The sequence below is a fragment of the Streptomyces sp. NPDC002076 genome (assembly GCF_053593835.1).
The window spans coordinates 461,269-517,529 of the sequence record NZ_JBSFDI010000003.1 but is presented as its reverse complement, the minus strand read 5'-3'; the positions used below and the strand labels follow the sequence as shown (position 1 = coordinate 517,529).

Annotated in this window: 48 protein-coding genes and 5 pseudogenes (2 of these 53 only partly in view); 27 read left to right on the top strand and 26 right to left on the bottom strand. The window is 71.7% G+C overall.

Features of this window, described 5'->3' with window-relative positions:
* Both ACWCQS_RS09520 and ACWCQS_RS09515 read right to left on the bottom strand, forming a co-directional pair.
* Positions 1 to 426, bottom strand: the 5' portion of a protein-coding gene (locus ACWCQS_RS09520) for an HD domain-containing protein (RefSeq protein WP_451003899.1). The gene continues 33 nt to the left of window position 1, outside the view; 426 of the gene's 459 nt are visible here — the first part of the coding sequence; it begins with the start codon at positions 424 to 426; the stop codon falls past the left edge of the window.
* A 14-nt stretch (positions 427 to 440) separates the two neighbouring features.
* A complete protein-coding gene (locus tag ACWCQS_RS09515; RefSeq protein ID WP_451003898.1) occupies positions 441 to 1,613 on the bottom strand; it encodes a PP2C family protein-serine/threonine phosphatase in 1,173 nt (390 codons plus the stop codon).
* Between the two features lie 175 nt (positions 1,614 to 1,788).
* Here ACWCQS_RS09515 and ACWCQS_RS09510 point away from each other — a divergent pair, with 175 nt between their 5' ends.
* Complete coding sequence (locus ACWCQS_RS09510; RefSeq protein ID WP_451003897.1) at positions 1,789 to 3,030, top strand: GNAT family N-acetyltransferase; 1,242 nt, start codon at positions 1,789 to 1,791, stop codon at positions 3,028 to 3,030.
* Positions 3,031 to 3,037: 7 nt separating this feature from the next.
* Here ACWCQS_RS09510 and ACWCQS_RS09505 read toward each other — a convergent pair whose 3' ends face one another.
* Positions 3,038 to 3,847, bottom strand: coding sequence for an Fpg/Nei family DNA glycosylase (locus ACWCQS_RS09505; protein ID WP_451003896.1), 810 nt, complete (start codon positions 3,845 to 3,847; stop codon positions 3,038 to 3,040).
* 644 nt (positions 3,848 to 4,491) lie between these two features.
* Positions 4,492 to 4,977 (bottom strand): ribose-5-phosphate isomerase, encoded by a 486-nt coding sequence (locus ACWCQS_RS09500; protein ID WP_451003895.1) that lies wholly within the window; start codon positions 4,975 to 4,977, stop codon positions 4,492 to 4,494.
* 237 nt (positions 4,978 to 5,214) lie between these two features.
* On the opposite strand from ACWCQS_RS09500, the gene ACWCQS_RS09495 reads away from it, so the two are divergent.
* A complete protein-coding gene (locus ACWCQS_RS09495) occupies positions 5,215 to 6,639 on the top strand; it encodes an amino acid permease (protein WP_451003894.1) in 1,425 nt (474 codons plus the stop codon).
* Positions 6,640 to 6,709: 70 nt separating this feature from the next.
* Positions 6,710 to 8,035, top strand: coding sequence for an FAD-binding oxidoreductase (locus ACWCQS_RS09490; RefSeq protein WP_451003893.1), 1,326 nt, complete (start codon positions 6,710 to 6,712; stop codon positions 8,033 to 8,035).
* Positions 8,036 to 8,042: 7 nt separating this feature from the next.
* On the opposite strand, the gene ACWCQS_RS09485 is transcribed toward ACWCQS_RS09490, so the two are convergent.
* The gene (locus ACWCQS_RS09485; RefSeq protein WP_451003892.1) at positions 8,043 to 8,624 is read right to left on the bottom strand and encodes a biotin transporter BioY; all 582 of its coding nucleotides are present in this window, start codon (positions 8,622 to 8,624) and stop codon (positions 8,043 to 8,045) included.
* A gap of 641 nt (positions 8,625 to 9,265) precedes the next feature.
* On the opposite strand from ACWCQS_RS09485, the gene ACWCQS_RS09480 reads away from it, so the two are divergent.
* From ACWCQS_RS09480 to ACWCQS_RS09445, 8 genes are all read left to right on the top strand, one after another.
* A complete protein-coding gene (locus ACWCQS_RS09480) occupies positions 9,266 to 10,465 on the top strand; it encodes an ROK family protein (protein ID WP_451003891.1) in 1,200 nt (399 codons plus the stop codon).
* 206 nt (positions 10,466 to 10,671) lie between these two features.
* Positions 10,672 to 11,715, top strand: a complete 1,044-nt coding sequence (locus ACWCQS_RS09475; RefSeq protein WP_451003890.1) for an ABC transporter substrate-binding protein — start codon at positions 10,672 to 10,674, stop codon at positions 11,713 to 11,715.
* A complete protein-coding gene (locus tag ACWCQS_RS09470) occupies positions 11,712 to 12,557 on the top strand; it encodes an ABC transporter permease (protein WP_451003889.1) in 846 nt (281 codons plus the stop codon). The genes ACWCQS_RS09475 and ACWCQS_RS09470 overlap by 4 nt, the downstream gene beginning before the upstream one ends.
* Positions 12,533 to 13,267 carry an ABC transporter ATP-binding protein gene (locus ACWCQS_RS09465; protein ID WP_451003888.1) on the top strand — a complete coding sequence of 245 codons (735 nt, stop codon included), beginning with the start codon at positions 12,533 to 12,535 and terminating at the stop codon, positions 13,265 to 13,267. Before ACWCQS_RS09470 ends, ACWCQS_RS09465 begins: the two co-directional genes overlap by 25 nt.
* Entirely contained in the window at positions 13,264 to 14,601 is a 1,338-nt protein-coding gene (locus ACWCQS_RS09460; RefSeq protein ID WP_451003887.1) for an LLM class flavin-dependent oxidoreductase, read from the top strand. Before ACWCQS_RS09465 ends, ACWCQS_RS09460 begins: the two co-directional genes overlap by 4 nt.
* Positions 14,602 to 14,612: 11 nt before the next feature.
* A complete protein-coding gene (locus ACWCQS_RS09455; protein WP_451003886.1) occupies positions 14,613 to 15,509 on the top strand; it encodes a TauD/TfdA dioxygenase family protein in 897 nt (298 codons plus the stop codon).
* Positions 15,510 to 15,634: 125 nt separating this feature from the next.
* Complete coding sequence (locus ACWCQS_RS09450) at positions 15,635 to 17,023, top strand: amino acid permease (protein ID WP_451003885.1); 1,389 nt, start codon at positions 15,635 to 15,637, stop codon at positions 17,021 to 17,023.
* A gap of 144 nt (positions 17,024 to 17,167) precedes the next feature.
* A complete protein-coding gene (locus ACWCQS_RS09445; protein WP_451003884.1) occupies positions 17,168 to 17,614 on the top strand; it encodes a cupin domain-containing protein in 447 nt (148 codons plus the stop codon).
* Positions 17,615 to 17,657: 43 nt separating this feature from the next.
* Here ACWCQS_RS09445 and ACWCQS_RS09440 read toward each other — a convergent pair.
* Together ACWCQS_RS09440 and ACWCQS_RS09435 are read right to left on the bottom strand one after the other, a co-directional pair.
* Positions 17,658 to 17,957, bottom strand: a pseudogene (locus tag ACWCQS_RS09440) (histidine phosphatase family protein); the annotation flags it as partial.
* Positions 17,958 to 18,098: 141 nt separating this feature from the next.
* A pseudogene (locus tag ACWCQS_RS09435) lies at positions 18,099 to 18,411 on the bottom strand (histidine phosphatase family protein); the annotation flags it as partial.
* Between the two features lie 105 nt (positions 18,412 to 18,516).
* On the opposite strand from ACWCQS_RS09435, the gene ACWCQS_RS09430 reads away from it, so the two are divergent.
* The gene (locus ACWCQS_RS09430; RefSeq protein WP_451003883.1) at positions 18,517 to 18,966 is read left to right on the top strand and encodes a DUF3887 domain-containing protein; all 450 of its coding nucleotides are present in this window, start codon (positions 18,517 to 18,519) and stop codon (positions 18,964 to 18,966) included.
* On the opposite strand, the pseudogene ACWCQS_RS09425 reads toward ACWCQS_RS09430, so the two are convergent.
* Positions 18,967 to 19,494: pseudogene (locus ACWCQS_RS09425) on the bottom strand (FGGY-family carbohydrate kinase); the annotation flags it as partial.
* 303 nt (positions 19,495 to 19,797) lie between these two features.
* The gene (locus ACWCQS_RS09420; protein ID WP_451003882.1) at positions 19,798 to 20,448 is read right to left on the bottom strand and encodes a mycothiol-dependent nitroreductase Rv2466c family protein; all 651 of its coding nucleotides are present in this window, start codon (positions 20,446 to 20,448) and stop codon (positions 19,798 to 19,800) included.
* Positions 20,449 to 20,587: 139 nt separating this feature from the next.
* Here ACWCQS_RS09420 and pepN (ACWCQS_RS09415) point away from each other — a divergent pair, with 139 nt between their 5' ends.
* The 4 genes and pseudogenes from pepN (ACWCQS_RS09415) to ACWCQS_RS09400 form a co-directional block, all read left to right on the top strand.
* Positions 20,588 to 23,167, top strand: coding sequence for an aminopeptidase N (pepN, locus tag ACWCQS_RS09415; protein ID WP_451003881.1), 2,580 nt, complete (start codon positions 20,588 to 20,590; stop codon positions 23,165 to 23,167).
* Between the two features lie 207 nt (positions 23,168 to 23,374).
* Entirely contained in the window at positions 23,375 to 24,424 is a 1,050-nt protein-coding gene (locus tag ACWCQS_RS09410; RefSeq protein ID WP_451003880.1) for a hypothetical protein, read from the top strand.
* A 161-nt stretch (positions 24,425 to 24,585) separates the two neighbouring features.
* The gene (locus ACWCQS_RS09405) at positions 24,586 to 25,395 is read left to right on the top strand and encodes an SGNH/GDSL hydrolase family protein (protein WP_451003879.1); all 810 of its coding nucleotides are present in this window, start codon (positions 24,586 to 24,588) and stop codon (positions 25,393 to 25,395) included.
* Positions 25,396 to 25,431: 36 nt separating this feature from the next.
* Positions 25,432 to 25,800 (top strand): annotated as a pseudogene (locus ACWCQS_RS09400) (GNAT family N-acetyltransferase); the annotation flags it as partial.
* Here ACWCQS_RS09400 and ACWCQS_RS09395 read toward each other — a convergent pair.
* From ACWCQS_RS09395 to ACWCQS_RS09370, 6 genes are all read right to left on the bottom strand, one after another.
* Positions 25,750 to 27,117: a glycosyltransferase gene (locus ACWCQS_RS09395; RefSeq protein WP_451003931.1), complete on the bottom strand. Its 1,368-nt coding sequence runs from the start codon at positions 27,115 to 27,117 to the stop codon at positions 25,750 to 25,752. The pseudogene ACWCQS_RS09400 and the gene ACWCQS_RS09395 sit on opposite strands and share 51 nt — an antisense overlap.
* Positions 27,118 to 27,268: 151 nt before the next feature.
* A complete protein-coding gene (locus tag ACWCQS_RS09390; RefSeq protein ID WP_451003878.1) occupies positions 27,269 to 28,408 on the bottom strand; it encodes a serine hydrolase domain-containing protein in 1,140 nt (379 codons plus the stop codon).
* A gap of 93 nt (positions 28,409 to 28,501) precedes the next feature.
* Positions 28,502 to 30,250: a TIGR03767 family metallophosphoesterase gene (locus tag ACWCQS_RS09385; RefSeq protein ID WP_451003877.1), complete on the bottom strand. Its 1,749-nt coding sequence runs from the start codon at positions 30,248 to 30,250 to the stop codon at positions 28,502 to 28,504.
* A 201-nt stretch (positions 30,251 to 30,451) separates the two neighbouring features.
* Entirely contained in the window at positions 30,452 to 30,940 is a 489-nt protein-coding gene (locus ACWCQS_RS09380) for an NUDIX hydrolase (protein WP_451003876.1), read from the bottom strand.
* A gap of 10 nt (positions 30,941 to 30,950) precedes the next feature.
* Positions 30,951 to 31,832, bottom strand: a complete 882-nt coding sequence (locus ACWCQS_RS09375; RefSeq protein WP_451003875.1) for a pyridoxamine 5'-phosphate oxidase family protein — start codon at positions 31,830 to 31,832, stop codon at positions 30,951 to 30,953.
* A 2-nt stretch (positions 31,833 to 31,834) separates the two neighbouring features.
* Positions 31,835 to 32,281, bottom strand: coding sequence for a VOC family protein (locus tag ACWCQS_RS09370; RefSeq protein WP_451003874.1), 447 nt, complete (start codon positions 32,279 to 32,281; stop codon positions 31,835 to 31,837).
* Positions 32,282 to 32,390: 109 nt separating this feature from the next.
* Between ACWCQS_RS09370 and ACWCQS_RS09365 the strand changes: the two genes are divergently transcribed.
* Complete coding sequence (locus ACWCQS_RS09365) at positions 32,391 to 32,933, top strand: CGNR zinc finger domain-containing protein (RefSeq protein ID WP_451003873.1); 543 nt, start codon at positions 32,391 to 32,393, stop codon at positions 32,931 to 32,933.
* 154 nt (positions 32,934 to 33,087) lie between these two features.
* Positions 33,088 to 36,384, top strand: a complete 3,297-nt coding sequence (locus ACWCQS_RS09360) for a S8 family serine peptidase (protein WP_451003872.1) — start codon at positions 33,088 to 33,090, stop codon at positions 36,382 to 36,384.
* A gap of 47 nt (positions 36,385 to 36,431) precedes the next feature.
* On the opposite strand, the gene ACWCQS_RS09355 is transcribed toward ACWCQS_RS09360, so the two are convergent.
* The gene (locus ACWCQS_RS09355; protein WP_451003871.1) at positions 36,432 to 37,298 is read right to left on the bottom strand and encodes a hypothetical protein; all 867 of its coding nucleotides are present in this window, start codon (positions 37,296 to 37,298) and stop codon (positions 36,432 to 36,434) included.
* A gap of 1 nt (position 37,299) precedes the next feature.
* Complete coding sequence (locus ACWCQS_RS09350) at positions 37,300 to 37,857, bottom strand: RNA polymerase sigma factor (protein WP_451003930.1); 558 nt, start codon at positions 37,855 to 37,857, stop codon at positions 37,300 to 37,302.
* Between the two features lie 331 nt (positions 37,858 to 38,188).
* Between ACWCQS_RS09350 and ACWCQS_RS09345 the strand changes: the two genes are divergently transcribed.
* The 3 genes from ACWCQS_RS09345 (at position 38,189) to ACWCQS_RS09335 (ending at position 41,459) form a co-directional block, all read left to right on the top strand.
* Positions 38,189 to 39,208 carry an aspartate-semialdehyde dehydrogenase gene (locus ACWCQS_RS09345; protein ID WP_451003870.1) on the top strand — a complete coding sequence of 340 codons (1,020 nt, stop codon included), beginning with the start codon at positions 38,189 to 38,191 and terminating at the stop codon, positions 39,206 to 39,208.
* A gap of 113 nt (positions 39,209 to 39,321) precedes the next feature.
* Positions 39,322 to 40,641: an RNA polymerase subunit sigma-70 gene (locus ACWCQS_RS09340; protein WP_451003869.1), complete on the top strand. Its 1,320-nt coding sequence runs from the start codon at positions 39,322 to 39,324 to the stop codon at positions 40,639 to 40,641.
* 68 nt (positions 40,642 to 40,709) lie between these two features.
* Entirely contained in the window at positions 40,710 to 41,459 is a 750-nt protein-coding gene (locus ACWCQS_RS09335; RefSeq protein WP_451003868.1) for an SDR family NAD(P)-dependent oxidoreductase, read from the top strand.
* Positions 41,460 to 41,529: 70 nt separating this feature from the next.
* Here ACWCQS_RS09335 and ACWCQS_RS09330 read toward each other — a convergent pair whose 3' ends face one another.
* Positions 41,530 to 42,135: a hypothetical protein gene (locus ACWCQS_RS09330; RefSeq protein ID WP_451003867.1), complete on the bottom strand. Its 606-nt coding sequence runs from the start codon at positions 42,133 to 42,135 to the stop codon at positions 41,530 to 41,532.
* Positions 42,136 to 42,249: 114 nt separating this feature from the next.
* A complete protein-coding gene (pepN, locus tag ACWCQS_RS09325) occupies positions 42,250 to 44,823 on the bottom strand; it encodes an aminopeptidase N (protein WP_451003866.1) in 2,574 nt (857 codons plus the stop codon).
* A gap of 112 nt (positions 44,824 to 44,935) precedes the next feature.
* Here pepN (ACWCQS_RS09325) and ACWCQS_RS09320 point away from each other — a divergent pair, with 112 nt between their 5' ends.
* Entirely contained in the window at positions 44,936 to 45,424 is a 489-nt protein-coding gene (locus tag ACWCQS_RS09320; protein WP_451003865.1) for a DUF1203 domain-containing protein, read from the top strand.
* Here the strand turns inward: ACWCQS_RS09320 and ACWCQS_RS09315 are convergent.
* Together ACWCQS_RS09315 and ACWCQS_RS09310 are read right to left on the bottom strand one after the other, a co-directional pair.
* A pseudogene (locus ACWCQS_RS09315) lies at positions 45,333 to 45,635 on the bottom strand (hypothetical protein); the annotation flags it as partial. The gene ACWCQS_RS09320 and the pseudogene ACWCQS_RS09315 sit on opposite strands and share 92 nt — an antisense overlap.
* A gap of 64 nt (positions 45,636 to 45,699) precedes the next feature.
* Entirely contained in the window at positions 45,700 to 47,196 is a 1,497-nt protein-coding gene (locus ACWCQS_RS09310) for an FAD-dependent monooxygenase (RefSeq protein WP_451003864.1), read from the bottom strand.
* A 129-nt stretch (positions 47,197 to 47,325) separates the two neighbouring features.
* Between ACWCQS_RS09310 and ACWCQS_RS09305 the strand changes: the two genes are divergently transcribed.
* A complete protein-coding gene (locus ACWCQS_RS09305; RefSeq protein WP_451003863.1) occupies positions 47,326 to 47,904 on the top strand; it encodes a TetR/AcrR family transcriptional regulator in 579 nt (192 codons plus the stop codon).
* A gap of 106 nt (positions 47,905 to 48,010) precedes the next feature.
* Here ACWCQS_RS09305 and ACWCQS_RS09300 read toward each other — a convergent pair whose 3' ends face one another.
* From ACWCQS_RS09300 to ACWCQS_RS09290, 3 genes are read right to left on the bottom strand one after another with little or no spacing between them, the layout of a single operon-like run.
* The gene (locus ACWCQS_RS09300; RefSeq protein WP_451003862.1) at positions 48,011 to 48,286 is read right to left on the bottom strand and encodes a hypothetical protein; all 276 of its coding nucleotides are present in this window, start codon (positions 48,284 to 48,286) and stop codon (positions 48,011 to 48,013) included.
* A gap of 58 nt (positions 48,287 to 48,344) precedes the next feature.
* Positions 48,345 to 50,435: a 4-alpha-glucanotransferase gene (gene malQ, locus ACWCQS_RS09295; protein ID WP_451003861.1), complete on the bottom strand. Its 2,091-nt coding sequence runs from the start codon at positions 50,433 to 50,435 to the stop codon at positions 48,345 to 48,347.
* Complete coding sequence (locus ACWCQS_RS09290; RefSeq protein ID WP_451003860.1) at positions 50,436 to 50,726, bottom strand: hypothetical protein; 291 nt, start codon at positions 50,724 to 50,726, stop codon at positions 50,436 to 50,438. It lies immediately after the preceding gene.
* A 217-nt stretch (positions 50,727 to 50,943) separates the two neighbouring features.
* Here ACWCQS_RS09290 and ACWCQS_RS09285 point away from each other — a divergent pair, with 217 nt between their 5' ends.
* Positions 50,944 to 51,588, top strand: coding sequence for a hypothetical protein (locus tag ACWCQS_RS09285; RefSeq protein WP_451003859.1), 645 nt, complete (start codon positions 50,944 to 50,946; stop codon positions 51,586 to 51,588).
* Positions 51,589 to 51,651: 63 nt separating this feature from the next.
* Here ACWCQS_RS09285 and ACWCQS_RS09280 read toward each other — a convergent pair whose 3' ends face one another.
* Positions 51,652 to 52,188 carry an HNH endonuclease gene (locus ACWCQS_RS09280; RefSeq protein WP_039649619.1) on the bottom strand — a complete coding sequence of 179 codons (537 nt, stop codon included), beginning with the start codon at positions 52,186 to 52,188 and terminating at the stop codon, positions 51,652 to 51,654.
* Positions 52,189 to 52,512: 324 nt separating this feature from the next.
* On the opposite strand from ACWCQS_RS09280, the gene ACWCQS_RS09275 reads away from it, so the two are divergent.
* Positions 52,513 to 53,622, top strand: a complete 1,110-nt coding sequence (locus ACWCQS_RS09275) for a mechanosensitive ion channel family protein (RefSeq protein ID WP_451003858.1) — start codon at positions 52,513 to 52,515, stop codon at positions 53,620 to 53,622.
* A 142-nt stretch (positions 53,623 to 53,764) separates the two neighbouring features.
* The gene (locus ACWCQS_RS09270) at positions 53,765 to 54,382 is read left to right on the top strand and encodes a Uma2 family endonuclease (protein WP_351797631.1); all 618 of its coding nucleotides are present in this window, start codon (positions 53,765 to 53,767) and stop codon (positions 54,380 to 54,382) included.
* On the opposite strand, the gene ACWCQS_RS09265 is transcribed toward ACWCQS_RS09270, so the two are convergent.
* Positions 54,372 to 54,839: a hypothetical protein gene (locus ACWCQS_RS09265; protein ID WP_451003857.1), complete on the bottom strand. Its 468-nt coding sequence runs from the start codon at positions 54,837 to 54,839 to the stop codon at positions 54,372 to 54,374. The two genes, ACWCQS_RS09270 and ACWCQS_RS09265, sit on opposite strands and share 11 nt — an antisense overlap.
* Positions 54,840 to 55,175: 336 nt before the next feature.
* On the opposite strand from ACWCQS_RS09265, the gene ACWCQS_RS09260 reads away from it, so the two are divergent.
* A protein-coding gene (locus tag ACWCQS_RS09260) for an ROK family transcriptional regulator (protein WP_451003856.1) crosses the window boundary here: on the top strand, positions 55,176 to 56,261 show its 5' portion. It continues 126 nt past the right edge of the window; 1,086 of the gene's 1,212 nt are visible here — the first part of the coding sequence; the start codon lies at positions 55,176 to 55,178; the stop codon falls past the right edge of the window.

Here is a 56,261-nt window from a genome sequence, read left to right as displayed (position 1 = left end):
CGCGCGCATCCGGGCGTACTTCTCGGTCAGTCGTCTCCGGGTCGGCTCGTCCAGGGCCGCCAGCCGCTCCGGGTCGGCGTTGTGCGCCAGGTCGGCCTCCTTGACCAGCAGTGCTCCGTCCGTGGCGAGGATCCGCCCCGCGTACGCCTCCGGCCCCTCGCCCGGCCGCTTGGTGAGGGCGTCCACGATGGCCTTGGTACGTGCGCTCAGGGCCGCCTGTTCGAGCCACTGACGGGTGAGCGCGTCGTCCTCGACGGAGTCGTGCAGCCAGGCCGCCGCGATCTGTTCGGCGTCCCCGCCCCGGGCGCGCACACCGGCGGCGACGGCGGCGAGGTGTTCGGCGTACGGCCGTCCCGCCTTGTCGGTCTGGCCCTCGTGGGCGCTGCGGGCGACGGCCTCGACCTCGGCGAGCGTGAGCTGTGTCATCGGCCCAGTGTCGCTCAGCGGAGCATCGCCGTCGCCTGGCGGCAGATCAGGAGGAGGGCCCGGTCGTCGTTGACGTCCTTGGCGACCGCCTCGATGAGGTGCCAGGCCGCGCCGTGGAAGCCGCCGGTGACATAGCGGTCGGCCTCGCCGGTGAGCCGGTCGATGCCCTCGACGATGTCGCGGTCGGAGGTCTCCACCAGACCGTCCGTGAACAGCATCAACACGTCACCGGGCCGCAGCGAGCCCTTCACGGGGTCGAACTGGGCGCCGTCGTACACACCGAGGAGCGGCCCCTCGGCGGCCTTCTCCTCCCAGCGTCCGCTGCCCGCGCTCAGCTGCAGCCCCGGCGGATGGCCGGCGGAGTACAGCTCGTAGTCGCCGGAGTCGAGGTCCAGGACGAGATGGATGGAGGTGGCGAAACCCTCGTCCCAGTCCTGACGGAGAAGGTAGCCGTTCGCGGCCGGCAGGAAGGCGTGCGGGGGGAGGGAGCCCAGGAGGCCGCCGAAGGCGCCCGACAGCAGCAGGGCGCGCGATCCCGCGTCCATGCCCTTGCCGGACACGTCGGTGAGCACCACCTCCAGCGTGCGGCCGCCGTTGGTCCGGGCCGCGACCACGAAGTCCCCGGAGAAGGACTGGCCGCCGGCCGGGCGCAGCGCCATCTCGTGGTGCCAGCCCTGCGGCAGCTTCGGCAGCTTGCTCTGCACCCGGATCCGCTCGCGCAGGTCGAACAGCATGGTGCCGCCGCGCCGCCACGGCACCCCGACCCGGCTGCGGAACTGGGCGGTGAGCAGCCCGAAGAAACCGCACGCGGCCACCACCAGCACCACACCCGGGGTGACCCGGCTCGGCCCCTCGGTGTACGGGCCGAGCCGTACGGACTCCACGATCAGTGCGGTGGCGCCCGCCGCGTACAGGCCGAGCAGGCTCGCCGGACGCAGCAGCAGGCCGCCGGCGACGATCGGCAGCACCAGGGTGGCCGGTGAGCACCACACCGAGTCGACCAGGGTCACGGACATCAGGACGGGGATGGTGAGCAGCAGTCCGGCGAACGCGATCCAGTCGGAGCCGTCGCCGCGGAAGTAGTCCACGGCGCTTCTGCGCAGGCCGGTGCGGGCCCGGTGCCACTGCATCTTCCACCGGGCCGTGAACTTCTCGGCCTTCGCGCGCCGCTCTCGTCCTGCTGCCATTAGTTCGGGACCCTATCCATCGGACCGGCTGCTTGGCACGGGAGGTCCCACTTGTCCCCCGTGCGGGGCTCGACTTCGCGGTTCGTCCTCACAGTGAACGGCACACGCGGCCATCGCGCCCCCGTCCGGGAGAAATTCGCTGGCTCGTCCCGCGGCGCCCTGGTACGCATGACTCATGGGGACTGACCGGGGAGCCGAGTTGCGGGTGCTGCGCGAGTCCGACTGGGACCGGTGGTACGACGTCCTCTACCGCGCCTTCGGCGCCTCGGCGGCACCGCCCGAGGAGCGCGAACTGGACAGGTCCCTCACCGAGTTCGACCGTTCCCTGGCCGCCTGGGACGGCGACGAGGTCATCGGCACGACAGGGGCGTTCAGCTTCCGGATGACGGTGCCGGGCGGGGCCGCGGTCCCGGCGGCCGGCGTGACCATGGTGAGCGTGGCGGCCACTCACCGACGGCGCGGGGTGCTGACCTCGATGATGCGCCGGCAGCTGGACGACGTACGGGCGCTGGGCGAGCCGCTCGCGGTGCTGACCGCGTCCGAGCCCGCGATCTACGGCCGCTTCGGGTACGGCGCGGCCACGTTCCGGACGACCGCCGAGATCGACACGAGCCGGGTGACACTCTTCCTGCCGCCCGGCGTGGAGGACGTACGGCTGCGTTATGCCGCGCCCGCCGACGTCCTCGACGCGTGCGAGGCGGTCTACGCGGCGCTGGTGCCCCAGCGGCCCGGGATGCTGGCCCGGCAGCCCGGCTGGGAGCGGGCCGTTCTCCTCGATCCCGAGAGCGAGCGGGGCGGGGCGTCGGCGCTGCAGTGCGTGGTCGCCGAACGGGACCGCGAGGTGACGGGATACGCCCGCTTCACCACCAAGCTGGGCTGGGGCGAGAGCGGGCACGACGGCACGGTGCAGCTGAGGGACCTCGCCGCGATCGACCCGGTCACCGAGGCGGCGCTGTGGCGGTTCCTGTGCGGCATCGACCTGATGACGACCCTGTCGGTGAGGTCGCGGCCGGTCGACGACACCTGGCGATACCTGGTCTCGGACACCCGCCGCTGCCGGCCGCGTCTGAGGGACGACGCGTACGTCCGTCTCGTCGACGTGGGTACGGCGCTGTCGGCGCGCACGTATCAGGCGCCGGTGGACGTCGTGCTGGAGGTGGAGGACACCTTCTGCCCGTGGAACGCCGGGCGGTGGCGGCTGACGGGCGACGCCAAGGGTGCGTCCTGCGCGCGTACGTACGACGCCGCGGAACTCTCCCTCTCGGTACTGGAGTTGGGCGCGTCCTACCTCGGCGGCGTGACCCTGCTGTCGCTCGCGGCGGCCGGGCGGGTGCACGAGCTGCGGCCGGGCGCGCTGACGGAGGCATCGGTGGCCTTCGGCTCACCGGTCGCCCCGTGGCTGCCGCACGGCTTCTAGTGCCCGGTCACCTCTGCTGACAGGTGGGGCACCAGAAGAGGTTGCGGGCGGCGAGGCCGGCGGTGCGGATCTCGGCGCCGCAGATGTGGCAGGGCAGGGTGGCGCGGCGGTAGACGTAGACCTCGCCGCCGTGGTCGTCCACGCGGGGTGGCCGGCCCATGGCCTCCGGGGTGTGCTCGGCCCGGACGGTGTCGATCCGGTTCTTCCGGACGCCCTCGTGCATCAGCTCGACGAGGTCGGCCCACAGGGCGTCCCACTCGGCGCGGCCGATGTCCTTGCCCGCGCGGTACGGGTCGATGCCGTGCCGGAACAGAACCTCCGCACGGTAGACGTTGCCGACGCCGGCGACGATCTTCTGGTCCATGAGCAGCGCGGCGATCGTCGTACGGCTGCGGGAGATCCTGCGGTATGCCGCGTCCGGTTCCGCGTCCTCGCGGAGCGGGTCGGGGCCGAGGCGGTCGTGTACGGCCCGCTTCTCGGTGTCGGTGATCAGGGCGCAGGTGGTGGGGCCGCGGAGGTCCACGTACGCCGTGTCGGTCGCGAGCCGGAGCCGGACGGTGTCGGTCGGCGGGGGCGCGGGGGCGTCACCGAAGCCGACCTTGCCGAAGAGGCCGAGGTGGATGTGGACCCAGTCGGTGTCCCGGAAGCGGAGGAAGAGGTGCTTGCCGTGGGCTTCGGTGGCCGTGAGTTCCGCGCGGTCCAGGAGGGCGGCGGCGTCGGAGAACTTGCCCTGGGGGCTGGTGACGCGCGGGGCGGTCCCGAGGAAGCGCTCGGCGTAGTCCCGGGCCAGCCGGTGGATCGTGTGCCCTTCCGGCACGGCGGGGTGTCCTTTCCTGCTTTTCGCCCCCGGATCGGGGGGCGGGCGTCGAGTGCTTTCCCACCCACCCGTCTCGCTGGGTCGAGAGGTGAACGAACAGACCGGACCGGAGCCCCAAGACGACGCCCTCCCACCCACCGAGCCGGCCGGGCAGATGGGCTTGGACCGGGGTCCGCGGCACAGCCCCGGGAGGGCGCCTCCCAGCCCACCGAATCAGCCGAGCGGGGGCAAGACCACAATCCGGGGCACAGCCCCTGAAGAGCGCCCTCCCAGCCCACCGAATCAATCGAGCGGGTGGCAAGACCACAATCCGAGGCACAGCCCCCGAAGAACACCCTCCCCGCCAACCGAGTCGGGTGGGTGGGAAGACCACGGTCCGGGAGCCCCTGAAGGGTGCTCTCCCCGCCAACCGAGTCGGATCGGTGGGAAGACCACTGTCCGGGAGCCCCTGAAGGGTGCTCTCCCCGCCAACCGAGTCGGATCGGTGGGAAGACCACTGTCCGGGAGCTCCTGAAGGGTGCTCTCCCAGCCGACCGAGTCGGGCGGGTGGGAAGACTACGGTCCGGGGCCCCTGGAGGGTGCCCGATCGGTCGACCGGGCGGGGGTGGGCAAGACGGGGGCTCGGGGCGGGGCCCCGGGGCCCGTTAGGCCTGCGGGTGGTGGGCCGGGATCGGGGGCAGGTCGCCCGTCGTCTCGTACGCCGACAGCATGTCGATCCGCCGGATGTGACGTTCGTCACCGGAGAACGGCGTGTTGAGGAAGACCTCGACGAACTTCGTCGCCTCCTCCGTGCTGTGCATCCGCGCACCCACAGCCACCACGTTGGCGTTGTTGTGCTGCCGCCCCAGCGCCGCGGTCTCCTCGCTCCAGGCCAGCGCCGCCCGCACGCCCTTCACCTTGTTCGCGGCGATCTGCTCACCGTTCCCGGAGCCGCCGATCACGATGCCCAGGGCGTCGGGGTCCGCGGCCGTACGCTCGGCGGCGCGCAGACAGAAGGGCGGGTAGTCGTCCTGGGCGTCGTAGATGTGCGGCCCGCAGTCGACGGGCTCGTGACCCGCCGCCTTGAGCCACTCGACGAGGTGGTTCTTGAGTTCGTAGCCAGCATGGTCGGAGCCGAGATACACGCGCATGCCACGAGTGTGACACGCCTCATTCCGCGCAGCAGCCTCGGGTGGCGGCACCCGCCGGCCCCCGGGGGACACCCCGCCAGACCTCGGAAAATGTGACTGGAACCATAGAACCTCAAGGGAACCTCAAGTAACGATACGGATTCAGAGGTTCCCGAATCCGTTCGCCTCGGATTCACTGGACCGACTCGTACACCGCTCATACGAGCTGCTCCTCCTGGCGCAAAGGAAATCCGTCCAATGACCCCTGGTTCGGGCCTTCAAGCAGGACTCAAGAACCGCCACCTGACGATGATCGCGATCGGTGGTGTCATCGGAGCCGGCCTCTTCGTCGGCTCCAGCTCCGGTATCGCCACCGCGGGACCGGGCATCCTCCTGTCGTACGCGATCGTCGGCACCCTCGTCGTCCTCGTGATGCGGATGCTCGGCGAGATGTCCGCCGCGAACCCCACCTCCGGCTCCTTCTCCGCGCACGCCGACCGTGCCCTCGGCGGCTGGGCCGGGTTCTCCATCGGCTGGCTCTACTGGTTCTTCTGGGTCGTCGTGCTGGCCGTCGAGGCCACCGCCGGCGCCAAGATCCTCTCGGGCTGGGTGCCGGGCATACCGCAGTGGGGCTGGGCGCTCATCGTGATGACCGTGCTGACCGCGACCAACCTGGTCTCCGTCGGCTCCTACGGCGAGTTCGAGTTCTGGTTCGCCGGCATCAAGGTCGTGGCGATCGGCGCGTTCATCGTCATCGGCCTGCTGGCCATCTTCGGCGTACTGCCGGGCGTCCACGCCGACAAGGCGTCCTTCGGCAACCTGACGAACCACGGCGGCTTCCTGCCGCACGGGCCCGGCACCATCCTCACCGGTGTGCTGCTGGTCGTCTTCTCCTTCATGGGCAGCGAGATCGCGACCCTCGCGGCCGGTGAGTCCGAGGACCCGCAGCGTGCGGTCACCAAGTCCACCAACAGCATCATCTGGCGTATCGGCGTCTTCTACCTGGGTTCGATCCTCGTCGTGGTCTCGCTGCTGCCGTGGAACGACGCGTCCATCGCCAAGCAGGGCTCCTACGTCGCCGCGCTGAACTCGCTCGGCATCCCCAACGCCGGTCAGATCATGAACGTCATCATCCTGACCTCGGTGCTGTCCTGCCTCAACTCCGGCCTCTACACGGCCTCCCGCATGGCCTTCTCGCTCGGCGAGCGCGGTGACGCCCCGAAGGCGTTCGCCCGCACCACCTCCCGCGGTGTGCCGATGACGGCGATCCTGGCCTCGGTCGTCTTCGGTTTCGTGGCGGTCTTCTTCAACTACGCCTACCCGGACACCGTCTTCCTCTTCCTGGTCAACTCGTCCGGCGCGGTGGCCCTGTTCGTGTGGCTCGTCATCTGCTTCTCGCAGCTGCGGATGCGGAGGATCATCCAGCGCGAGGCGCCGGAGAAGCTCGTCGTGAAGATGTGGCTGTACCCGTACCTGACCTGGGCGACGGCCGCCTTCATCGTCTTCGTCCTCGGCTACATGCTGACCGACACCAAGGGCGAGAGCAGCGGCCGTACGACCGTGCTGCTGTCGGTGGCGGTGGCGGCGGTCGTGGTGATCATCGCCGTGGTGAAGCAGAAGCTCACGGCGGGCCGCCCGGCCCCCGCGGTCGAGGCCCCGGCCGACAAGGTCTCCGTCGGCTGATCCGCCCCCGGCTGGACATGGCCGCATAACCTGACGCCATCTGTCAGGTTATGCGGCCATGCTGCATGCCATGACCTCTGTGGACGACCTCCCGGACCTGATCCTCCTCCGCCCCGGCGACCCCGGTTACGACGGCGAACTCGCCGGCTTCCAGCTGGGTTTCGCCCAGCGGCCCGCCGTGATCGTGCCCGCCCGCTCGCCGGCCGACGTGGTGGCCGCCGTGCGATACGCGGCCGCCGAGGGCCTGCCCGTCGGGGTGCAGGCGACCGGGCACGGGCTGCCCGGCGGGTACGAGGGCGGGCTGCTCGTCACCACCCGGCGGATGGACGGGATCACCGTCGACCCAGGGGCCCGTACCGTGCGGGTGCAGGCCGGGGTGCGCTGGGGGCAGGTGGTCACGGCGGCCGAGCCGTACGGGCTGGCGCCGTTGAACGGGTCGGCGCCGGGCGTGGGCGCGGTGTCGTACACCCTGGGCGGCGGACTGGGCATCCTCGCCCGGGAGTTCGGCTACGCGGCCGACCATGTGCGCCGGCTGGAGGTCGTCACCGCCGACGGGGAGCTGCGGCACGTCACCCCGGACTCCGATCCCGAGCTGTACTGGGCCCTGCTCGGCGCCGGGCAGAACCTCGGGATCGTCACCGAGCTGGAGATCGGGCTCGTACCGGTGCGGACGCTGTACGGCGGCTCGCTCGCCTTCGACGGGCGCGTGGTGGACCCGGCGGCCGTACTGGAGGCGTACGAGGCCTGGACGCGGACCGTGCCCGACGGGCTGACCTCGTCCTTCGCCGCCGTGCCGTATCCGGACCTGCCCGCACTGCCCCCGCAGCTGCGCGGCACGTACGTCATCTCCGTGCGGGTCGCCCACACCGGCGCCGACGGCGAGCGGATCGTCGCCCCGCTGCGGGAGATCGGGCCGGTGCTCGCGGATTCCCTGCGCGAGCTGCCGTACGCCGAGAGCCACACCATCCACAGCGACCCGGACTTCCCGCACGCCTACTACGGCGACAGCGCGGTGCTGCGGGAGCTGGATGTCGAGCGGGCCGGTGCGCTGCTGCGGGCGACCGGGCCTCAGGCGGACCTGATGTGTGTCGTGCAGGTCAATCACCTGGGCGGCGCGCTCGCCCGGCCGGCGCCGAACGCGGTGCCGTACCGCGACGGGCGGTTCCTGGTGCGGCTGCTGACGGTCGGGGAGCGGGAACGCGCCCGGGCCGTGCTCGACCCGGCATTCGCGCTGCTGGCCCGGGACACGCTCGGACGGTCCCTCAACTTCGCCTTCGGCGCCGGGGACCGGAGCGCCGGGCTGTACGACCCCGAAACGCAAAAGAGGCTCGCCCGGGTCAAGGAAACTTATGACCCGGCGAACCTCTTCCGCAGGAACTACGGCGTCAGCGCATGAGTCCTGGCTAGCGCTTGTTCGCGAACTTCCAGGCGGTGGGCAGCGCGCCCATCGCCAGGGCGGCCTTGAGGGCGTCGCCGATCAGGAACGGGGTGAGGCCGAGCGCCACGGCCTGGGAGAGGGAGAGGTGGGCCGCGACGGCCAGGTAGGGCACGCCGACGGCGTAGATGATCGCCTCGCCGAGGAGCATCGTGCCCGCCGTGCGCAGCGGCGAGCGGTCCGCGCCGCGCCGGGCCAGGGCGCCGACGGCGGCCGAGGCGAGCAGCATGCCGAGGATGTAGCCGAAGGAGACCGAGGCGGCGCCGGAGGTGCCGTCCGCGAACCACGGCACGCCCGCGACACCGGCAAGCGCGTAGAGGGCGAGGGAGAGGAAGCCGCGGCGGGCGCCGAGCGCGGTGCCGACGAGCAGCGCGGCGAAGGTCTGGCCGGTCACCGGCACCGGGGAGCCGGGCACCGGGACCGCCACCTGGGCCGCGAGGCCGGTGAGCACGGCGCCGCCGACGACGAGGGCCGCGTCGCGGACGCGGGACGCGGGGAGCAGATCGGCGAGTACTGCGCCGGGGCGAGCGATGGCGGTGGCGGTGCTCATGGGGACTCCGCGGGGTGGTGTGGACACGTCGGGACGTCGTGACGCTATCCCAGCGGACACGCGCCGATCACCGTCGGCGCTCGACAAAGGGTCGAACAGCGCCTTCGTGACCTTCGGACAAAGGGTGCCGCTTACACGCGGTCAGGCGTGATGCCGGTCACGAAGGTAGGGACGCTCAGCTCACTCCGGTGCACCGCACCGCGACTGTAGAGTCCCGCCAAAGCCCTGCGGGCTCGTCTCGCCCGTCGGTCGCCGTCTGGGCAGCACGGGGGCGGTTTGCTAGCTTCGAACGCATGGTTGCCCAGGCCCGGTACCTCACCTCGCGTCGCTATGTCGACCTGCGACGCCAGGGCACGGCCACCTGTCGCCGCCGGGGCTAGGCCCTGTCGTCAAATTCCCGTCGTTCGCCCGCAGGGCGGGCTCGGCGGCGTCTGGTGCGTGCGATCGCAAGGCGCCGGAGCGCCCTCGTGGCGGAGCCACGTGGGCGGTTCGGCAACGCGGCGAGCGTGCGTGCCAGGCGTCGCCGAGCAGGCGGGAATTTGACGACAGGGCCTGGGGGCGGAGCGCTCGGCACGCCTCTCTTTTCGCATCCCCTCGAAACTCCGAGACGTGTCGGCCCCGTTTCCCGAGGACGGTCCTCCATGCCCCGTACCGCGGTATCCACCCTTGTCTCGCCCGTTCCGCGTGCCGCCGACAGCGACCGGCGGCGCACCAGCGCCAGTGTCGTCCTGCGGTCCGTACTGGAGCACGGACCGGTGGCGCGCAGCACCATCGCCCGGCTCACCGGGCTGTCGCCCGCGTCGGTGACCGAGCACTGCGCCCGGCTCGCCGGGCTCGGGCTGATCCGGGAGTCCGCACAGCCGCGCCGCTCGGGCGGGGTCGGCCGGCCGCATGTCCCCGTCGACCTGGACGACACGGGGTTCCTGGTCGGCGGAGTGCATGTGGCCGTGCCGTACACGACGGTCGCGTTGCTGGATCTGCGCGGCCGGGTGGTGGCCCAGCGGGAACTGAAGCACGAACGGACCGATCCCGGCTGGGTGCTGGCGCGGGCCGCCGAGGGACTCTCCGGGCTGCTCGCCGGGGTGCCGGGCCGCCGGCCGCTGGGAGTCGGGGTGGCCGTCGGCGGCTGGGTGGACCGCGGGACGGGCAGCGTGGTCGAACACGAGCTGCTGGACTGGCGTGAGGTGCCGGTGCGGGAGCTGCTCGGTGCCCGCACCGGTCTGGGGGTCCATGTGGACGGGCACGCGCGGGCGTTGGTGAACGGGGAGCGGCTGTTCGGGCGGGCCCGGGGCAGCGGGAGCGTGCTGCATCTGTTCGTGGGCAATATGGTCGACGCGGCCTTCGCGACCAACGACGAGGTGCACCACGGGCCGCGTTCGGCGGCCGGTGCGATCGCGCATCTGCCGGTGCCGGGCGGCAGCGAGCCCTGCCCGTGCGGTCGTACCGGCTGCCTCCAGGCAGAGCTGAGCGAGCGGACGTTGTGCCGGCGGGCGCGGGCGGCCGGGGTGATCGACTCGGCCAACCCGATGCATGTGGTGGCCGCGGCGGCGGCCGGGGACGCGGTGGCCCGGCGGCTGCTGGTGGAACGGGCCCGGGCGACCGGGCGGGCGACCGGGCTGTTGCTCGACGTGCTCAATCCGGAGACAGTCGTGGTGACCGACGTGGGCGTGATCCATTTCGAGGACTGCCTCGCCGCTCTGCGAGAGGCTGTCGGTACGGCACGTTCGGCGGATGTCCTTTCGACGAGTTTCCCGGATTCCGTGCTGGCGGTGGCGGGCGGTTCGGTGGTTCTCGACGTGCTGTTCCGGGATCCGCTGGGTGCGTCAGCTGAGGGTATTTAATTCAGAAACTCCGAATGTTGACAGGGATCAACGAAGGACAGGAACATGCTGGTCATGAGCCTTCTTACGAGCTGTCGCAGCCACTGTTGCTGACACGTTGCCGCGCGTGAAGCGCGTGTTTCCGGCTCCTTGCTCTGTCTTTTCTCCGGCTTCTCGCTCCGGAATTTCGCCTGCCCTTCCCCTCCTTTCATCCGGGGAGTCCTCCCATGCACCGTCGTGTCTTTCTCACCTCCCTGCTGGGCGCGTCCGCCGCCGTGGCGGGCCTCAGCGGCTGCGCCAAGGGCGATGCCTCCGCCGACACCAGGGGCGCCGCCACCAAGCCGCTCGCGGACAAGGTCCCGGCCGGCACCAGCCTGAAGATCGCCTCGTACCTGGGCCAGCAACAGCTGCAGTTCAAGCTGGCCAAGCTGCCGGCCCTGCCGTTCACAGTGTCGAACTGGCTGAACATCGGCGCCGGTCCGGATGTCATCAACGCCTTCCGGGCCAAGTCCCTGGACCTCGCCAACAACGCGGGCATCCCGCCGATCCAGGCGCACTACCAGGGCTTCGACGCGAAGATCGTGGCGATCGACCTCACCCGCAGGCCCAACTACATCTTCGCCACCAGGCCCGGCAGCGACATCCACACCGTCGACGACTTCAAGGGCAAGCGGCTCGCCTTCTCGCAGGGCCAGGCCCAGGGTGTCGTCCTGCTGCGGGCGCTGAGGAAGGCGGGCCTCGCGTACGACGAGGTGAAGCTGGTCCCGCTGACCAGCAATCAGTTCCTCACCGCCCTGCAGTCCGGGCAGGTCGACGTCGCCCCGCTCGCCAACAGCCAGGCACCGGCCTACCTCAAGCAGTACGAGCCCAAGGGCGCCCGCACCATCCCCACCGACGTCGTCGACCTGCTCAACCTGCTGTGGGCACCGCAGTCCGTGCTGAACGACCCCGCGAAGGCCGCAGCGATCGCCGCCTACATCCCGCAGTGGGCCCAAGGCCAGGTGTGGCAGTACGAGCACCCGGACGTCTGGAACGAGGAGTTCTACGTCAAGACGCAGAACCTGACCCTGGAACAGGCGCGGGGCATCGCCAAGCTCGCCAACAAGCCGCTGTTCCCGCCCCGTTGGGACGAGGCGGTCAAGTGGGAGCAGGAGACGGCGGATCTACTCGCCGAGGGCGGGTTCGTGAAGAAGTTCGACGTCTCCTCGCTCTTCGACCACCGCTTCGAGTCGATCGCCGCCAAGGCCGTACCCGAGGAGTACCGGAAATGACCGCCGTGACCACGACGACCGCCGTCGCGACGACGGTGACCGCAGAACTTCCCCAGGTCCGCCGGCGTCGCCGTCTCTCCCCCGGCCGCCGGCTGCCCGCCGCCCGGCTGATCGGCCCGATCGTCGTCCTCGCCCTGTGGGCCGCCGCCTCCGCCGCCGGAGCGCTCGACACGGGTGCCATTCCCGCGCCCTGGACGGTCGTGCGGACAGCCGGTCATCTGTGGACCGACGGCACCCTGCCGACCGACATCCTGACCTCGCTGCAGCGGGCCGGATACGGCTTCGCGATCGGTCTGGCCGCGGGCGTGCTGCTCGCGCTGGCCGCCGGGCTCAGCCGCACCGGGGAGGCGCTCATCGACGGAACCGTGCAGTTCAACCGGGCGATCCCGACCCTGGGCCTGATCCCGCTGTTCATCCTCTGGCTGGGCATCGGGGAGACCTTCAAGGTCGCCATCATCGCGATCGTCGTCTACATCCCGATCTATCTGAACACGCATGCCGCGCTGTCCGGCATCGACGGCCGGTACGTCGAACTCGCCGAGGTGCAGGGCCTGTCCCGGCTCACCTTCGTCCGCCAGGTGGTGATCCCCGGTGCGCTGCCCGGATTCTTCGTGGGACTCCGGCTCGGTGTGACGGGCTCCTGGCTGGCCCTGGTGGTGCTGGAGCAGATCAACGCCACCAGCGGCCTCGGCTACCTGATGTTCCAGGCGCAGAACTACGGCCAGACCGACGTCATCCTGGTCGGCCTGCTCATCTACGGCGTCTTCGGCCTGGTCTCCGACAGCGCGGTCCGTCTCGTCGAACGGAGGGTGCTGTCGTGGCGCCGCACACTGAACAACTGACCCGTCCCGCGGTCCGGCTGCAGGGCCTGACCCGGTCCTTCGACGGCCGTACGGTCCTCGACGGCATTGACCTCGACGTGCCCCCGGGCCAGTTCACGGCCCTGCTCGGGCACAGCGGCTCGGGCAAGAGCACCCTGCTGCGGGCGATCGCCGGGCTCGACCACGGAGTCGTGGGCAGCGGGCGGCTCACCGCGCCCGAGCGGGTGTCCGTCGTCTTCCAGGACTCCCGGCTGCTGCCCTGGCGCCGGGTGCTGGACAACGTCCTGCTCGGCACCGACGGCAAGGACGCCGAGGAGCGCGGCCGGGCCGCCCTCGCCGAGGTCGGGCTGAAGGGCCGCGAGCGGGCCTGGCCGGGCGAGCTGTCCGGCGGCGAGGCCCAGCGGGCGGCGCTCGCCCGCTCCCTGGTCCGCGAGCCCGAACTCCTGCTCGCCGACGAGCCGTTCGGCGCGCTGGACGCGCTGACCCGGATCAGGATGCACGGCCTGCTGCGCGACCTGTGGCGGCGCCACCGGCCGTCCGTGCTGCTGGTCACCCACGACGTGGACGAGGCGATCGTGCTCGCCGACCGGGTCCTCGTCCTGGACCGGGGCCGCATCGGTCTCGACCTGACCATCGACCGCCCCCACCCGCGCTCCTACCGCGAGCCGGTCCTGGGCGAATACCGCGAGCGGCTGCTGGCCGCACTGGGCGTCACGGAGGACCATCGGTGACACGGAGAAGGCTCCATCTGAACGCGTTCCTCATGAACACCGGCCACCACGAGGCCTCGTGGCGGCTCCCGGAGAGTGACCCCTACGCCCACGTCGACCTGAAGCACCACGTGCGGCTCGCGCGGATCGCCGAGCGCGGCACCTTCGACTCCCTCTTCCTCGCCGACGGCCCCCAGCTGTGGGGCAACCTCGCCCAGCGCCCGGCCGGCGCCCTGGAACCGCTCACCCTGCTGACCGCGCTGGCGACGGCCACCGAGCACATCGGCCTGATCGCCACCGCGTCCACGTCCTACAACTCGCCCTACAACCTGGCCCGCAAGTTCGCCTCGCTGGACATCATCAGCGGCGGCCGGGCCGGCTGGAACATCGTCACCACGGCGGGAGCCGAGGCCGCCCGGAACTTCGGGCTCGACACGGAGCCCGCGCACGCCGAGCGGTACGCCCGCGCGGCCGAGTTCCTCGATGTCGCGCTCAAGCTGTGGGACAGCTGGGAGGACGACGCGATCGTCGCCGACAAGGCGGCCGGCGTCTGGGGCGACGACAGCAAGATCCACCCGCCACGGCACCAGGGGACGTACTTCAGCGTGGCCGGTGCCCTCAACGTCCCGCGCACACCGCAGGGTTACCCGCTCCTGGTGCAGGCGGGATCGAGCGAGGACGGCAAGGCCTTCGCCGCCCGGTACGCGGAGGCGGTCTTCACCGCCCAGCAGACCCTCGCCGACGCGCAGGCCTTCTACGCCGACCTCAAGTCCCGGACGTCACAGGCGGGAAGGGACCCCGAGCACATCAAGGTGCTGCCCGGGATCGTGCCCGTCCTCGGCTCGACCGAGGCGGAGGCGCGGGCGGCGGAGCGGCTGCTGGAGGACCACATCGTGTACGCCCATGGGGTGGGCCGACTGGAGAGCCTGCTGCAACTTCAGCCCGGCACCCTGGAGTTGGACGCCCTGCTGCCCGCCGACCTGCCGCCCGAGTCCGCCGTCGAGGGCGCCAAGAGCCGCTACACGCTGGTGGTCGAGCTGGCCTGGCGCGAGAAGCTGACCGTCCGGCAGCTGATCGCGCGACTCGGCGGTGGGCGCGGCCACCTCACCCTCGCCGGGACGCCCGAGCAGGTCGCCGACCGGATCGAGACCTGGTTCACGCAAGGCGCCGCCGACGGTTTCAACATCATGCCCGCCGTGCTGCCCTCAGGCCTGGACGCGTTCGTCGAGCACGTCGTACCGCTGCTGCGCGCCCGCGGCCTGTTCCGCGACGAGTACGGCCCGCGCCAGACCCTCCGGGAGCGCTACGGCCTTCCCCGCCCCGCCAACCAGTACCTCACGCCCGCGTTCGCCTGAAAGGAACCCGCATGTCCATCGAGATCACCAAGGTCACTGCACGCATCGGCGCCCGTGTCTCCGGCGTCGACATCACCAGGCCGCTCGCCCCCGAAGAGGTCGCCGCGATCCGCGAGGCCCTGAATGTCCACAAGGCGCTCGTCTTCGACGCGGGCCCTCTGGACGACGCGGGCCAGCAGGCCTTCGCCCGCCACTTCGGCGACCTGACCACCGCGCACCCAACGGTCGGCGCAGTCGACGGCGCCCCGAACGTGCTGCCCGTGGACAGCGAGCGGGGCCGGGCCAACCACTGGCACACCGACGTCACCTTCGTCCTCAACCCGCCGCAGGCCAGCACCCTGCGCTCGATCACCGTCCCGCCGTACGGCGGCGAGACCCTGATCGCCAACGCGGCCGCCGCCTACCGGGACCTGCCCGAGCCGCTGCGCCGCCTCGCCGACACCCTGTGGGCCGAGCACACCAACGACTACGACTACGCCGTACCGGACGAGGAGATCGACGAGGAGAAGGCCGCCCAGCGCGCCCAGTTCACCTCCATCACGTACCGCACCGCCCACCCGGTGGTCCGCGTGCATCCGCTGACCGGCGAGCGCGGGCTGTTCATCGGCGGGTTCGCGCAGCGGATCGTGGGCCTGTCCGCCGGCGAGTCCCGCAAGATCCTGGACCTGTTCCAGGCGTACGTCACCCGCCCGGAGAACATCCTGCGCCACCGCTGGGCGGAGAACGAACTCGTCCTCTTCGACAACCGGATCACCCAGCACTACGCCATCGACAACTACGACGGGCGGCCGCGCCGGCTGCACCGGGTGACCGTCGCCGGTGACGTCCCGGTCGGCATCGAGGGCAAGGAGAGCTACTCGATCGAGGGCGACGCCTCGCACTACACGCCGGTGCTCACTACGGCGTAGCCGGCATCTCACCCTCCGTGCAGAGGGTGTCCGGATACTGGGCGGCTCCTTCGTCTGAGCGGACGGGCCGCCCAGACTGGCGGGGTTTTTGCCCGCCCATTGCCTTGCCCGGGAGAGCCGCGCCCATGCCCACCAGCACGACCACCGAGACACCGCCACAGCACCAGGGCGGCGGCGCCTCCCTCTCCCACGGCCTCAAGCAGCGCCATCTGTCGATGATCGCCCTGGGTGGCGTCATCGGCGCGGGTCTGTTCGTCGGCTCCGGCGCGGGCATCGCCGCCGCCGGCCCGTCCATCGTCGTCGCGTACGCGCTCTCCGGCCTGCTGGTGATGCTGGTGATGCGGATGCTGGGCGAGATGTCGGCCGCCTACCCGTCCTCGGGCTCCTTCTCCGCGCACGCCGAGCGGGCGATCGGCCCCTGGGCGGGCTTCGCCGCCGGCTGGTCCTTCTGGGTGCTGCTGTGCACGGCCGTCGGCCTGGAGGGCATCGGCGCCGCGCACATCGTCCAGGGCTGGCTGCCGGGCACCCCGCAGTGGATGTGGGTGGCCCTGTTCATGGTGGTGTTCTGCGGGGCGAACCTGGCCGCCGTGAAGAACTTCGGCGAGTTCGAGTTCTGGTTCGCCGCGCTGAAGGTCGGCGCGATCAGCCTGTTCCTGGTCCTCGGCGTGCTGGCCATCGCCGGTGTGCTCCCCGGCACGCACTCGCCGGGCACCGCCAACCTGAGCGACTTCATGCCGCACGGCAACCAGGGCCTGCTGGTCGGCCTGCTCGCCTCGGTGTTCGCCTACGGCGGCCTGGAGACGGTCACCATCGCGGCCGCCGAGTCCGAGAACCCGGTCAGGGGCGTGGCGTCCGCCGTCCGTACGGCCATGTGGCGGATCGCGCTGTTCTACATCGGTTCGATGGCGGTCGTGGTCACCCTGGTCCCGTGGGACTCCGAGGAGGTCGTGGCGAAGGGTCCGTACGTCGCCACGCTCGACCACCTCGGCATTCCCGGCGCGGGCCGGCTGATGAACGTGGTCGTCCTGGTCGCCCTGCTGTCCGCGATGAACGCCAACATCTATGGCTCCTCGCGCATCGCCTACTCGCTGGTCGAGCGCGGCCAGGGTCCGAAGGCGCTGGTCAGGCTGTCCGGCGGGGTTCCGCGGATCGCGGTCCTCACGTCCTGCTTCTTCGGTTTCGTCTGCGTGCTGCTGAGCTACTGGCGCCCTGACGACGTCTTCCCGTGGCTGCTCAACATGATCGGCGCGGTCATCCTGGTGGTCTGGATCTTCATCGCCGTCTCCCAGCTGCTGCTGCGCCGCCGTATCGAGCGCGAGGCCCCCGAGAAGCTGGTCGTGCGCATGTGGGCGTTCCCCTGGCTGACCTGGGTCGCGCTGGCCGGCATGGTGGCGATCTTCGTCCTGATGGCCCGCGAGCCGGACACCCGCGTCCAGCTCTGCTCCACCGGCGGCATGACCCTGTTCCTGGCAGCCGTGGGCTACCTCCGGGAGCGCGTCCGCGCCAAGCGCTGACGCCTCCACGCCTAGAAGGCCCCCGCGTACGACACGCGGGGGCCTTGCCGTTGCCGCAGGCTCCGGATTGTGGCGGCCGCGGGCAGGAGGGACGGTTGTCCGGGGACCCTCGGTGCACACCGGCCCACTCCTGGAGGCCCGACGATGTCGAACCACGATCCAGCGGCAGACGGTGCTGAACGCCGGCCGCGCTCAGAAGCATGGAAGACGGCGCTCACCGTGCTGCAGTCGGCGAAGCCGCCGTTCGTTCCGGAAGGGGCGGAGGCGATGACGGCTCTCGTCGAGTTCCCGCCCGGCGATCCCGGCACCCCTCCGCACCGGCACTCCGGACCTGCTTTCGGCTACGTGCTGGAGGGCGAGATGCTCTTCGAGCTGGAAGGCGAGGCGGAGCGGGTGATCAAGGCCGGCGAGACGTTCTGGGAGCCGGGCGGCGATGTCATCCACTACCAGGACGGGAACAACCGGACGGATTCCTGGAGCCGTTTCCTCGTCACCATGCTGTGTGAGCCGGGTCAGCCCATGCTCACCCTGGTCGACGACGAGGAACTGGCCCGGCGGCGACACCTGCGAGCGCCCCGTCCCGGCGCATGATCCACCGGTGAGGGGCGCCGCCCCGGTCGTCGTCGTGTTCCCCTTACCCGCAGGGCACGTTCAGCGTGAGCAGCGCGGTGTGCTCGCCGTCGACGCTGATCTCGCTCACCGCCGCGTTGCGCAACTTCGGGAAGACCCGGCGGTATTCGGCGAGCGGAATACCGAGCATCGAGCACAGCACCAGCCGCAGCAGGGTGTTGTGCGCGACGACCAGGACCCGCCCGCCGGGGTGGACGACGGCGATGCGTCGCAGGGCGGCACTCCCGCGCCCGGCCGCCGCGCGGGGGTCCTCGGCGCCGGGGAAGGGGTGCGCCACCGGGTCGGCGCGGAACGCGTCCGCCGCCCAGGTCCTGTCGTCGAACTCCCGCCGTCCGCCCGGAGGGCGGGCCTCGCGCCCGCCGCGGAGCGGCTGATGTATGCAGTAGGTGCGTGCTCTGGGGATCCCCCCGGCCGAAGGCTGGGGGAGGGAGTTTGACGACAGGGGCCTAGGGGTTCCGCGCCGCGAACTCGGCGAGCGTACGGCCCTCCATCACCCCGAAGTCGCATTCGCGCAGGCCGGGTTCGCGGTGCGGGGTGAGACCGAGAGCCCGGCAGGCGGGATCGGCCGTGGCGGTCGCCCGGGACAGCGGCGAGGTCCAGGCGGCGTCCACCGGATGCGCGGCGGCCCACCTCCCCAGCGCCTCGGCCTGGGCGTACCCGGTGTCGGTGAGGGCGACATCGCTGACTCCGGCGTACCGGTTCTCGGCATGCCAGACGGTCTGTCCGTGGCGGGCGAGGAGCAGGGTGGCGGAGGTCATGGGCAGCAGTGTCCCCCTGGGCTCGTCGCGGCCTCCCGCGGTCCGGAAGCCCTGGTGGCGACCGTCCGGCATGCGAGGTGCGGGCGGGGGGCGCACGATGAACGCATGTCCGACAAAGACATCGCACGCGGCGGCGGGCGCCGAATGGTCCGGGCAGCGGCCATCCTCGCGCTCGCCGCATCAGCGCCGTGGCCGGCCGCCGGTTCCGCACAGGCCGCGCCCGACCACGACACCATTGCCCTGCAGACGCTCGACGACATCGTCAAGGGCGACTACAAGGCCGCCACCGCCCACTTCGGCGCTGACATGCGCAAGCACCTGCCGCCGGAGGGGCTCGAGGATTCGTGGAAGCACTACCAGGACGAGTTCGGGCACTACAAGTCGCACCAGAAGCCCAAGGACGTCAAGTCCGGCCGGTTCACCGTGGTGAGCGTGCCCCTGCGCATGGCGAAGAGCGCCGGCGAGTTCCGCGTGACCTTCGACAGGTCCGGTGCCATCGCCGGCCTGTTCTTCCTCAGGCCGGGCGTGCCGGTCCCGAAGTCGATGCCCGCTTGATCACGGCTTCAGCCGCGCCAGCGCATGCGCCGCCACCGCCCCCGGCAGCCACCCGCGCAGCTCCAGCTCCCCCACCAGCCGTGCGTACGGTTCGGCGAACCGCGCCGTACGGCCGGGCCGCGGCTCGACCGTCGTGGCCACGCGGGCCATCGACTCCGCGACCGCGGCGAGGCCCGGCCCCGCGCCCGTGCCGTAGGCGGCCGGCGCCGCCATGCCCAGAGCGGGTTCCGGCCGCTCGGGGATGCGGACCGGGCGGCCCAGGACGTCCGCGCGCATCTGGGTCCAGTAGGCGCTGCGGGCCGCGCCGCCGGTGAAGGTGAGGGGGCCGTCCACGGGCGCGCCGAGGTGGTGGAGGTGGTCCAGGCAGAGGCGTTCGGCGAAGGCCACGCCCTGCAGGAGGGCCGCCCACAGGTCGGCGTCCGACTCCGGGACGCCGAGCAGGAGCGCGGTGGCCTGCGGGGCGCGGAAGGGGAACCGTTCGCCGGGTGAGACCAGTGGGTAGGCGACGGCACCCGAGGGCTCGTACGCGGGCGTCCAGGGCGTGGCTGGCATCGGCCGAGGACCGTGCCGTCGGCCGTCACGAGCAGTGCCCGCGCCCCTTGGGTGCCGAGGTCGATCCCGAGCCACGCCTCCGGCATCCGAACCTCCGCACATCGCGACCGGTCCTGTGAACTTCCCGCTCTCCCCCGGGATTTATCGGCACTGGTGCCCAGCAGGTGCAGGAACCAGCGGCGCGACAGGCGGTCGTGCACGACCCGCACGAGGAGCACCTGGAGAGGTGTGCGGAAGGGTGGAGCGGGCCCGGAGCCGACCGGGCCCGCTCACCGCGCCTCACAGGTTGCTGAAGTCCGGCCCCTGCGTCCTGGTGCGCTTGATCTCGTAGAAGCCCGGTACCGAGGCCACGGCGAGCGTGCCGTCCCACAGGCGGGCCGCCTCCTCGCCCTTCGGGGCGGGGGTCACGACCGGGCCGAAGAAGGCGATCTGCTCGCCGTCGGGACCGGGCACCGCGATGACGGGGGTGCCGACGTCCTGGCCGACCTTCTCGATGCCCTCCTTGTGGGAGGCGCGCAGCTCGGCGTCGTACGCGAAGTCCTGCTGCTCGGCGTGGTCGATGAGGTCGGCGGGCAGGCCGACGTCCGCGAGGGCGCCGGCGATGGCCTCCAGGGTGGGGCCCTCGCCGTTGTTGTGGATGCGGGTGCCGAGCGCGGTGTACAGCGGGCCGAGGATGTCGTCGCCGTGCTTCTGCCAGGCGGCGGTGACCACGCGGACCGGCTGCCAGGCCTTGGTCGCGAGCATCTCCCGGTACTCCTCGGGCAGCTCGTCCAGCCTGTTCTCGTTGAGGACGGCGAGGCTCATGATGTGCCAGCGGACCTCGATGTCCCGGACCTTCTCCACCTCCAGCACCCAGCGGGAGGTCATCCAGGCCCAGGGGCACAGCGGGTCGAACCAGAAGTCGACGGGGGTCTTGCCGGACTCGGACATGGCTCTCCTCAGCGTAAGACTCTTTTCAACCCTCAACGACGTCCTCGCGACCCGCATTCCCTGCTGACCGCTGTCAGGGGCACATGGCAGGATCGGTCCTGTTCAGCCTCATCCACGCGATCACAAGGGAGTGCCGTCCGTGCCCGGTGAGAATCTGTCCCGTGACGAGGCCCGGGAGCGGGCCGCCCTGCTGTCCGTCGACGGGTACGACGTGTCCCTGGACCTCAGGTCCGCCGTCGGCGACGGGGACGGCGAGCCGCGCACGTTCCGCTCGGTGACCACGATCCACTTCCGCTGCAACGAGCCGGGCGCGGCGAGCTTCGCCGATCTGATCGCGCCGAGTGTGACCTCGGTGTCGCTCAACGGCCGGGACCTGGACCCGGGCGAGGTCTTCGACGGCGCGCGGATCGCGCTGGAGGACCTGGCCGCGGAGAACGAGCTGGTCGTGGACGCGCAGTGCGCCTACTCCCGCACCGGTGAGGGTCTGCACCGCTTCGTCGACCCCGAGGACGGCGAGGTCTACCTCTACACCCAGTACGAGCCGGCCGACGCCCGCCGGGTCTTCGCCAACTTCGAGCAGCCGGACCTCAAGGCGCCGTACCGCTTCGAGGTGCGGGCGCCCGAGGGCTGGACGGTGTGGAGCAACGGCGCGGGTGAACTCGCCGACGGAGTCTGGCGGTTCGCGGAGACCAAGCCGATCTCGACGTACATCACCTGTGTGGTGGCGGGGCCGTACCACTATGTGACGGATTCCTACGAGCGGGTGTTCGAGGACGGCACCAAGCTGGAGATCCCGCTCGGCGCGATGTGCCGCAAGGGGCTCGCCCCGCACTTCGACGCCGACGACGTCTTCCTGGTCACCAAGCAGGGCCTGGACTTCTTCCACGACCACTTCGACTACCCGTACCCGTTCGGGAAGTACGACCAGGCGTTCGTGCCCGAGTACAACCTGGGCGCGATGGAGAACCCGGGTCTGGTGACCTTCCGCGAGGAGTACATCTTCCGCGGCAAGGTGACACAGGCGTCGTACGAGGCGCGGGCGAACGTCGTCCTGCACGAGATGGCGCACATGTGGTTCGGCGACCTGGTCACCATGGAGTGGTGGGACGACCTGTGGCTGAAGGAGTCCTTCGCGGACTTCATGGGCACGTTCGCGAACGTCGGCGCGACCCGCTTCAAGGACGCCTGGATCACCTTCGCCAACCGCCGCAAGGCCTGGGCGTACCGCGCGGACCAGCTGCCCTCCACGCATCCGATCACGGCGGACATCCGTGACCTGGAGGACGCCAAGCTGAACTTCGACGGCATCACCTACGCCAAGGGTGCCTCGGTGCTCAAGCAGCTGGTGGCGTACGTCGGCCAGGACGCGTTCCTGGAGGGCGCACGGCGCTACTTCAAGCGGCACGCGTACGGCAACACCCGGCTCGGCGACCTGCTGTCGGCGCTGGGCGAGACCAGCGGCCGGGACATGTCGGCGTGGGCGCGTTCGTGGCTGCAGACGGCCGGGGTGAACTCGCTGACGCCGCAGGTTCTGCTGGACACGGAGGGCCGGGTGGCCGAGGTGGCGGTGGTGCAGGAGGCGCCGGAGTCGCATCCCGAGGAGCGCCCGCACCGGATCGCGGTGGGGCTGTACCGGCGTACGCCCGAGGGCGCGCTGGAGCGGTACGCGCGCGTGGAGACGGACGTGCACGAGCCGCGCACGGTCGTCGCGGACCTGGCGGGCGCCGAGGCCCCGGAGCTGGTCCTGGTCAACGACGACGACCTGACGTACTGCAAGATCCGCTTCGACGTCACCTCGCTGGCGACGCTCAAGGAGCACCTGGGCGCGCTGACCGACCCGCTGGCCCGGGCGCTGTGCTGGTCGGCGCTGTGGAACATGACCCGGGACGCGCTGCTGCCGGCGCGGGACTTCGTCGGTCTGGTGCTGCGGTTCGCGGGCCGCGAGTCCGACATCGGGGTGCTGCAGATGCTGCACACGTGGGCGAACTCGGCGCTGGTGCACTATGCGGCGCCGGAATGGCGGCAGACCGGCGGTGAGCTGCTCGCGCAGGGCGCGCTGCGGGAGCTGGAGGCGGCCGAGCCGGGCAGTGAGCACCAGCTGGCGTGGGCGCGTTTCTTCGCGACGGTGGCGTCCGGCGAGACGGACCTCGCCCTGCTGAAGCGCCTGCTGGACGGCGCGGAGACCATCGACGGCCTGGAGGTGGACCAGGAGCTGCGCTGGGCGTTCCTGGAACCGCTGGCGGCGCACGGCGTGGCCGACGAGTCGGTCCTCGCGGCCGAACTGGCCCGCGACGACACGGCGTCCGGCAAGCGCCACCAGGTCCGCTGCCTGGCGGCACGCCCGTCGGCGGCGGTCAAGGCGCAGGCCTGGGCGCAGGTGGTGGAGTCCGACGCGCTGTCGAACGCGCTGGTGGAGGCGACCATCGCGGGCTTCGCCCGGCCCTCGCAGCGGGAGCTGACGGCGCCGTACGCGGAGAAGTACTTCGCGGCGATCGAGCGGGTGTGGCGGGAGCGGTCGATCCAGATCGGCATGGACGTCGTACGGGGTCTGTTCCCGGCGCTGCAGGACCGCCCGGAGACGCTTGAGGCGACGGACGCGTGGCTTCAGGCGCACCGGGACGCGGCGCCGGCGCTGCGCCGGCTGGTGCTGGAGGCGCGGGACGACCTGGCGCGGGCGCTGCGCGCACAGGAGTGCGACGCGACGGCCCTCGGCGACTGACCTTTGGCCTGAGCTTGGGTCGCCGGTGACCGTTACGGAATTCGGTCAATGTGACCCGTAACCCCTGGTCCGCACCTGATCGGACCAGGGGTTTCCCGTCCCTACTCGGCACCCGAACACCTGACCTTTAGTCCGGGCTTGTCCGCATTATTCGACGACCGTGTAACAGCGGTTAACGAGGGGACCGGGCGAGGGAATCCCGACGCCATGACGCACAACACCCCGCTCTCCCCCCGCCCGCTCAGCCACCTCTCCCAGGTCCACCGCCGCGTTCTGACGGAGGCCCAGCTCCGCTCCCACGGAGTGACGGCGGCCGAGCTGACCGACCAGTGCCGCCCTGCCGGACCCTGGCGGCAACTGCTGCCGAACGTGGTCCTCCTCCACCCCGGCCCCCCGACGAGCGAGGAGCGTCTGCACGGGGCGCTGCTGTACGCGGCCCGCGAGGCCGCGCCCGGCGTCCCGGCCCAGCCGACGGCCGAGGAACCGCACCGCCCTGTCTACGCCGACGCGATGATCACGGGCCTCGCGGCCCTCACCCTCTACGGCTTCTCCGCCACCCCGCCGCTGCTCTCCCTGGACCATGTCGACGTCCTGGTCCCCCGCCTGCGTCGAGTGCGCTCCACGGGCTATGTCCGCATCCTGCGCACGCCCGACCTGCCCGCGCCCAACGCCGTGACGGGCCTGCCGGTGGCACCGGTGCCGCGGGCGCTGGCGGACGCGGTGGCGGAGCTGACGGACGCGGAGGCGGTACGGCGGCTGCTGACCGAGGCGGTGCGCGGCCGCCACTGCGAACCGGCCGCCGTCGTAAGGGAGTTGACCCAGGCGAAGCTCCTGAAGCGCCCGCACGTGGTGGACGCGGTGGACTCGATCGTGGCGGAGGGCCGCTCGATCGCCGAGCACCGCCTGTACCGGATGGTCGGCGAGTACGGCCTGCCCGACCCGGTCTGGAACGTCGACCTGCGGCTGCCCGGCGGCCCGCACCTCGGCGGCCTGGACGCGTACTGGCCCGACCAGGCGGTGGCGGTGGAGCTGGACACCCGGGCGCCCCGCCAAGGCCATCGGCAGGACGACGACGCCCTCTGGTCCGAATACGCCCGCAAGCGCGAGCACCTGGAACGCCTCGGGATCACGGTCGTGTACATCACGCCCAAGAAGCTCAGGGACGCGATGGAGCAGCAGGCGGCGGTGGTCCGCACGGCCCTGATGGCCTCGGCCGACCGCGACCCGGCCGCGTATGTCGTGGTGCTTCCCCGGTAGTGACGGACCGGGAGGCATCGAGAGGGCCGAAAGGAGCCCTCAGGAGGGGAGAGGAGGGGCCACCGGGCGATTCCGGTGTCCCCTCCTCGTGCGTCCCGCCGCTTCACCCGAACGGACGAGCCGCGCGGGCGGCACGGGCCCGGCCACTAATGATGAGAGGTATGCGACACACCCGGATAGCCGCGTCCGCGGCGTCCCTCCTGCTCGCCACGGCCTGCCTCGTCGCCGCCCCCGAGACGGCACAGGCGGTGCCCCGGACGGCGTCCGTGGGCTTTGTGGCCCTCGGCGACTCCTACTCCGCCGGGCTCGGTGCCGGCGCCTATCTCCCCACCGGCACCAACTGCAAGCGCAGCGGCCGGGCGTACCCGGTGCTGTGGGCCTCGGCGCACAAGGTGACGGCCTTCGCCTTCGCCGCGTGCAACCACGCCCGGACGAGCGACGTACTGTCCGGCCAGCTCGGTAGGCTCGGCCCGGGCACCAGGCTGGTCACCCTCACCGTCGGCGGCACCGACGCGGGCTTCGTCGGCGTCATGACGACCTGCGCACTGGGTGGCACCACCCGCTGTCTGTCGGCCGTCGCCGCCGCCCGCGCCACGGTGGACAGGGCCCTCGGGTACAGCCTCGACCGGCTCTACTCGGCCATCAGGGACCGGGCTCCCGCCGCCCGTGTCGTGGTGCTCGGCTATCCGCACATGTACCACCTCAGAGGCACCTGCGAGATCGGCCTCCAGGACACCGCGCGCGCCGCCATCAACGACGGTGTGGACCACCTCGACGCGGTGATCGCCCACCGCGCCGCCGCGCACGGGTTCGCCTTCGCCGACGTCAGGGCGGCCTTCGCCGGCCATGAGATCTGCTCCACGACCCCCTGGCTGCACAGCGTCGACCTGCTGGCCCCCACCGAGTCGTACCACCCCACGGCACCGGGCCAGTTGCTCGGCTATCTCCCGGCCCTAGACCGCATCTCCTGACGGGGTCCTGACAGCCCCAGCCCTACGCTCTGGTTCATGTCTGCCGAATCCGTGACCCTGCGCCCGGTGAACGAGGACGATCTGCCCCTGCTGGAGCGCTTCCTCAGCGAGCCCGAGACGGCGGGGCCCTTCCAGTGGTACGGGTACGCCGACCCACGGCGGTTCCGGCAGCGCTGGGCCGAGAACCGGCTGCTCGGTGAGGACGGCGGCCAGTTGATCGTCGCGGCCGGAACCGGGCCGCTGGGGTTCGTCGCCTGGCGCAAGGTCGTCGTCTCGGCCTCCACCTACTGCTGGAACATGGGCGCCCAGCTGCTGCCCGAGGCCCGTGGCCGGGGCATCGGCACCCGGGCCCAGCTACAGCTCGTCCGCTACCTCTTCGCCCACACCCCCGTGATGCGCATCGAGGCCGACACCGAGGCCGAGAACATCGCCGAGCAGCGGGCCCTGGAGAAGGCCGGGTTCACCCGCGAGGGCGTACTGCGGGGCATCGTCTTCCGGGACGGCCGGTGGCGCGACGGCGTCGCCTACAGTGTGCTGCGCCACGACCCGCTGCCCACCGACGTGTGAGGCGTACACCTCGTCGAGCAGGGTGGCGTAGGCCGCGATCATGCGGGTGCGGCTGAACCGCTCCCGGGCGGCCTCAAGGGCCGGGGCCAGTTCCGTACGGCCGGCGGCCGCCGCGGACCAGGCCAGGGCGATCGCACCCGGGTCCGGCGGGGTGACGAAACCGAGGCCCTCGACGATCGACGCACTGTCGCCGACGTCGGTCGTCACCGGAACCGCGCCGCACATCATGCCCTCGATCAGGCACAGCGGCGCCGCCTCGCCGGAGACGGAGGTCAGGGCGACGACGTCGGCGGCGGCGTAGACGGCCGGCATGTCGTGCCGTACCCCGAGCAGGTGCACCCGGTCGGCGAGGGACGGTGCGTCCGCGAAGGCCTCGGCGAGGTCCGCGCGCAGCCCGGAGTTGTCGGGGGTCATCCCGGCACCGCACATCAGCACCTGCCCGCCGCCCTCCCGGGCCAGCCAGGCGCGGGCCGCCCGGAGCAGCAGGGGGACGTTCTTCATCGCGGCGTAGCGGGCCGCGAAGACGACCACCGGCGCCCGGTCAGCGATCCCGAGGGAGGCGCGCAGGGCGAGCCGTGCGGCCGGGTCCGGGCGGAAGCGGAGCAGGTCGACACCGTTGGGGATGACGTGCAGCAGCCGGCCCGGGATGCCGGCGGCCTCGTAGGCGGCCCGGGTGGACTCGGCGCAGCACACGCACGCGGCCACCGTGCCGTCGGCGATGGCGGCCTTCAGCTCGTCGAGCGCGGGTCCCTGGTTCTCCGGGTCGGAGCGGTGCAGACAGACCACGACCGGGCGGCGGGGCAGGCCACCCTGGTTGAGCAGGGCCAGCGGCTGCTCCTTCAGGGAGAGGATCACATCCGCCCCGGCCATCGACCGAGCCGTTTCGGCCAGCTCGGGCCCGCTGAAAACGTTCGCCGCGAGCGAGCCGTCCACCAGGCCTGCGCTGCGGCCGAGCGAGGTGACGCCGACCCCGCCGCCGGTGAGCGCCCGGTAGCAGTGGTCGTCCTCCATGCGCTGCCGGGTGGCTTCGCGATGGACCTCGCCATGGATGCTGAGCACCTGGTGGGACTGGCCGCCCTCGGCCAGTCCCAGTACGACGTCGCTGTGCACGATCCGGGCTCCTCCGGAGAAGAAGCCCTCGTAGACCGAGAGCACACGCAGTCCGTGCCTCGCGCGCACGCGACCACCCGCCTTGCATAAATGATCGAGAAGATCGAGCCATCCCCGTCCAAAGCGGGTTAGCCGATATGAGGCGGTACGGACATTGCGTCCGCGTTAACACGGAATGACGTCGATGAAACGGTGGCTAACAGAATTCCCCTTCGGCGACCGCGCGCTCGTCGCCGGCCCAGTCCCCGTTGGAATTGAGGGCGAGGGAATGCCGGCCGTCCTCGGTCGCGATCGCCATCGAGACCGAGCCATGGATGCCGCCGTCATGGCCCCACACCTGAACACCGCAGCTCAGCGGGGTTTCCATGAGGCCGAGGCCATAGCGTCCCGGGTAAGAGGAGTCCTTGATCTCGACCGTGGTCTTCATTTCCTTCAGCTGGTGCGGCGGAAGGATCTTTCCGCCGAGCAGGGCGCCGTAGAAGCGGTCGAGATCGGCGGAATTCGAGATCATTTCACCGGCCGCGGAGGCCAGGGACGGATTGAGGTCCGTCACGTCGTACACCGGACCCTTCGGGTCGGTGAATTTCGAGTAAGCGCGGCTGCTCGGGTGCGGGACGGTGACCGTCGTACCCGGCAGCGAGGTGGCCCTCAGGTGCAGCGGGCCGATGATGCGCCGGGTGATCTCGGTGGCGTACGCGTGTCCCGTCACCTTCTCGATCACCATGCCGGCCACGACGTAGTTGGTGTTGGAGTAGTGCCAGGAGGTTCCCGGCGCGAAGTCCGGCCTGTGGCGCATCGCGACGGCCACCAGGTCGCGCGGGGCGAGCGTGTCGTAGCGGTGCCGGCGGAAACCGTCCTCGGTGAAGTAGGCGCGGCCGAAGTCCGCGTCCTCGGTGTAGTTGTAGATGCCGCTGGTGTGGTTGAGCAGCTGCCGTACGGTGATGTGCCGGCCGTCGTGGCCGTGCCCGTGGACGACGCCCGGCAGCCACTTCTCCACCGTGTCGTCCAGCGACAGCCGGCCCTCCGCCTCCAGCTGGAGCAGGACGGTGGCGACGAAGGTCTTGGTGATGCTGCCGACGCGGTAGCGGTCGGCGGTGGAGCGCGGCCTGCCGGTGCCGAGGTCGCCCACGCCGGCGGTGGTGGACCAGGTGCCGTGGGTGTCCTCCGCGGTGGCGGTCACCCCGGGCACACCGGCCGCGACCAGGGCCTCGACGGCCTTGCGCGTGGCGGTGTGCCCGCCCTCGGGCCGGCCGCCGGTGGCTGCGACGGCCGGCGCCGCCAGGGCTCCCGCGAGCAGCAGGGCGGTGGCGCCCACCAGGGTCGTGCGTACACGCATGTCTTCCCCCAACTGTGATGTCGGTGCGGTCGGGGAAAGAAACCGGTGCCGGATGCGCGAAGGTTGCTTGCTGTTCGGCCAGTTGACTGACTTTCAGCCCTTCTTCAGCACCAGCTCGGTGTTCCGGTCGGCAGCGCTGCCCGCGAGGGTCTTGCCGGCGCCGGGGGCGTTGAAGGCCAGCTCGCGGTAGAGAGCGGCGAGGCCGGTCTGGGAGAGATCGGCGAAGTCGGTGCGGTGCGGGGCGGCGGACTCGATCAGGGTGGTGAACACGGAGATCGTGCCGTCCTTGTTGTCCACCAGCTCGATGATGCGGGCCAGGTGGGGGTAGTCGACGTGGGAGGCGGTGGAGATCTCCCAGAAGGAGCGGCCGCCAAAGGCCTGGTGCGGGGTGATGACGTTCTTGTGGATGTGGCCGTTCACCCAGGCCAGCACGTTGGCGTGGGCGGACAGGACCGAGATCACCTCGGCGCCGCTGTGCCGCTTCTCGCCGGGGCGGGCCGGGTCGGGGCGGGTGTTGTCCATCGTCTTGCTGGTGTGGTGGCTGAAGACGACGGCATAGGAGTCCTTGTTGTCCTTCAGCGTCCTGTCCAGCCAGTTCAGCTGGGCGGTGCCGATGGAGCCCTCGTAGTGGCCGCCGGCGTCGGTGGTGTCGAGGCTGATACCGATGACGTCGTCGGAGATGCGGAAGGCGTAGTACTGGGTGCCCGCGTCGAGGTTCGCCGAGGAGTAGCCGTGCCCGACGGGGCCGAGGCCCTGGTGGGCGGGGTCGAGGTGGGCCTTGAGGTAGTCGGCCTGGGTGTAGGGCGCGCGCTTCTCGTCCGGCGTGACCGAACGCATCGAGCGGGCGTGCGCCTTGAGGAAGTCCCGGTAGCCGGTCCCCTTGGGGTCCTTGGCGTTCTTGATGGCGTCCTGGAGCTTCTGGGCGTCGGCGGCGGAGACGCTGAACAGCTTCTTGCCTGCGATGGCCGCCTCGGCGAGGTAGGGGTCGCCGTGGGAGCCGTAGCAGCCGAGCGGGAGGGCGTCGTGGTTGCCGACGGTGGAGTACCAGGGCAGCTTCAGGCCGGGGCTCTGCAGCTCGCGGATCGCGGCGGCCAGGAAGCCCTTGAGCTGCGGGAAGCCGAGCGCCTTGTCGCCGTCGCGGAGGGTAGAGTCGGGCTGCCAGTACAGCTTCAGACCGCTGCTTTGCACACCCTCGTAGTGCTTGGGGTCACCCGAGTTGGGGGTGATCCGGCCACCGCTCATCACCTTCATGAACCACTCCAGTTCGGAGTGGGCGTTGTTGTCGGTGTTGTCGCCGGTGGTCATGACGAAGTGCAGCGGGGCGCCGGTGACGGGGGCGCCCCTGAGGGCGTTGACCCGCTCGACGAGCGAGACGGCGCCGGGCACGGTGAGCGCCTCGTGCGGGCGCCAGGAGTGCACGTCGCGGGAGCGCATGTACTCGAGGCGCAGCGGGTGCTGGACGTCCTGCAGATGCAGGTCGGTGAACTGCACGAACGCGGCGAGGGCCGTACGGCGGCCCGCCCGGCCCGACTTGGGCGCGGCCAGTTCGCTGCGCACCACCCGGCTCCAGCCCGGGCCGTCGCCGAGCCGCCGGTAGCCGGAGCTGTTCCGGGGTGCGGCGACGGAGGCGAGGGTCGTGCCCTTGGTGTAGGGGGCGAGCGCGGCCGCCCCGGCGGCCTGCCGGGAGTGCGCGACCGGCGCCTCGCTGGTGGCGGCCTGGCTGTCGATGGGGCGGAGGGCGTAGCCGACGCCCGCGGAGAGCGAGACCGCTCCGGCGGCGGCGAGGACGGTACGGCGGTTGACCTCCAGGGCGGAGGCGGCGACAGAGCGTATGCGCGACATTGGCGCGATCTCCCCGAGTGCGAACGCGTCGGCAGTGGTCGCGGGTCGTCGCTCGCGCGAACGGCCCGCTCGCTCTGGATCGTTGGCACCGGGGGTGACCTGCGCGTGAACGCGGCGGCAACGCGCAGCGCCGATCACCGTACGTGGATCACGGGATACCGGTCGCGGCCATGGAGCGGATTGCGGGCCGCCGGGGTGCGGTCACTCCTCGTTCATCTCCTGGGGTACGGGAGGGGTCTCGGCGGTGAGACGACCGTTCGCGGGGCGTTCCCGCCAGAGCCGCAGCGCACGGTCGACCAGGGGCACCCGGTTCAGGTCCGGTACGACCGAGAGGTCCCGCCATGCGGCGAAATCTGTGGAGCCGCCGATCTCGTGGCGGAGTTCACCGCCGACGACCTCTCCTTCGTACACGAGACGCAGGGCGTGGTGGTCGGTACGACGACGGTGGCGGCGCCGGGCCAGGGTCAGCCGGAACGAGTCCACGCCGAGAAGACCGGTCACCTGGATGCGGTAACCGGTCTCCTCCATGACCTCGCGGCGGACGGTGTCGTACGGGTCCTCGCCGTGCTCCATGCCGCCACCTGGCAGCACCCACTCGGGGACTCCGCCGGGCCCGGGTGAACGGGCCAGGAGGATCTGTCCGTCACGGACGCACACGGCGTAGGCCGCCACCCTCAAGTTCCGTCGCATTCCTTGGACGTTAGCCCGGAACATCCGGATTCGCTGGTGAATATTCGGGGGCGGACCAGCGCAGCGGCAGGGCAGCCGGGGTCCACAGGGCCTCGGTGAGGGTGAAGCGGACCTTGCGCTCGCCGGCCGCCGTGAACTCGGTGTGCGCCTCGCCGGTGAGCTGGAGGGTGGTGCCGGTGGTCCAGTCGAGGAAGAGCAGTCCGGCGCGGGGGTTGCTGCGCAGATTGCCGAGGGTGAGGAACATGGCGTTGCCGGGGTAGTCCGGCCAGGTCAGCCGGTGCGGCGAGGTGACCTGGACGAAACCGGGGTTGCCGCCGCGATGGCTGACGTCGGCTCCGCCGGGGTGTGCGGTGGCCATGAAGAAGGTATCGGCCGAGCCGATGAACTCCGTTACTCGCGAGTCGAGTTCGCTCAGCCGGCGAGGGCTGCCCGGTGTGCGGTCGGCGAGTGTCTCGTAGGAGTTCCTGCGCTGGATGTACTTGGGGCAGTTGGAGAACACCTGGTCGGCCTCGACGGCGAACCCGCGGGCGGTCGGGCGCAGCCGGCCGTTGAGGCGCATGCGGCGGCGGGTGCGGGGGTCCAGGGCGATGGTTCCGATATGAGTGCCGGGGGTTTTGAGGGCCGTGGTGAGTGGGTGCCCGGCACCGGTGACCACCGACATCTGCCTCGGGCCCGTCGCCCGGACGAAACCCGGTGCCCCGGTGAGCGCCGACGCCCACACCCTCCCCGTCCCCGGGTCCGCCGCTCCCACCACCAGCAGGGGCTGGAGTTCCAGGAAGGCCGCCGCGATCGGCTTGATGTCCTGGCCGAGGGAGCGGCCCACATGGTCGGCGCGGTCGCGGACGCCCAGCAGCTCCTGCACGGCGAGCGAGCCCGCGTGATAGGTGCCCATGACTAGAAGAAGCCGCAGGTCGGGGCGTCCGAGTGGGGTGCCGGGGCGCCGTCGGGGCCGAGGGGGGCGGCGATCTCCAGGCGGATGCCGTCCGGGTCGTGGAAGAAGATCCCGCCGGAGGCGCCGCCCTCGTGGTGGGCGACCACGCCGTCGTAGGCGAAGTCCGCTCCGGCGGCCCGCAGCGCGGTCTCGTACTCCCGGACGCGGTCGATGGAGTCGACCGTGAAGGCGAGGTGGTGCAGCCCGGGGCGGGCGCCGTCGTACGCCCCCTGCGCCTGCTGCCAGAGGGTGACGAGCGGGGCGCCGCCGGCCTCCCCCAGCATCGCCCAGCACTGGTCGTCCTCCTTGTCCTCGGCGAGCACGGCGAAGCCGAGGAGGTCGCGGTAGAAGGCGAGCGAGCGGTCGAGGTCGGTGACGTTCACACCGGTGTGCGCGATGCGCGGGGCCATGGCTCTTCCCTTCGAGACGTCTAACCGTTGTGATTGAGATTAGACGGTTAGAGATGGTTCGGTCAACCGGTCACGTACTCTTGAGTGGTTAGACGAGAAGGAGTGCCCGATGCCCATCGCCCGCGACCCCCGCCCGCTCACCGGCGAGCCCCTCGCGCTCGACCTGCTCAACACCCGGTGGAACCGGGAAGGCGTGACCCAGGACCTGCTCGACGGCACCGACGGCCTGGCGGTGTGGCTGGCGAGCAACGGGCTGGCCGGGGACCACGCGGCCGACCCGGAGGTGCTGGAGCATCTGCGCGAGGCGCGCGAGGCGATCAAGGCCGCGGTCGACGGGACACCGGCGCAGGCCGCGCCGCTCGTGGACGCCGTACTGGCGCACGGGCGGATCCGGGCCCGGCTGACCGTCGACGGCCCCGCCGAGGAGCCGGAGTTCGCCGATCCGTCGTGGGGGCCGGCCTGGCTCGCCGCCCGGAACTATCTGGACCTGATCACCCGGGCCCCGGAGCGCATCCGGACCTGCGCCGGCGGCAGTTGCATCCTGCACTTCTTCGACACGTCCCGGAACGGCACCCGCCGCTGGTGCTCGATGGCCGCGTGCGGCAACCGCGCGAAGGCGTCCCGGCATTACGCGCGCTTGAAGGAAAACTGACGGCATCACCGGCGATACGGGGCGAACAGCCACATAGACATCGCGGGTTTTCCCCATACGTCGATATCGATTCGGTCAACGATCCCCAAAAGACTGGCCCTTGGGTAAAGCTGAGCGCTCTCGTCCGCTCAATTCCTTTACCTGAGGGATGCCGATGACCCACACGCCCGAGCGTGATCCCATACCCGGTCCGAGACGCCTGGCCCGCATAGCCGTGGCTGTGGGCGTGGTGGCCGCCCTGTCCGCGGCCGGGCCGATACCCCTGGCCCTCGCCGCGGACGCTCCGCCCACCCCGGCCGTCGACTCCGGCGTCAAGTCCGCTCACGACAAGCTCGGTTCGGACGACGCCGATCTGCTCGCCGACGCCAAGGCCGACGGTGACAAGAACGTCACGATGATGATCGCGACCGCCCCGGGACAGACCGAGCAGGTCGTCGAGGAGCTGGACGCGGTCAAGGGCGGCTCGGTGGGCCGTACCTACGACAAGCTCGGTTACGTCCGCGCCACCGTGCCGACGGCCCGGGCCGACGCCGCGATCAGGGCCGCCGCCAAGCTCTCCTCGGTGCACGCCATCGACCTCAAGCAGGAGATCCCGCTCGACGACCCGGCGCCGAACGGCACCAACTCCGCTTCCGTCACCGGCACTTATCCCGGTCCCGGCAAGAACACCCCGGCGAAGAACCCGTACAACCCCTCCTTCGAGACCGGCGCCGTCGACTTCGTCCAGGACCACCCGAAGTGGGACGGCCGGGGCATCACCATCGGCATCCTCGACTCCGGCGTCGACCTCGGCCACCCGGCACTGCAGAAGACCACCACCGGTGAGCGGAAGATCGTCGACTGGGTGACCTCGACCGACCCGATCGTGGACGGCGACGCCACCTGGCGGCCGATGGTCACCGCCGTCTCCGGGCCAGGCTTCTCCTACGGCGGTGCGACCTGGACGGCTCCCTCGGGCTCGTACGAGATCAGCACCTTCAGGGAGTCCGCCACCACCGGTGGCGACGAGAAGGGCGACCTGAACCGGGACGGCGACACCACCGACAGCTGGGGCGTGCTGTACGACCCGGCGGCCGGCACGGTCACCGTCGACCTCGACAACGACCACGACTTCACCGACGACACCCCGATGAAGCCGTACAAGGACGGCTACCAGGTCGGGTACTTCGGCACCGACGACCCGAAGACCGACGTGGCCGAGCGGGTGCCGTTCGTCGTGCAGATCCGCAAGGACGTGCCGATGGACCCGTACGGCGGGTCCTGGGTCGGCAAGAAGGCGGACTTCGTCAACATCGGGGTCATCGAGTCCGAGCACGGCACGCACGTCGCCGGCATCACCGCCGCGAACGGCCTGTTCGGCGGCGCGATGAACGGCGCGGCCCCCGGCGCGAAGATCGTCTCCTCCCGCGCCTGCACCTGGACCGGCGGCTGCACCAACGTGGCCCTCACCGAGGGCATGATCGACCTGGTCGCGAACCGCGGTGTCGACATCGTCAACATGTCGATCGGCGGCCTGCCTGCGCTGAACGACGGCAACAACGCGCGCGCCGAGCTCTACACCCGGCTCATCGACACCTACGGCGTCCAGCTCGTGATCTCCGCGGGCAACTCCGGGCCCGGCGCCAACACGATCGGTGACCCGGGTCTGGCCGACAAGGTGATCTCGGTCGGCGCGGCCATCTCCAAGGAGACCTGGGCCGCGAACTACGGCTCGGTCGTGGAGAAGAAGTACCAGATGATGCCGTTCTCCTCGCGCGGCCCGCGTGAGGACGGCGGCTTCACCCCGACGCTGGTCGCACCCGGCGCCGCGATCAACTCCACCCAGACCTGGCTGCCCGGCTCGCCGGTCGCCGAGGCGGGCTACTCGCTGCCGGCCGGCTACTCCATGCTCCAGGGCACCTCGATGGCCTCCCCGCAGGCCGCCGGCGCGAGTGCGCTGCTGCTGTCGGCCGCGAAGCAGAAGGGCATCGCCCTGACCCCGGCCGGGCTGCGCACGGCGCTCACGTCGACGGCCCACCACATCAAGGGAGTTCAGGCGTACGAGGAGGGCGCGGGCCTGATCGACATCGTGGACGCGTGGGAGGCGGTCAAGGACGACGCCTCCGCGCACGACTACACCGTCAAGGCCCCGGTCGACACCGCGATCGACTACGCCCTGAAGACCCCCGGCTTCGGCACCGGCCTGTACGACCGCGAGGGCGGTCTCAAGGCCGGCGAGAAGAAGACGTACGACATCACCATCACCCGTACCTCCGGCCCGGACCGGGCGGTCTGGCACGAGCTGAGCTTCGCGAACAACGCCGGCGACACCTTCCGGATCCTCGGCGACGACGTCGTGCGGCTGCCGCTGAACCAGCCCGTGACGGTGAAGGTGCAGGCGGCCCCGGGCTCGGCGGGCGTCAAGAGCGCGATCCTGGAGGTCGACGACCCGTTCACGGAGGGGATCGACAAGCAGATCCTCACCACCGTCGTGGTCTCCACCCCGGTGCACCACACCTACACCGCGACGAACTCGGTGCAGCGCAACAGCACCCGGTCGTACTTCCTGACCGTGCCCGAGGGCGCGAAGTCGCTGGAGGTGGCGATCGGCGGACTGAAGGACAAGAGCCAGACCCGGTTCATCGCCATCCACCCGTACGGCGTCCCGGTCGACAACACCGGCACCCCGTACTGCTACCCGAACTACCTGGACGGCAACGGCTGCAGGCCCGACGTGCGCTCCTACGCCGACCCGCAGCCGGGCGTCTGGGAGGTGGAGGTGGAGTCCCGCCGTACGTCCCCGCTGCTGGACAACCCGTACACGCTGGACGTCTCCGTCCTCGGCGCGGCCTTCGACCCGGAGACCGTGACCGTGCCCGAGGCGAAGGCGGGCAGCCCGGCCGCCGTCACCTGGAAGGTGACCAACCGGTACGCGGCCCTGGACGGCAAGCTGGTCGGCGGCCCGCTCGGCTCGGCCAAGACGGCCCGCCCGACCATCAAGCAGGGCGAGACGCAGACCACCACGGTCGACGTCCCGGCCGGTGCCACCTCGCTGGACGTCGCCATCGGGGGCGTCTCGGACCAGGCGGCCGACCTCGACCTGACGGTGTACGACGCGAGCGGCAAGCAGGTCGCCCAGTCCGCCGACGGCGACTCGGAGGAGGCGGTGTCCATCCCGTCGCCGGCCGCCGGCACGTACACCATCAAGGTCGTCGGCTACTCCGTTCCGTCGGGGGCGACCGACTACGACTACCGGGATGTGTTCTTCTCCCCCACGCTCGGCAGCGTCGGCGTCGACGGCTCGACTCCGGTCAAGCTCGGCACGGGCGACTCGGCCACGGTCGGCGGACAGGTCACGGCCGCCGCCGAGGCCCCGGCCGGCCGTGAGTTCTTCGGCCGGGTCCAGCTGGTGAACGCGCGCGGCACGGTCGCGGGCACCGGCAGCGTGAAGATCGAGAAGGTCACGCCGTAACGGAGTGGCTGGGGTGAGGGGCGGGTGTCCGGCCGGGCACCCGCCCCTCACGGCCTGTCGGTGGGTGCCTCTTCGGCGGGGCAGGTCAGGTGCCGGGACCTGGGCAGCGCCTCCGTGATCCAGGCGCGGTTGACGGAGACACGGGTGTCGCCGACGGCCCACAGGCTCGCGTTCTGCTGTCCCATGCCGACCTGGACGAGTACGTGCTGGCCCGTGCGCGGGGCCGGCTTCGCGCCGCCGTCGAGCAGAAAGCTGACCCGGGCCGGTCCGTGCGGGGGCTGGTACGCGGGCTTGTAGGAGCGGATCACGGTCAGTGTGATCCGGCTCCACGGGGACGGCTTCTGCGGTTCCACCGCGGTCACGGTGCCCTCCACGACCAGCCTGGAGCAGGCCAGGTCGAGTGCGGGGTCGGAGGGCCGCCCGCCGTCCCCGGAGTACTTCGCCGCGGAATCGCCCGCAGTCTTGGCCGTGGAGGTGGCGCTGTTGTCGTCCGAGGCACCGGAGTGCGTCACCAACCAGCCCAAGCCGGCGACCACCGCGAAGGCGGTCGCCCCGGCGAGCGAGCCGAACGCGATCCGCAGGACCCGGCGCGGTCCGGAGGGGCGGCCGGGGTGCGCGGGCCGCGGGGGGCGGCGCCCGGCGCGCACCGGTCGCGCGACTCCGCGAGGCCGCGGCGCCGGCCGGGGACTCTCTTCGGGCGCTGCCTCGTGCTCCGTCGCCCGCTCCCCGGTCAGCGCCTCCGCGAGCCAGGTCAGCTGCTCCTTCAGCACCGCCACATCGGCCTCGGCGGCCCGGTGTTCGGCGAGGAAGCCGGGGTCCCGGCGGGCCTCCTCGGTCAGCGGTTCCCCGGTGACGGCGGCCATCAACGCGTCCATGCCGCCGTACTCCCCCGCGCTTTCGTGTCCGGCGGTCACGTCACACCACCTCGTCCTCGTGCAGGCGGGCGCGCAGGGCGCGGACCGCCGTGTGCAGCCTGCTCTTGACCGTGCCCTCGGGGATGTCCAGCTCCTCGGCGATGGCCCGGACGGGCAGGTCGGCGAAGAAGCGCAGGACGAGCACCTGTCGCTGGGCGGCGGGCAGGTCGTCCAGTCCGCGGGCGACGGCGAGGGAGAGCAGGCTGGTCTCCTCGCCGGAGGGGTGCGCGGGCTCGCGCAGCGCGGCCAGTCGCTCCCCCAGCCGCTCCTGGCGCCGCTTGGCCCGGTGCCAGTCCATGGCGAGGTTGGAGGCGACCACCGCCGCCCACGCCGACACGTCCCGCGGCGCCTCCCGCCCGCTCGCGGTCCGCTCCAGCAGCCGCAGCCGGACCTGCTGCACCCCGTCCGGCAGGTCCGACTGCGGCACCCCGCCGAGCGCGAGCACCGCCCGCACCCGGCGTTCCTGGGCCGCGTCCAGCGGATCGTCACCGGCACGGCCCGTACGGTCCGTACCGGCGGCATACGCCCCCTGGTCGCGGCGCGCCCCTCCGCGCAGCACAAGCCACCCCCTCACGCGTTTGCCCCTACGACGCGGCAGCGGGCCGAAACGTTCGGACCGGTTTCCGGCGGTCCGCAGAGGCGTGCGTCACATCGCCGTATGGCCGGAGACCGTACGGGCAGGCACGGGACAGCACAGCTTGCGGCCCGGGCGCCCGACGGAGGGAATTTCTCCAGCTCAGCGAGGTGTTCGACGGAGGTACGGAACCGTCCGCAGAGTGATCGTGTCCCACTCCTCGGGCACGCCCCGCAAAGAATTGGACAGGTGGACCGGGGTCGGCCGCATGATGGAAAAGCCCCGGTCATGGACGAGACACATAGAGGGAGTCGCTGTGAGGGTCGGAATCGTCGGAGCCACCGGTCAGGTCGGCACGGTCATGCGCAGGATCCTCACGGAGCGGAACTTCCCGGTGACCCAGCTGCGGCTGTTCGCCTCGGCGCGCTCGGCCGGCACCGTGCTGGACGGGGTGACGGTGGAGGACGCGGCGACCGCCGACTACACCGGCCTGGACATCGTGATCTTCTCCGCGGGCGGCGCGACCTCCAAGGCCCTGGCGCCGAAGGTCGCCGCCCAGGGCGCCGTAGTGATCGACAACTCCTCCGCCTGGCGCAGGGACCCGGACGTACCCCTGGTGGTCTCCGAGGTGAACCCGCACGCGGTCGCCGACCGCCCCAAGGGCATCATCGCCAACCCGAACTGCACCACGATGGCCGCGATGCCGGTCCTGAAGCCGCTGCACGAGGAGGCGGGCCTTCAGGCGCTGGTCGTCGCCACCTACCAGGCGGTGTCCGGCTCGGGTCTCGCGGGCGTGGCCGAGCTGCACGGCCAGGCGCAGAAGGTGGTCGCGGACGCCGACAAGCTGACCCACGACGGCGCGGCGGTCGACTTCCCCGAGCCGCAGGTCTACAAGCGGCCGATCGCCTTCAACGTGGTGCCGCTGGCGGGCAACATCGTCGACGACGGTCTGAACGAGACCGACGAGGAGCAGAAGCTGCGCCACGAGTCCCGCAAGATCCTGGAGATCCCCGACCTGCTGGTCTCCGGCACCTGCGTCCGCGTGCCTGTCTTCTCCGGCCACTCCCTCCAGGTCAACGCCCGCTTCGCAAGCCCGGTCTCCCCGGAGCGCGCGACCGAGCTGCTCGCCGGCGCCCCAGGCGTCGCCCTCTCCGACATCCCGACCCCGCTGCAGGCGGCCGGCCAGGACCCGTCGTACGTCGGCCGCATCCGCCGCGACGAGACGGTGGACAACGGCCTCGCCCTGTTCATCTCCAACGACAACCTCCGCAAGGGCGCCGCGCTGAACGCGGTCCAGATCGCCGAGCTGGTGGCGGCGGAGCTGTCCGCGAAGTAGGTCAGCCGTACCGGGGCGGTCACCGTGGTGTGGCCGCCCCTTTCCGTTGTCGCGGTGCTGGTGGAGACGGCGCCGGTGCGCGAGGATCGCTGACCCGGAGTCCTGAGCGGGAGGTGGGCGTGGACACGTGCGCGGCCTGTGGCGGCCCCCTTCCGGCGCGGGCCGGGCGCCGGGGCCGTAGCTCGGTGTACTGCTCGGCGGCGTGCCGGCAGAAGGCGTACCGGGAGCGGCATGGCGGGGACGGCGGTCTGGAGGAACTGCTCGACACCGTCGGTCGGCAGGCGCGGGACCTGGTGCCGAGGCCCGCCTCGGCGCTCTACACCGGGGTCACCGAACTCTCCGCGTCCGTCGCCCGGCTGCGGCGCATCGCGCGGATCGCACACGAGGCCGCAACGGTTTCCGTCACGCCGGTCGCCGTTACGGAAACCGAAGGGGCTCGCGTCACGCCGGTCGCCGTTGCGGAACCCGCGGGTCTCCTGGACGAGACCGCCTTCGCCGCGCTCACCGAATCGCACCGCCGGGAGATCCGCGCCCACTGCTACCGCATGACCGGCTCCTACGACGACGCCGAGGACCTGGTCCAGGAGACGTTCCTGCGGGCCTGGCGGGCCCGGGACGGCTATCAGGGCCGGGCGAGCGCCCGTACCTGGCTGTACCGCATCGCGACCAACGCCTGCCTGGACTTCCAGCGCCGTACCGCCCGCCGCCCGCAGGCTTACGAGCCGCTGCCCGGCATGGACCACGGCACCGGCGAGCCACCGGCCCGTATCACCTGGCTCCAGCCGTACCCGGACGACGAGCTGCCGGACAGCGCCGCGGAGTCGCGCGAGACCGTCGAGCTGGTCCTGCTGGCCGCGCTGCAGCACCTGCCGGCCCGGCAGCGGGCCACGCTCGTCCTGCGTGACCTGCTCGGGCTCACCGCCGCGGAGACCGCGCAGGCCCTCGGCACCTCCGTGGCCTCGGTCAACAGCGCGCTGCAACGCGCTCGTCCGGCCCTGCGCGAGCATCTGCCCGCGAGCCGTACGGACTGGACGGCCGGCCCGCCGACGGACGACCAGCGGGCCGCGCTCCGGCGGTACATGGCGGCCGCCGAGCGGCTCGACTTCGACGCGATGACCGAGCTGCTGGCGGCGGACGTCACGCTGACGATGCCGCCCAACCCGTTCTGGTTCACCGGCCGCGAGGCGCTGCTCGCCTTCCTCCGCCCGAGCCTCGACCCCGCCTCGCCGATGTTCCTCGGCCACTGGCGCCACCTGCCCGCCCACGCCAACGGGCAGCTCGCGGCCGGGGGCTACGTCCGCCGCCCCGGTACGAACGTCTACCGCGCCCAGGTCCTGGACGTGCTCCGCTTCGACGCCGCGGGCCGCGTCGCGGAGATCACCTCCTTCGAACCGCATCTGTTCCCGGCGTTCGGACTGCCGCTGCGGCTGTGAGCGATGAGCGCCGGGGGTGCCGTACGTCTGCATCGGTGAAACGGACACCACTTCCGAAGGAGTTCACCATGCTGCTCACCGACAAGACCGCGATCGTCTACGGCGCCGGCGGCTCGATCGGTTCCGCGGTGGCCCGCGCCTTCGCCCGCGAGGGCGCCCGGGTGCACCTCGTGGGCCGCACCCGGGAGACGCTGGAGGCGGCGGCCGCCGGCCTCAAGGACGCCGAGGTCGCCGTCGTGGACGCCCTCGACGAGGCGGCGGTGGAGGAGCACGCGGCCGGGGTCGGCAGGATCGACATCTCCTTCAACCTCGTCAGCCGCGGCGATGTGCAGGGCATGCCCCTGACGGCCATGTCCGCCGACGACTTCCTGCGCCCCGTCCTCGACGGCACCCGCGCCAACTTCCTCACCGCCCGCGCCGCCGCCCGCCGCATGGCCGAGCAGGGCTCCGGTGTGATCCTCACCCTCAACAGCGGCTCCGCGCACGGCAGTCCGATGATGGGCGGCACCGGCCCGGCCGACGCGGCCACCGACGCCCTGGTCCGCAACCTCGCCATGGAACTGGGGCCGCGCGGGGTGCGCGCGGTGGGCCTGTGGGCGGCCGGCGTCCCGGAGACCCTCAGCGAGGACAAGCTCCGCGCCGTCGACCCGAACGTGAACATCGCGGGCATCCTCGACCACCTGGCCGGCCTGCGCATGACCCGCCGCAACCCCACCCTCGCCGAGATCACCGCCACGGCCGTCTTCCTCGCCTCCGACCGGGCGGCGGGCATCACCGGGACGTTCGTGAACGTGACCGGGGGAATGTTCCCGGGCTAGGCACCCCTAGGCCCTGTCGTCAAATTCCCGCCTGCTCGGCGGGCGGACGACGGGAATTTGACGACAGGGCCTAGCCCCGCTGTGTCGTGATGCCGGTTCCCAGTGTCCTGGAGCCGGGGAGGGCCAGGATGTCGGCGAACAGGGCGGCGAGGGTCTGCCTGCTCTTTCCCCAGTCGTATAGCTGCCCGGGGATCTCCGCCTTCGCGTGGACGGTGGTGGTGTGGTCGTCGCCGCTGTCGATGTCCACCTGGAGGACACCGCCGAAGGTCTTGCGGTCGGAGGGGATCTCGGCGGTCAGGGTGCATCCGCCCTCGCGCTGTTCCACGGAGTGGACCGCCTGGCCGTGGTAGGCCATGGAGCAGAGCACGGAGGCGATGACCCGGCCGATGGGGGCGGGTATCCCGGTCTCCTGTGATCTGCCGGTCCGCCACCCCCGCTTCAGTGCCCGAGCGCGCCCGCGGGCCGCGCTCCCGCTGCGGATGGCCCTGCCGAGGGCCGGGAACACCACGGCGGCCCTCGCGAGGAACTCCTCGGCGCTCATGGGAACCTGCGCGTGAGCGGCGCAGCCGCTGATCGCCTCGCGGACCACGGGGACGCCGATGATCACCTCGAAGCGGTGCTCATCCGCCCAGTCGGCAGCCGCATCGGCTCCGTTGCCATCCTGCTCTGCTGACATGTCTGCCTCGTGTCGGTGGCGTGGGACGAGCGCCGGCAGTAAACCACTGTGCGGTTGCGGATTTCCGGACGAAAGGCGCCCGGCACGGATGCCGGGCGCCTCGCCGGAGGGTGGCTACTCGGCCGCCGCGTCCGCCGCCTGGGCCTTCAGCGCCCGCTCGACGCCCGAGCGGGACTCCGAGACGAGACGGCGCAGGGCCGCGTTCGGCTCGGCCGCGGCCAGCCAGGTGTCGGTCTTGGCGAGGGTCGCCTCGGACACCTGGACCGCCGGGTACAGGCCGACGGCGATCTGCTGGGCGATCTCGTGCGAACGCGCGTCCCAGACGTCCTTGACGACCTCGAAGTACCGGTCCGCGTACGGCGCCAGCAGCTCGCGCTGGTCGGTCTGCACGAAGCCGCTGATCACGGCCTCCTGCACGGCGTTCGGCAGCTTGTCGGAGTCGACCACCGACGCCCAGGCCTCGGCCTTGGCCTCCACCGTCGGGCGGGCGGCGCGAGCCGTCGCCGCGTGCCGCTCACCGGCGGCCGTCCTGTCCCGCTCGTACTCGGCCGCGATCTCCGCCTCGTCGAAGCGGCCGACCGCCGCAAGACGCTCCACGAACGCCCAGCGCAGCTCGGTGTCCACGGCCAGGCCCTCGACCGTCTGGGTGCCCTCCAGCAGGGCCTCCAGCAGGTCCAGCTGCTCGGGCGTGCGGGCCGTCGCCGCGAAGGCACGGGCCCAGGCCAGCTGGTGGTCGCTGCCCGGCTCCGCCGCCCGCAGGTGGGCCAGCGTGGCGTCGGTCCAGCGGGCCAGCAGGGCCTCGCGGGCGGCCGGGTCGGCGTACAGGTCGATCGCGAGCTTGACCTGGCGGTGCAGGGACTGCACGACACCGATGTCCGACTCCTTGGCGATGCCGGACAGGACCAGGGAGAGGTAGTCCCGGGTGGCCAGCTCCGCGTCCCGCGTCATGTCCCAGGCCGAGGCCCAGCACAGGGCGCGCGGCAGCGACTCCTGGAAGTCGCCGAGATGCTCGGTGACCGTCCTCAGCGACTCCTCGTCGAGGCGGACCTTGGCGTACGACAGGTCGTCGTCGTTGAGCAGCACGACCGCCGGGCGGCGCCTGCCGGTCAGCTGCGGTACGGCCGTCAGCTCGCCGTCGACGTCCAGCTCGATCCTCTCGGTGCGCACCAGCTTCCCGGAGTCGGCGTCGAGGTCGTACAGGCCGATCGCGATGCGGTGCGGGCGCAGCACCGGCTCGCCCTTGGCGCCGGCGGGCAGGGCCGGGGCCTCCTGGCGGACGGCGAAGGAGGTGATGATCCCGTCGGCGTCGGTGGCGATCTCCGGGCGGAGGATGTTGATGCCGGCCGTCTCCAGCCATTTCCTCGACCAGGTCTTCAGGTCGCGGCCGGAGGTCTCCTCCAGGGCGCCGAGCAGGTCGGACAGGCGGGTGTTGCCGAACGCGTGCCGCTTGAAGTAGGCCTGCACGCCCTTGAAGAACTCGTCCTGGCCGACGTACGCGACGAGCTGCTTGAGGACCGAGGCTCCCTTGGCGTACGTGATGCCGTCGAAGTTGACGAGCACGTCGTCCAGGTCGCGGATGTCCGCCATGATCGGGTGCGTGGACGGCAGCTGGTCCTGCCGGTACGCCCAGGTCTTCATGGAGTTGGCGAACGTGGTCCAGGAGTGCGGCCAGCGCGAGCCGGGCGCGTACGCCTGGCAGGCGATGGAGGTGTAGGTGGCGAACGACTCGTTCAGCCACAGGTCGTTCCACCACTCCATGGTGACGAGGTCGCCGAACCACATGTGGGCCAGCTCGTGCAGGATCGTCTCCGCGCGGACCTCGTACGCGGCGTCGGTCACCTTGGACCGGAAGACGTACTGGTCACGGATGGTGACGGCGCCCGCGTTCTCCATCGCGCCCGCGTTGAACTCGGGCACGAACAGCTGGTCGTACTTCTCGAAGGGGTACGCGTAGTCGAACTTCTCCTGGAACCAGTCGAAGCCCTGTCGCGTGACCTCGAAGATCGCGTCCGAGTCGAGGAACTCGGCGAGCGAGGGCCGGCAGTAGATGCCGAGCGGCACGCTCTGCCCGTCCTTCTCGTACACGCTGTGGACGCTGTGGTACGGGCCGACGATGAGCGCGGTGATGTACGTGGAGATGCGCGGGGTCGGCTCGAAGACCCAGACGTTGTCCTGCGGCTCGGGCGTCGGCGAGTTGGAAATGACGGTCCAGCCCTCGGGCGCGCGCACGGTGAACTGGAAGGTGGCCTTCAGGTCGGGCTGCTCGAAGGAGGCGAACACCCGGCGGGCGTCCGGCACCTCGAACTGGGTGTAGAGGTAGGCCTGCTCGTCGACCGGGTCGACGAAGCGGTGGAGGCCCTCGCCGGTGTTGGTGTAGGCGCAGTCCGCGACGACCCGCAGGACGTTGCGCCCCTCCAGCAGCTCCGGCAGGGCGATCCGCGAGTCCTGGAAGACCTCGGCGGGGTCGAGCGCGTCGCCGTTCAGCGTGACCTCGTGGACGGTCGGTGCCACCAGGTCGATGAAGGACTCGACGCCGCCGCGAGCGACGTCGAAGCGCACCGTGGTCACGGACCTGTAGGTACCGCCCTCCTGCGCGCCGGAGAGGTCGAGATCGATCTCGTACGAGTCAACGGTGAGCAGCTCGGCCCGCTGCTGCGCCTCTTCGCGAGTCAGGTTTGTGCCAGGCACGCGGTCATCTCCTCGTTATGTGTGGGTTGCGCCATCCTTCCATGCCGCCCACCGGGAAGGCGATGTCCGGTTCCCGCCGGTGGGCGGGGCGTCGTGGCGGGACGCTGGAGGCATGACGACGACGGACACGACGACCCACATCGCACGTCCCATCCGGCCCAGGGTTCTCGAGGAGCTGCGGACCGCCGACGACGCGGGCCGCCCCCTTGCCCCCTTCACCGACGAGGAGGGCGGCGTCCCGCTGCGCTGCTGTCTGCGCTACAGCGAGCCCGGCGAGCAGATCGCCCTGGTGTCGTACGCGCCGCTGCGCCGCTGGGCCGCCGAGACGGGCGCCGATCCCGGGGCGTACGACGAGCAGGGCCCGGTCTTCATCCACGCCACCGACTGCGCGGGCCCGGCCGACCCGGCGGCCCTGCCCTTCACCCACGCCCACGGCGTGCTGCGCCGCTACTCGGCCGACGGCCGGACCCTGGGCGGCCGCCTGACGGACGCCGACTTCCCGTCCGCCCTCACCGAGGCCTTCGCCGACCCGGAGGTGGCGCTGGTGCATGTGCGGGCGGTGGAGTACGGGTGCTTTCTGTACGAGGTGCGGCGGGGCTAGCGGGGGGAAGGGCGGGAAGGCGGCGACCGGACGCTTCGCCGGGGGCCACAAGGCCGCCTTCGACGGTGAGGTGCAGAGCGAACCGAGCCCGATACGCGCGTCCGGTGGAGCGGGCCGTCCGGCGGACCTCGCCGAGCACGACCGCGTCGCGGCCGCCGACGAAAATGCGCTCGATCCGGGTCGCCGCCTGCCCGGGCACATGGTGCTCGGCCTCCGGCCAGCCCGGACCGCACTCGCGGCCACCCACCCATCAGCCGTGTGAACAACGCTTCAGGTCAATACACCTGGCCGCCGACGTGCGCGGCGACCGCCGCCTCGATGTCCGCCGGGCCGGCCGAGTCGGTGGCCCAGGCCGCGTAACCGTCGGGACGGACCAGCACGGTCGTCCGGCGGTCGCTCGCCCAGTGCGCCACGGTCAGCCGGTCCGTGCGGCCGGGCCCCGCCTGGTACGGCTCCGGGGTGATCAGCACGAACCGGCCGCCGCGCAGGGCCTCGTAGAGGCGGCCGCCGCCGGTCAGGGCGACGTCCGGGACCCGGGTGCCGGTGAGGCGGTGGGCGCCGCGCGGGGCGGGGTAGCGGTAGCCGACGCCGGTGACCTGGCCGGCGACCTTGCGCCGGGCGGGGCCCACGGCGTTCAGGAACGTGGTGAGCGCGGCGCGGGCCGCGAGGGTCCAGGGGCGCTTGGCCATGGCGAGGCGGACGATCCCGCCGCTGCTGCGCAGCACGGACCTGCCCACGGGGTGCCGCTCGGCCTGGTAGGTGTCGAGCAGCGCGGGGTCGGCGTGGCCGCCGGCGACCGCCGCGAGCTTCCAGCTCAGGTTGGCCGCGTCCTGCAGGCCGGTGTTCATGCCCTGGCCGCCGGCCGGGGTGTGCACGTGCGCGGCGTCACCGGCGAGGAAGACCCGGCCGACCCGGTAGGCGGGCGCCTGCCGTTCGTCGCTGTGGAAGCGGGACATCCAGCGGGCGTCGTGCATCCCGAAGTCCCGGCCGAGGGCGAGCCGGGTGATCTCCTGGATCTCCGCCAGGTCCAGCGGCTCGGTGTCGGGGACGTTGCGGCCGCGGTGCCAGCCGATCACCCGGTGGTAGCCGTCCCCGAACGGCGCGAGGAAGGCGAAGGCGTCACCTACGGCGTTGACGGTGAGCAGGGTCGGCGGCTCCTCGGCGAGCCGGACGTCGGCGAGGACCACGGACCGGATCACCGACCTGCCCGGGAAGGGCAGCCCGATCGCGTCCCGTACGGCGCTGCGCATGCCGTCGGCGCCGACGACGTACGCCGCCCGCAGCCTCTGCGTACGCCCCTCGGGCCCGCGCACCTCGACGGTCACCCCGTCGGCGTCCTGGGTGAGCCCGGTCAGCTCTGTCTCGTACCGGAAGTCGGCCCCCGCCTCGACGGCCCGGCGCTCCAGGACCTGCTCCACCTCGTACTGGGGCAGGACGAGGAGGTGGTTGAACCGGGACGGGAGGGCGGCGAGGTCGACGGTCAGCCGGCCGAAGAGGTTGAGGCGGTCGAGGGGTTGGCCGACCTTTTCGAGGTCGTCGGCGAGAGCGCGGGCGTCGAGCTGTTCGAGGGTGCGGGCGTGCAGGACGAAGGCGCGGGAGAGGTTGCTGATCTTGTGGGAGCGCTTTTCGAGGACCGTGACAGGGACGCCGGCTGTGGCGAGGTCGCCGGCGAGCAGCAGGCCGGTGGGGCCGGAGCCGACGACGATGACGGTTCCGGTGGTGCCGGTGACGTCGGGGGTGGTGGTGCCGTTGTTGCCAGTGGTGCCGGTCATGGTGGCCTCCTGGATGCCAACGCCTGTTGGCCAACATGCGTTGGTCAACGCTTGTTGGCAAGCGTAGGAGCGGGCCGTCTGGGAAGTCAACGGTTGTTGGCCCACGCATGTTGGCCTACGCTCGTTGGCATGACCGGCAGCACAAGGACGAACCAGGCGCGCCGCTCCGACGCCACCCGTACCGCCATCCTCGACGCCGCCCGCGAGCGGTTCGCCGCCGACGGCTATGAGCGGGCCACCATCCGCGCGATCGCCCGGGACGCGGGCATCGACCCGTCCATGGTCATGCGCTACTACGGCAGCAAGGAGGGCCTCTTCGCCGCGGCCGTCGCGCTGGATCTGCGGCTGCCCGACCTGACCGGGTTGCCACGGGACGAGGTGGGCCGGGCGCTGGTGAGCCACTTCCTCGATGTGTGGGAGGAGAACGAGGAGCTGACGGCCGTCCTGCGGGTCGGCGCCACGAACCAGGCCGGGGCCGAGCGGATGCAGGGCATCTTCCGGGACCAGCTGCTGCCGTTGGCCCGGCAGGTGTGCCCCGACCCCGAGCAGGTCCCGGCGCGGGCCGCGCTGTGTGCCGCGCAGCTGCTCGGGCTGGCCCTGACCCGCTATGTGCTGAGGCTGCCGGCGGCGCGGGAGCTGCACCGCGAGGAACTGCTGGCGTGGCTCGGGCCGACCGTACAGCGGTACCTGACCGCACCGAGCCCCTGAGCGCCCGGAAAGGCAAAACGCCGAGGGCGCCGACCTCACCCGGGTACGGCAGCACGCGCGTACCGGCGGGAGGACAGGCGCCCCCGGCGAGAGAACCGGTGTCCGGTCAGGCCTTGGCGTCGGCCTTGGACTTCACGTTGGACGAGGGCTTGATCGTCCGGATCTTGGACTTGTCCAGCGCCATCACCAGACCGGCGATGACCACGAACAGCGCGAGCGGGATCAGCACGTAGAGGCCCAGCGTCTGGATGACGCTCAGGCCGGGGCCGGGGTCGTCGCCGTCGTCGCGGGTCAGCGCGAGCGCGGGGGACGACATGAGCAGCATCATCAGCGTCGTACCGGCGGCCAGGGCGCCGGCGCGCAGGGCGTTCTTCTTGTCCACGATCTCAAGTTAGCGAACCACCCGGAAGGCCGCGCGGCCGGGGTCCCGTACGGGGGGTTCACACGCCCCTGGCCTGCCCGAACACATGGAGTAGTGCCTGCAGCCGCGGGGAGGCCGTCAGTTCCTCCAGGGGCACGGGCCGGCCCGCGGAGTCCGCGATCGGCAGCCGCCAGTTGGGGTACTGGTCCCAGGTCCCCGGCAGATTCTGCGGGCGGCGGTCGCCGACGCCGTCCGGGAGCCAGACGCCGATCAGCCGAGCCGGCGTGCGCAGCAGGAAGCGGTGGACGGCGCGGATCTCCTCCTCCTCGTCGGAGCCGGGCGGCCCGGCGGCCGTCAGGTCCAGCAGGCCGAGGCTGCCCAGCAGGGCGAGCCACTCGGCGGCGTCGGCGACGGCCTCGGCGCGTTCCTCGGTCGCCGGGCGGGTGAGCAGGCCCAGGCGGTCGCGCAGGTCGACGTGGTCGCCGGTGAGCCGGGCGGCGGTGGGCGGCAGGTCGTGGGTGGTGGCGGTGGCCAGGCAGTCGGCGCGCCAGCGCTCGGGCGGCAGCGGGCGTCCGTCGCCCTCCCAGTCGCGTTCGAACCACAGCACCGAGGTGCCCAGCACCCCGCGCCGCTGCAGCGTCTCGCGCACGCCGGGCTCGACGGTGCCGAGGTCCTCGCCGATGACGACGGCTCCGGCGCGGCCGGCCTCCAGGGCGAGGATCGCGAGCATGGCGTCTGCGTCGTAGCGGACGTAGGTACCCCCGGTGGGCGCGCTGCCCTGGGGGACCCACCACAGCCGGAACAGGCCCATCACGTGGTCGATGCGCAGGGCGCCGGCACAGCGGAAGAGGGCGCGCAGCAGCTCGCGGTAGGGCGCGTATCCGGTGGCGGCGAGCCGGTCGGGGCGCCAGGGCGGCAGGCCCCAGTCCTGGCCGCGGGCGTTGAAGGCGTCGGGCGGGGCGCCGATGGACATGCCGGCGGCGAACACGTCCTGCTGGGCCCAGGCGTCGGCGCCGACGGGGTGCACGCCGACGGCGAGGTCGTGCACGATCCCGACGGACATGCCGGCCTCGCGGGCGGCGCGCTGGGCGGCGCGGAGCTGGCCGTCGGTGAGCCAGGCGAGGCGGGCGTGGAACTCGACCCGGTCGGCCAGGTCGGCGCGGGCGCGGGCGGTCTCGGCCGAACGGGGGTCCCGCAGGGCGGATGGCCACCGGTGCCAGTCGGAGCCGTGGATCTCGGCGAGGGCGTACCAGGTGGCGTGGTCGTCGAGGGCCTGGCCGTGGGCGGCGCGGAAGTCGTCGTAGGCGGCCCGGCGGCCGGGGCCGAGGGGGACGGCCAGGACCAGGTCCAGCGCCTCGCGCTTGAGTTCCCACACGGCGTCGCGGTCGATGAGGGCGCCCTTGTCGAGGACGTCGGCACGCAGCCGCTCGGCCCGCTCCAGCAGGGCGCCCAGCCGCTCGCGGTCGGCGGCGTACGCGTACTCGGGGATGTCCTCGATCCGCAGGTGGACGGGGTCGGGGAAGCGGCGCGAGGACGGGCGGTAGGGCGAGGGGTCGGTGGGGGTGCCGGGTACGGCCGCGTGCAGCGGGTTGACCTGGACGAATCCGGCGCCGGCGGTACGTCCGGCCCAGCCGGCCAGCTCGGCGAGGTCACCGAGGTCGCCCATGCCCCAGGAGCGGCGGGAGAGCAGGGAGTACAGCTGGACGAGGAGGCCGTGGGAGCGGCCGGGCGGGGCGGGCAGCCGGTCGGGGGCGACGACGAGGTGGGCGTGGCCGGTGCGGCCGTCGGGGGCGACGGCGGTCACCCGGTGCACGCCGAGCGGCAGGTCCGCGGCGGTGTCCCGGTCCTGGCCCGCCTCGGTCTCGACGCGCAGGCGGGTGCCGGGCGGCAGCGCGGCGAGGGCGGCGGGGCCCTGCGGGTCGCCGGCCCAGTGCACCAGCGTCGGCGGCAGCAGGCGCTCGTGCAGCTCGCGTTCCCGCGCGTCGAGGGCGGCGCGTACGGCGGCGGGTCCGGCCGCGTCGACGCCGAGGGCGGCCAGGGCGGCGACCACGGCGGAGGCGGGGACCGGGACGTCGCGGCCGGGGGCGGGGCTGTAGGAGGTGGCGACCCCGTGCAGACCGGCGAGCCGGGCCAGGTCCGCGTCCGCGAAGTCCTCGAACGCCGCGCTCATCTACGGCCTCGCGCCGAAGGCGCCGGACTCGTACGACCCCCCGCCGTAGGTGTCGGATTCGTGCGACCCCGCGCCGAAGGCGTCCGACTCGCTGGTCAGCGGGGCGGCCTCGGCGAGCGGCGGCTCGCTGGTCAGGGGCTCGGCATCGGGCAGGGGCGGCTCGCTGGTCAGCGGGGCCTGGGCGCAGGCGCTCTCCGCGCTGAACACGCACAGCGCGCCGTCGGTCGGGGCGGACGGGTCCGCCTCGGGTTTCCACTGGGCCGGGAGCGGGAGTCGAGCCGGTGCGGCCACGAGGGCCTCCTTCGGGGGGCGGTCGGATGCTGCGGTTTTGAACGGATTACGGCAGGCCTACCCCGTGACGGCGCGGGCACTCCCGAGAGCTGCTCGAACACACGACGACCGGCGGTGCGCGACCCGCGCCGCTGATCACTGTTCACTCAGTACATGGAGCCGGGTACGGCCGAGCAGCGGGCGCGGGCCGGGGCTGCTGTTCGCCGCCGGTGTGCTGTTGGTGCTGCCGCCGGCGCTGTGGGCCGTGGCGGACACCTCCGGCACCGGCCGCGGGCGGGTGCCGTTGACGGTGTTCGCGCTGGTCCTCGTGGTCGGCGGGGGCACGGTGTGGCTGGCCGGGGGCACGGCCAGGGCGGTCGGGCGGCTGCCGGCGGGCCGGGCCCTCTCCGCGGCGACGCTGATCGCGGCGGAGCGGCTGCGCGCCGACCCCTGGGCGGCGGCCCGCACCCACGCGGCGGTGCTGCTGGTCACGATCGTCGGCACGGGGTTCATGGGGATCCGCGGGACGCTCCTGGCCGTCCTGCACAGGATGAGCCGCGACCAGCGGCTCGGCGCGGACATGGCCTTCTACACGACGGACCTCGATCTGACCGCCGTGGCGATCCTCGTCGGCCTCGCGATCACCTCTCTGCTGCTGGAGACGGCGCTGCCGCCGGCCCCGGCGGTCGTGCTGGCGGGCGCCGGCGGCATGGCGATCGGCGTCTGGTACGCCTCGCTGACCCAGGGCCGGCTCACCCAGGCGGTGCCGTACACCGCGCTGCTGGTGCCGGTGGGGGTGTACGCCTGCTGCCTGCTGGCGGCGGCCGCCTCGCTGCCCCTGCTGCGCCGTTCGGCACACCCGGGGGAGCTGCGGTACGCATGAGCCCGAAGGCTCCGGGGGCACAGAGGACCCCCGGAGCCGGCGGGTACGCGAAGGCCCGGATCGTCAGGCGGAAATGCCGTCGATCCGGGCCAGGGCATCGTCCGCGCCGTACGGCTGCAAGTAGGGCAACCAGCGCGGATCCCTATGCCCGGTACCGATGATGCGCCAGGCCAGCCCGGTCGGCGGGGCGGGTTTGTGCCGCAGTCGCCACCCCAGCTCGACTAGGTGACGGTCGGCCTTCACGTGGTTGCAGCGGCGGCAGGAGGCCACCACGTTGTCCCAGACGTGCTTGCCCCCGCGACTGCGCGGGATGACGTGGTCGACGCTGGTTGCGACGCCACCGCAGTACATGCACCGGCCCCCGTCGCGCGCGAAGAGTGCGCGCCGGGTGAGTGGAACGGGCCCCCGATAGGGAACCCGGACGAATCGCTTGAGCCGGACCACGCTGGGTGCGGGGACTGTGACGGTTGCGCTGTGCATATAGGCGCCGGATTCCTCGAGGGAGACGGCCTTGTTCTCCAGGACGAGGACGAGCGCGCGGCGGAGCGGTACGACGCCGAGCGGCTCGTACGACGCGTTGAGGACCAGGACATGCGGCACGGGTGCCTCCTTGGGCGTCGGCGGCGCGTGGCTCGCGCCGGGACGATCTGCAGTCAGTCTCCCCTCATGCCTGGTGGAAGCGCCACCATGTCCCGGTAACGGGCTGGGAGTGTTTTCGACCACACCTGATTCATCCCCCGGATCATGGCCGGTTCAAGCCAGGGTGAGTCCCGTCTCTCCTGCGCCTCTCCTTGGCGGATCCGCGCGATGCGCACACAATGCCCCGTTAGTGTGGTGGCCCTGTCCGTCCGGTGACCTTCTCGTGACCTTCAAGACCTTGACCGCCCGCCGGCACGGACCGTGCAGCACCTGGAGGTACCTGCCGTGTCGTCCTTGCCCGCCGCCCTCTTGGCCGCCGGTGCGTCGCCGACCCCGTCCCCATCTCCGTCCGAGACGGCACCGGTCGTGCCGTCGCTCCAGGACGCCCAGCAGAGCGCGACGAACGCGGCGAGCTGGGTCGAGCAGAACTGGTCGACCTGGCTCGCGATGGGGCTGCAGATCCTGCTGATCGTGGTCGTGGCGGTGGCGCTGCGCGCGGCGGTGCGGAAGGCGATCACCAAGCTGATCGACCGGATGGGCCGCACCGTCGAGGCCGTGGACGGCACGGCGCTGAGCGGGCTGCTGGTCAACGCCGAGCGGCGCCGGCAGCGGTCGGCGGCGATCGGCTCGGTGCTGCGGTCGGTGGCGAGCTTCCTGATCCTCGGCACGGCCGCGCTGATGGTGCTGTCCACCTTCAAGATCGACCTGGCGCCGCTGCTGGCGTCGGCCGGTGTGGCCGGTGTGGCGATCGGTTTCGGCGCCCGGAACCTGGTCACCGACTTCCTCTCCGGCGTGTTCATGATCCTGGAGGACCAGTACGGCGTCGGTGACGTGATCGACGCGGGCGTGGCCACCGGTGAGGTCATCGAGGTCGGGCTGCGCGTGACCAAGCTGCGCGGTGCCGAGGGCGAGATCTGGTACGTCCGCAACGGCGAGGTCAAGCGGATCGGCAACCTCTCCCAGGGCTGGGCGACGGCCGGGGTGGACGTGACGGTGCGGGCGAGCGAGGACCTGGACCGGGTCAAGGCCACGCTGGACGAGGTCGCCGAGCACATGAGCAAGGAAGAGCCCTGGAACGAGCTGCTGTGGGGCCCGATCGAGGTCCTCGGCCTGGACTCGGTCCTGATCGACTCCATGGTGGTGCGGGTCTCGGCCAAGACCATGCCGGGCAAGGCGCTGACGGTCGAACGCGAACTGCGCTGGCGCATCAAGCGCGCCTTCGACGCGGCGAGCATCCGCATCGTGGGCGGCGCGACGTCGGTCGAGGACGCGGAGGAGTCCGCCGACCCGACGGCGGCGGTGGCGGCGCCTTCGGCGTACGCCAACGCGGACTCGCCGCAGGCGGCGGCTACGGCACCGATCGCCGCGCAGCGGCCGACGCCTCCGGGCAAGTAGCGAGCGGAACGGTTTCAGCACACTCGTTCGAGTGAATAGGCGGGGCATTCCGGCGCATGGTGCGCACGGGGTGCCCCATCGTTCTGCACGGGGCGCCCGGCGTGGGCTTAGCCTGGCATCAGTGCGACAAGGAGAACGAGCGATGAGCGCCGAACCTCTCATGGAGCCGGTGATGACGCAGGACCCCATCGATCTGTTGATCGCGTTCGAAGAGGCGTCCGTGGCGCCGATTCGACCCGAGTACGTCGAGGGGACGGTCATTGTGCCGCCGCAGCCGAACCACGAGCACAACGCCGGCGCCTTCAAACTCGCCGCCCAGTTCTATACAGCAGGGTTCGACCTGGCAGGCATGGGCAACGGCTATCGGGGCGCACACAAAGACGGCAGCACCATGGCCCTCGTCATCCCGGACTTCTACGTCCTGCGCCGCCTACCGACAGACCTCGACGAGGCTTACCGGAAAGCCCACAAGGGCTGGTATCCCATCGACATGGTCACTCTGATCGGCGAGGTCACGTCGACCAACCACGCGGTTGACACCGGCGCCAAGCTCGCCACCTATGCCGCCGTCGACATCCCCGTCTACATCCTGATCAACCGCAACACGAAGACCGCCCACTGCTACACCGACCCCGTCCTCCCCGGCGACGACCCCACCGAGGCCTACTACAAGACCGACACCAAGGTCACCCTCGGCGACCCCCTCCCCCTCCCGGCGCCGTACCCCACCCTCGACACCACCCCCTTCCTCACCGACTGACCAGCCGCACGATCTGGCACAGCGCGACGAACGCGCTCGCCCCGCGCAGACCAGGGCCGCTCATCAGGCTCTCGTCAGCGTGGATCCTCATCCGGGCCTCTCCCGACGCCTCGTCGAAGGTCACCGTGCCCGTGACGGAGCGCCGCCCGCGGAACGGGCGCCAGCGGAAGTGGAGTTCCTCGCCGCTCAGCACGTCCCACGCCTGCTCGGACGCGGACAGGTCCGTCTTCAGCCGCGCGGCCCGGCCGGCTCCGAGAACGTACTCCTGGCAGGCCGCCAGCGCCTCCACCGAGACCGGTATGCCGGTGCCGCGGGCCCGGCGGAGCAGGGTGCCGTACAGGTAGAGGGCGAAGAGGAAGCCGACGAACGCCCAGAGGGCGGGCGGCAGCGTGAGGTCGGCGACCGTCGACCAGGACAGTCCGTCGTCCACCGCGTCGAGCGCGGTCAGCAAGATCATCAGTGGCAGGACGCCGGACATCGTGGCAAGCCACAGCCTCCCCAGGAGTCTTCGGTCGGGCATCCTTCACCATCCGCTCGTCGTTCACCGGCCCTCGTTGCAGGGATCGAAGATCGGCAAGCTGTGCATCAGGTATACAGCCGCTCCCGGCGAGATAACGACTCTGTTGCCTCGGAAGCGTTGTCTATTGACGCCCCCTTCGTCCTGGGCTTACGTTCCTCCCACCCCAATAGGAAAGTTTCCTAACAGTGATCTCCAAGGCGGTCGGTGATCAAGACTGGACCTCCGGGCAGGTCACTGAGAAGCTGGGCGGCTGGAAAGGCAGGTGTCGACCCCATGGCAGGAACCGCCGGTACGCCGGGCACCCCGCGCGTGCTGCGCGCCATGAACGACCGCGCCGCCCTGGACCTCCTGCTGGAGCACGGGCCGCTGTCGCGCACCCGGATCGGGAAGCTCACCGGCCTGTCCAAGCCCACCGCCTCGCAACTGCTGGCCCGCCTGGAGGCGGCCGGACTGGTCCGGGTCACCGGCACCAGCGAGGGCCGGCCGGGCCCCAACGCCCAGCTGTACGCCGTCAACCCCGCCGCCGCGCACGCCGCAGGCCTCGATGTGACCCCGGAGCGGATCCGCGCCGCCGTCGCCGACATCACCGGCCGGACGGTGGGCGAGTACGAGCTGCCCACTCCGGGGCGGCGGCCCGCCGAACCCGTCGTCCGGCAGGTCACCGACGCGCTCGACGGCGCCGTCAAGGCCGCCGGGCTCGCCCGGTCCGATGTGCACCGCCTGGTCATCGGCACCCCGGGCGCCTTCGACCCCAACACCGGGCGGCTGCGCTACGCCTCCCACCTCCCCGGCTGGCACTCCCCCACCCTGCTCGACGAGCTCGCCGCCGCCCTGCCGATGCCGGTGGAGTACGAGAACGACGTCAACCTCGTCGCCCTCGCCGAACAGCGGCTCGGGGCGGCCAAGGGCCACGGGGACTTCGTCCTCCTGTGGAACCAGGAGGGGCTCGGCGCCGCCCTGGTCCTCGGCGGCCGACTGCACCGCGGCTGGACCGGCGGCGCCGGCGAGGTCGGCTTCCTGCCGGTGCCGGGCACGCCCCTGGTGCGGCAGGTGACCAAGGCCAACAGCGGTGGCTACCAGGAGCTGGCCGGCTCCCAGGCGGTACCGAAGCTGGCCCGCGAACTCGGCATCCCGGATGTGCCGTCGGGGCCGTACACCGAGGTCGCCGCCGAACTCGTGGCCCGGGGCGCCGATCACGCCTCCGGCCCCTACCGGGAACTGCTCCGGACCTACGCGACCCGGCTCGCCACCGGTCTCGCCTCGCTCGTCTCCGTCCTCGACCCCGAACTCGTCGTCCTCAGCGGCTCCGCGCTGACGGCCGGCGGCGAGGTGCTGCGCGCCCTCGTCCAGGCCGAGCTG

Excerpts from the sequence above, each read along its gene's own strand:
- ACWCQS_RS09515 (WP_451003898.1), bottom strand. The coding sequence starts at position 1,613 with ATGGCAGCAGGACGAGAGCGGCGCGCGAAGGCCGAGAAGTTCACGGCC.
- ACWCQS_RS09510 (WP_451003897.1), top strand. The coding sequence starts at position 1,789 with ATGGGGACTGACCGGGGAGCCGAGTTGCGGGTGCTGCGCGAGTCCGAC.
- ACWCQS_RS09500 (WP_451003895.1), bottom strand. The coding sequence starts at position 4,977 with ATGCGCGTGTATCTCGGCTCCGACCATGCTGGCTACGAACTCAAGAAC.
- ACWCQS_RS09495 (WP_451003894.1), top strand. The coding sequence starts at position 5,215 with ATGACCCCTGGTTCGGGCCTTCAAGCAGGACTCAAGAACCGCCACCTG.
- ACWCQS_RS09490 (WP_451003893.1), top strand. The coding sequence starts at position 6,710 with ATGACCTCTGTGGACGACCTCCCGGACCTGATCCTCCTCCGCCCCGGC.
- ACWCQS_RS09485 (WP_451003892.1), bottom strand. The coding sequence starts at position 8,624 with ATGAGCACCGCCACCGCCATCGCTCGCCCCGGCGCAGTACTCGCCGAT.
- ACWCQS_RS09480 (WP_451003891.1), top strand. The coding sequence starts at position 9,266 with ATGCCCCGTACCGCGGTATCCACCCTTGTCTCGCCCGTTCCGCGTGCC.
- ACWCQS_RS09475 (WP_451003890.1), top strand. The coding sequence starts at position 10,672 with ATGCACCGTCGTGTCTTTCTCACCTCCCTGCTGGGCGCGTCCGCCGCC.
- ACWCQS_RS09470 (WP_451003889.1), top strand. The coding sequence starts at position 11,712 with ATGACCGCCGTGACCACGACGACCGCCGTCGCGACGACGGTGACCGCA.
- ACWCQS_RS09455 (WP_451003886.1), top strand. The coding sequence starts at position 14,613 with ATGTCCATCGAGATCACCAAGGTCACTGCACGCATCGGCGCCCGTGTC.
- ACWCQS_RS09450 (WP_451003885.1), top strand. The coding sequence starts at position 15,635 with ATGCCCACCAGCACGACCACCGAGACACCGCCACAGCACCAGGGCGGC.
- ACWCQS_RS09445 (WP_451003884.1), top strand. The coding sequence starts at position 17,168 with ATGTCGAACCACGATCCAGCGGCAGACGGTGCTGAACGCCGGCCGCGC.
- ACWCQS_RS09430 (WP_451003883.1), top strand. The coding sequence starts at position 18,517 with ATGTCCGACAAAGACATCGCACGCGGCGGCGGGCGCCGAATGGTCCGG.
- ACWCQS_RS09420 (WP_451003882.1), bottom strand. The coding sequence starts at position 20,448 with ATGTCCGAGTCCGGCAAGACCCCCGTCGACTTCTGGTTCGACCCGCTG.
- ACWCQS_RS09410 (WP_451003880.1), top strand. The coding sequence starts at position 23,375 with ATGACGCACAACACCCCGCTCTCCCCCCGCCCGCTCAGCCACCTCTCC.
- ACWCQS_RS09405 (WP_451003879.1), top strand. The coding sequence starts at position 24,586 with ATGCGACACACCCGGATAGCCGCGTCCGCGGCGTCCCTCCTGCTCGCC.
- ACWCQS_RS09390 (WP_451003878.1), bottom strand. The coding sequence starts at position 28,408 with ATGCGTGTACGCACGACCCTGGTGGGCGCCACCGCCCTGCTGCTCGCG.
- ACWCQS_RS09385 (WP_451003877.1), bottom strand. The coding sequence starts at position 30,250 with ATGTCGCGCATACGCTCTGTCGCCGCCTCCGCCCTGGAGGTCAACCGC.
- ACWCQS_RS09380 (WP_451003876.1), bottom strand. The coding sequence starts at position 30,940 with ATGCGACGGAACTTGAGGGTGGCGGCCTACGCCGTGTGCGTCCGTGAC.
- ACWCQS_RS09375 (WP_451003875.1), bottom strand. The coding sequence starts at position 31,832 with ATGGGCACCTATCACGCGGGCTCGCTCGCCGTGCAGGAGCTGCTGGGC.
- ACWCQS_RS09370 (WP_451003874.1), bottom strand. The coding sequence starts at position 32,281 with ATGGCCCCGCGCATCGCGCACACCGGTGTGAACGTCACCGACCTCGAC.
- ACWCQS_RS09365 (WP_451003873.1), top strand. The coding sequence starts at position 32,391 with ATGCCCATCGCCCGCGACCCCCGCCCGCTCACCGGCGAGCCCCTCGCG.
- ACWCQS_RS09360 (WP_451003872.1), top strand. The coding sequence starts at position 33,088 with ATGACCCACACGCCCGAGCGTGATCCCATACCCGGTCCGAGACGCCTG.
- ACWCQS_RS09335 (WP_451003868.1), top strand. The coding sequence starts at position 40,710 with ATGCTGCTCACCGACAAGACCGCGATCGTCTACGGCGCCGGCGGCTCG.
- ACWCQS_RS09330 (WP_451003867.1), bottom strand. The coding sequence starts at position 42,135 with ATGTCAGCAGAGCAGGATGGCAACGGAGCCGATGCGGCTGCCGACTGG.
- ACWCQS_RS09320 (WP_451003865.1), top strand. The coding sequence starts at position 44,936 with ATGACGACGACGGACACGACGACCCACATCGCACGTCCCATCCGGCCC.
- ACWCQS_RS09310 (WP_451003864.1), bottom strand. The coding sequence starts at position 47,196 with ATGACCGGCACCACTGGCAACAACGGCACCACCACCCCCGACGTCACC.
- ACWCQS_RS09305 (WP_451003863.1), top strand. The coding sequence starts at position 47,326 with ATGACCGGCAGCACAAGGACGAACCAGGCGCGCCGCTCCGACGCCACC.
- malQ (WP_451003861.1), bottom strand. The coding sequence starts at position 50,435 with ATGAGCGCGGCGTTCGAGGACTTCGCGGACGCGGACCTGGCCCGGCTC.
- ACWCQS_RS09270 (WP_351797631.1), top strand. The coding sequence starts at position 53,765 with ATGAGCGCCGAACCTCTCATGGAGCCGGTGATGACGCAGGACCCCATC.
- ACWCQS_RS09265 (WP_451003857.1), bottom strand. The coding sequence starts at position 54,839 with ATGATCTTGCTGACCGCGCTCGACGCGGTGGACGACGGACTGTCCTGG.